Here is a 53873-nt window from a genome sequence, read left to right as displayed (position 1 = left end):
AAACTAAACGGGTTATCGACGTGAGCCGGGGCGATAAGCTCCATGCGCTCGAGCATTTTAATGCGGCTCTGTGCCTGTTTGGCTTTGGTGGCCTGCGCACGGAAGCGATCGATATAGCTTTGCAGGTGCGCCACCTTCTCCTGCTGGTGCTGATACAGCGACTGCTGCTGCGCCAGTTTGGTCGAGCGCTGACGCTCGAACGAAGAGTAGTTGCCGGTATATTCGTTGATGGTTTCTTGTTCGATGTGCAGAATTTTATCGACGATCGGATCGAGGAAGTCGCGGTCGTGGGAAATCAGCACCAGCGTGCCCGGATAGCCTTTCAGCCAGCGCTCCAGCCAAATGACCGCGTCCAGATCCAGGTGGTTGGTCGGTTCGTCGAGCAGCAGCAGATCTGAACGGCAGACCAGCGCCTGCGCCAGGTTCAAACGCATGCGCCAGCCGCCCGAGAAAGCGCGCACTGGGCTTTGCAACTGTTCGTTGGAGAAGCCAAGACCGTGCAGCAGGCTGGCGGCGCGGGAGCGGATGGTCCAGGCGTCGATGGCGTCCAGTTTGCCGTGCAGCGTGGCGATGGCGTGGCCGTCGTTTTTCTCGTTGGCCAATTCCAGTTCGGCTTCAAGCTGGCGGAATTCGCGATCGCCGTCGATAACATACTCAATGGCCGGCACGTCCAATGCCGGCGTTTCCTGGTTGACCCAGGCCAGCGCCCAGTTAGTGGGGAAGGTGTGAGTACCCCCGTCCGCGGCGATTTCGCCTTTCAGCAACGCCAGCAGCGTGGATTTGCCGCACCCGTTTTTACCCACCAGGCCGACTTTCTGACCTGGATTAACCGTCGCCGTGGCGTTGTCCAACAGGACGCGGGTACCGCGTCGGATTTGTAGCGAGGAGAATACAATCATAAAGCGCCGTATGTTCAGAGTATGTTAAATTGAGAGGATTCTAAGTTAACAGGACACAGACTGTCCTATTATTAGTCTTTGCGAAGCATGGTAACGGAAAACCGCTATCCTGACGACGCTTTGGAGGGGAATGATGTCGCAGCCGCCCAAGGTCTTGCTGCTGTATGCCCATCCGGAATCCCATGACTCGGTCGCGAATCGGGTTTTGCTTCGACCGGCGCAGCAGTTGGAACATGTCACCGTGCACGATTTATACGCGCACTATCCTGACTTTTTTATTGATATTCACCACGAACAACAACTGCTGCGTGAACATCAGGTCATTGTTTTTCAACATCCACTCTATACCTACAGTTGCCCGGCATTGCTGAAAGAATGGCTGGATCGCGTGCTGTCGCGCGGTTTTGCCAGCGGCATGGGCGGCAATGCGTTGGCAGGCAAATACTGGCGTTCGGTGATCACCACCGGAGAACCTGAAGGCGCCTACCGCACCGGCGGTTATAACCGTTATCCGATGGAAGATATCCTGCGCCCGTTCGAACTGACCGCCGCCATGTGCCATATGCACTGGCTGACGCCGATGCTGGTGTATTGGGCGCGTCGGCAGAAGCCGGAGGTGCTGGAAAGCCACGCTACGGCCTATGGCGACTGGCTGCGTAACCCGCTGCCGCAGGGAGGAAGGTGATCATGGAAGGCTCGACGTTACTGACCGCAATTTTGCTGTTCCTGTTTGCCGCCGTGGTCACGGTGCCGATCGCCCGCCGTCTGGGGATTGGTGCGGTGCTGGGCTACCTGATCGCCGGTATTGCCATCGGCCCTTGGGGATTGGGCTTTATCCGCGATGTGGATGAGATCCTGCACTTTTCCGAGCTGGGCGTGGTGTTCCTGATGTTTATCATCGGGCTGGAACTGAACCCGACCAAACTTTGGGAACTGCGGCGTTCGATATTCGGTGTGGGCGCCGGGCAGGTATTGATCACCGCCGCGGTGTTGGGGGCGCTGCTTTATCTGACCCATTTCGCCTGGCAGGCCGCCGTTATCGGCGGGATCGGGCTGGCGATGTCATCGACGGCGATGGCGTTGCAACTGATGCGCGAGAAGGGCATGAACCGCAATGAAGGCGGCCAGTTAGGGTTCTCGGTGCTGCTGTTCCAGGATATGGCGGTGATCCCGGCGCTGGCGCTGATCCCGATCCTGGCCGGCGCCGGTGGCACCAGCGACGACTGGGCGGAAATCACGATCAAGGTAGCGGCGTTCGGCGGCATGCTGATCGGCGGGCGTTTCCTGCTGCGGCCGTTGTTCCGCTATATCGCTTCTTCCGGGGTGCGCGAAATTTTCACCGCCGCCGCACTGTTGGTGGTATTGGGGGCGGCGTTGTTTATGGATACGCTCGGCCTGTCGATGGCGCTTGGCACCTTTATCGCCGGTGTGCTGTTGGCGGAGAGCGAATATCGCCATGAGCTGGAGATTGCCATCGAGCCGTTCAAAGGGCTGCTGCTGGGGCTGTTCTTTATCTCGGTGGGGATGGCGCTGAATATCGGCGTGCTCTATACCCATCTGGTCGAAGTGCTGCTGGGTGTGGTGCTGTTGGTGGCGATCAAGTCAGGGGTGCTGTACTCGCTGTCGCGCATCTTTGGCCTGCGCAGTTCGGTGCGTTTGCAGTTCGCCGGTGTGCTCAGCCAGGGCGGAGAGTTTGCCTTCGTGCTGTTTTCCGCTGCGGGGGCGCAGAAGGTGCTGCAATCTGACCAACTCGCCTTGCTGTTGGTGGTGGTGACCTTGTCGATGATGACCACACCCCTGCTGATGCAGATTATCGATCGCATCCTGGCCCGCCGTTACAACGCCCGGGATGAAGACGAAGAAACGCCGTATGTGGAGGACGACGATCCGCAGGTGATCATTGTCGGTTTCGGGCGGTTTGGCCAGGTGATCGGCCGCTTGTTGATGGCCAACAAGATGCGTATTACCGTATTGGAGCGCGATGTCAGCGCGGTCGGCGTGCTGCGTCGCTATGGCTATAAAGTGTATTACGGCGACGCCACCGAACTTGAGCTGCTGCGTGCGGCCGGCGCGGCGAAGGCCAGGTCGATTGTCATCACCTGCAATGAGCCGGAAGACACCATGGAAATCGTGCGTTTGTGCCAACAACACTTCCCTGAGTTGAGCATCCTGGCGCGCGCACGTGGCCGCGTGGAGGCGCACGAACTGCTGCAGGCCGGGGTCAAACAGTTCAGCCGCGAAACCTTCTCCAGCGCACTGGAACTGGGACGCAAGGCGCTGATGGAATTGGGTATGCATCCTCATCAGGCCTATCGCGCGCAGCAGCACTTTCGCCGGCTGGACATGCGCATGCTGCGTGAACTGATGCCGCCGCATCATGGCGATGTGGCGCAGATTTCCCGCGTGAAAGAGGCGCGGCGCGAGCTTGAAGAACTTTTCCATCGCGAAATGCAAAAAGAGAGTCGCCAGTTCGACGGCTGGGATGAATACGAATAATTTGGAGCACAGAAAGATGTCTGCAACACGTAAAAGATTTATCGCCGGGGCGGTCTGCCCGAGCTGTAAGGCTATGGATACGCTGGCAGTTTGGCGTGAAGACCAGGTCGAAGTGGTGGAGTGCGTCAAGTGCGGTCATCATCAGCGCCAGACCGAACAACAGGTGGAAAAGCACGTCCGGCCGCAGGAGCAGGTCATTGGTATTTTCCATCCGGAGTAGCGTTATCGGGCGCGTTTTTTTATGCTGGAGGGTACAGCGGGGCAGATTTCCGATACAATCTGTCCGGTAAAGGCGCGGCACCCGATGATGGGCTGCGTCCAAGTGTCCAACGGTAGGAGATATCATGAAAGTAGCAAAAGACTTGGTGGTCAGCCTGGCTTACCAAGTACGTACAGAAGACGGTGTTTTGGTTGATGAGTCTCCGGTGAGCGCGCCGCTGGACTATCTGCACGGGCATGGTTCTCTGATTGCAGGTCTGGAAAAAGCACTCGAAGGCCACGAAGCAGGCGATCGTTTTGACGTTAATGTTGGCGCCAACGATGCGTACGGCAACTACGACGAAAACCTGGTGCAGCGCGTGCCGAAAGACGTCTTTATGGGCGTTGACGAGTTGGAAGTCGGCATGCGTTTCCTGGCTGACACCGATCAGGGCCCGGTTCCGGTCGAAATCACCGAAGTGGACGGCGATCACGTAGTGGTTGACGGTAACCACATGCTGGCGGGTCAGAACCTGAACTTCAACGTGGAAGTTGTCGCGATCCGCGAAGCCACCGCTGAAGAACTGGCGCACGGTCACGTACACGGCGAGCACGATCACCACCACGAACACGGTGACGGTTGCTGCGGCGGTCATGGCCACGATCACGATCATGACCATGCGCATGACCAGGATCAGGCTAAGAAAGGCGGTTGCGGTAACGGCGGTTGCGGCTGCCACTAATCGCGGCGCAGCAATAGCGAGAGAGGGCAGCCCCAGGGCTGCCCTTTTTTATGGGTTATCAATAATGTGGCGGTGGAGTCTCTTCCGACTGCGAGGCGATCATCGACGTTTGGGTCGAGCGCAGTTTATCGGTCAACACGCGCAGGTGCTCCTGCAATTTCAGCATTTCAAGCTGGTGCTGCACCACGGTTTGGTTGAGCTCTTCAATAGTGACTTCCTGGAAGGCCTGGCGGCTTTCCAATTCCTCAAGCCGCAGTAACAGGCTTTGGGTATCGGCGTTGTGCATGATGCTACCTCTGACGCGGTTTAATCCTGAATCTGGCACTATGTTAACAGCTGTCGCCGGCTTTGCGCTGCGCTATTTCGCCCCCGCAGAGCAAGGGATAACCGCAGGCGGCTGAACACTGTGTAAAGTGCTGAAAAATAGAGCGCTTATCGCGGCTGTTTTTGTTACCGTTATCGTGTCGGGTGGAAGAATAATCTGATTTATCATGCGGGTAGCACATTAAAGGAAACTTCTCCTTAAACCTGGAGTCACACTTTGACTCGATTGGTTACCTGTGTGACTGTTTTGTTTTCTTTCAGGCAGCTATAGTAGCCCGGTTATCTTACTTAATGACTGTTTGGGGCACCGCTTCAGACACTGGAGAAATGGATGAAATCTTTGTTTAAAGTCACGCTTCTGGCAACCACCATGGCTTTTGCTCTGAATGCGACTCAGGTTATGGCTGCTGATGCGGCTAAACCGGCCGAAGCCGCTAAACCAGCGGACGCTGCAGCAGCACCAAGCACCGGCAAGTTCAAGAACGATGACGAGCAAGCGGCTTACGCACTGGGCGCATCTCTCGGCCGTTACATGGACAACTCCCTGAAAGAACAAGAAAAACTGGGTATCAAACTGGATAAAGACCAGTTGATCTCGGGCGTTCAGGACGCTTTCGCCAACAAGAGCAAGTTGAACGATGCGGACATCGAAAAAACGCTGCAGAGCTTTGAAGCGCGCGTGAAGGCTTCTGCTCAGGCGAAGATGGAACAAGACGCTAAAGACAACGAAACGAAAGGCGCCAAGTACCGTGAGACCTTCGCCAAAGAAAAAGGCGTGAAGAAAACCGAATCTGGCCTGCTGTACAAGGTAGAGAAACCGGGGGCGGGTGAAGCGCCTAAAGACAGCGACACTGTGGTAGTGAACTACAAAGGCACCCTGACCGACGGCACCGAGTTTGACAACTCCTATACCCGTGGTGAGCCGCTGTCATTCCGTCTGGACGGCGTGATCCCAGGCTGGACCGAAGGCCTGAAACACCTCAAGAAAGGCGGCAAAATCAAGCTGGTAATTCCACCGGCATTGGCCTACGGTAAAACGGGCGTTCCGGGCATTCCGGCTAACTCTACCCTGGTATTCGACGTTGAGCTGCTGGATGTGAAAGCTGCGCCGAAAGCAGACGCCAAGGCTGAAAAACCGGCTGACGCAGCGGCTGACGCCAAAGCGCAATAAGTCTGTCTGATTGCCATCACCGCCGCGAATCTTCTTCGCGGCGGTGTTCATTTCAGTGTCTCTGATTAATGCTCGATTAGGCGTAACTTTTACTCTCCCTCCCACTGATTGCTTGACGCCTGCCGGGCATCGGGCTTAACGTCAATACCACGCGCAAACGCAAGGACTTTACTCTGGTAGTTTTGCTAGACTAATAATCCGGACTTATGAGTCATGCGCCTGCCCCTTAGGGCGTGTACCTAAAACTGTTCCCGGCCGTCTTGGCCTGCGGACGCTCGTCGTGCTGTTTCATGCTGATACCAGCCTGCCTGCCCTGTGGATCCTCAAGGGTGTGCCGCCTGTGGAAGAGGGAGCCTGCACGAGCAGTTTTAGCTGCGCCCCCTGGCACAGGCGATCTTTGAGGGTGGTATTTTCGATGTCTAATTCGCTTTTATCCAGCGAAGCCAGCGAACTTGATTTGCTGAATGAACGTCCGTTTAGCCAGACGGATCATGAAATCCTGAAGTCTTATGAAGCCGTGGTCGATGGGCTCGCTATGCTGATCGGCGGTCACTGCGAGATCGTGCTGCACGCGCTGGAAGATTTGAAATGCTCGGCGGTGCGTATCGCCAACGGCGAACATACCGGGCGGCAGATCGGTTCGCCAATCACCGACCTGGCGCTGCGGATGCTGCATGATATGGCCGGCGACGACAGCAGTGTGTCTAAGGCCTATTTCACCCGCGCCAAGAGCGGTGTGCTGATGAAATCGGTCACTATCGCCATCCGTAATCGTGAGCAGCGGGTGATCGGCCTGTTGTGCATCAACATGAACCTCGATGTGCCGTTCTCCCAGGTAATGCAGACTTTCATGCCGCCGGAAACCCAGGAAGTGGCCCCCTCAGTCAACTTTGCCTCTTCCGTGGACGATCTGGTGGCGCAGACGCTGGAGTTCACCATTGAGGAGGTTAATGCCGATCGCAATGTCTCCAACAATGCCAAAAATCGTCAGGTGGTGCTGAATCTTTACGAAAAAGGCATTTTTGATATCAAAGATGCGATTAATCAGGTGGCGGATCGCCTGAATATTTCCAAACACACCGTGTATCTGTATATCCGCCAGTTCAAAAGCGGTGACCTGCTGGGAACCGAGCGCTGATGCTGGATTACTGCCTTTTGGTCACCGGCCCGGCGTATGGCACCCAGCAGGCCAGCAGCGCCTATCAATTCGCACAAGCCCTGCTGGCGAAAGGGCATCGGCTCTCCAGCGTGTTTTTCTACCGTGAAGGGGTGCTGAATGCCAACCAACTGACATCGCCTGCCAGCGATGAGTTCGACCTGGTGCGCGGCTGGGCGCAGCTGGCGCAGCAGCACGGGATTGCGCTCAACGTTTGTGTGGCCGCGGCGCTGCGGCGCGGTGTGACCAATGAGCAGGAAGCTGCGCAGCAGGGGTTGGAAACGGCTAACCTGCAACCCGGTTTTACCCTTAGCGGATTGGGCTCACTGGCAGAGGCGTCGCTAAGCTGTGATCGCCTGGTGCAGTTTTGAGATAACTTATGAAACGAGTCGCTTTTGTTTTTACCCAAGGCCCGCACGGCGGCACCGGCGGCAGGGAAGGGCTGGATGCGCTGTTGGCGACTTCGGCGCTGAGCGAAGATTTGGGCGTGTTTTTTATCGGCGATGGCGTATTGCAGCTATTGCCGGGGCAGCAGCCGGAAAAAATTCTGGCGCGCAACTATATCGCCACCTTTGGCGTGCTGCCGCTGTATGACGTCGAGCAGTGTTATCTGTGCCAGGCATCTTTGCAGGAGCGCGGTCTGAGTCAGGTGACCGACTGGGTGTTGGAGGCCGAGGTGCTGGCTCCGGATGCGCTGCGTCAACAGTTGGCCGGTTATGACGCGGTAATGACTTTTTAGGACATTCGGATGCTGTATACCCTTAGCCACTCTCCCACTCAATGCGATTTGCCGGCATTGTTGCGCTTGACCACACAAGGCGACGATCTGCTGCTGATACAGGATGGCGTACTGGCCGGGTTGGCCGGCAGCGCGCACCTTGAATTACTGCTCAATGCCCCCATATCTCTTTATGCGCTGCAGGACGACCTGGAAGCCAGAGGCTTGGCTGGTCATTTTTCACACAAAATCACTGTCATCGGCTATAATCACTTCGTTGAATTAACCGAAAAACATCGAAGCCAAATGGCTTGGTGATGAGAGTGATGTTGTATATTTCTTGACACCTCTACCGCTCAGCCATAAAATTCTGCGGCCTCGTACTTTGCCAGTAGTGCATACGAGGGGATTTATCACATGTTTACGAAGCAACAAACGAAGCAAAACCAGGAGCTTTTTTAATGGCAACAATTAATCAGCTGGTTCGCAAACCACGCTCTGTGAAGGCTGCTAAAAGCAACGTTCCAGCGCTGGAAGCTTGCCCGCAGAAACGTGGTGTATGTACCCGCGTATATACCACCACCCCGAAAAAACCAAACTCCGCGCTGCGTAAAGTATGCCGTGTGCGTTTGACTAACGGTTTCGAAGTGACTTCCTACATCGGTGGTGAAGGTCACAACCTGCAGGAACACTCCGTGATCCTGATCCGTGGCGGTCGTGTTAAAGACTTGCCAGGTGTGCGTTACCACACCGTCCGTGGTGCACTTGACTGCTCCGGTGTTAAAGACCGTAAGCAAGCTCGTTCCAAGTACGGCGTGAAGAAGCCAAAGGCTTAATGGTTCTCCGTTAAGTAAGGCCAAACATTTTCACTTTAATGTCAAAATAAACTCGTAGAGTTTTGGACAATCCTGAATTAACAACGGAGTATTTCCATGCCACGTCGTCGCGTAATAGGCCAACGTAAAATCCTGCCAGATCCTAAGTTCGGATCCGAGCTGTTGGCCAAATTTGTAAATATCCTGATGGTAGACGGTAAAAAATCTACTGCAGAAGCTATCGTGTATACCGCGCTGGAGACCCTGGCTCAGCGTTCTGGTAAAAATCACCTGGAAGCTTTCGAAGTAGCTCTCGACAACGTTCGCCCGACTGTAGAAGTTAAGTCGCGCCGCGTTGGTGGTTCTACTTATCAGGTACCAGTTGAAGTCCGCCCGGTCCGTCGTAATGCTCTGGCAATGCGTTGGATCGTTGATGCTGCTCGTAAACGCGGTGATAAATCCATGGCTCTGCGCTTGGCGAACGAACTTTCTGATGCAGTTGAGAACAAAGGTTCTGCTGTTAAGAAACGTGAAGACGTTCACCGTATGGCAGAAGCCAACAAGGCGTTCGCCCACTACCGCTGGTAATTGCCACGCAGTAGTTATGCTAACCAAGCGGGCGCTTCAAGAAGCCAACCCGCTTGGGTTAACCGAACTTGAACGCCTAAGGCAATAGAGGAATCAAATGGCTCGTAAAACACCCATTGAGCGCTATCGTAACATCGGTATCAGCGCTCACATCGACGCCGGTAAAACGACCACTACCGAACGTGTTTTGTTCTACACCGGTGTAAACCACAAAATCGGTGAAGTGCACGACGGCGCAGCTACCATGGACTGGATGGAGCAGGAGCAGGAACGTGGTATTACCATCACGTCTGCTGCGACCACCTGTTTCTGGTCTGGTATGGCTAAGCAGTTCGAACCACACCACATTAATATCATCGACACCCCAGGGCACGTTGACTTCACCATCGAAGTAGAACGTTCCATGCGTGTTCTTGATGGCGCGGTAATGGTTTACTGTGCAGTTGGTGGCGTTCAGCCACAGTCTGAAACCGTATGGCGTCAGGCTAACAAATACAAAGTTCCACGCATCGCGTTCGTTAACAAAATGGACCGTATGGGTGCTAACTTCCTGAAAGTTGTTGGTCAGATTGAACAACGTCTGGGTGCAACTCCGGTCCCTCTGCAGCTGGCTATCGGCGCGGAAGAGAAATTCACCGGTGTTGTTGACCTGGTGAAGATGAAAGCAATCAACTGGAACGAAGCCGATCAGGGCGTGACCTTCGAATACGAAGAGATCCCGGCTGATATGCAAGAACTGGCTGAAGAATGGCGTCAGAAACTGGTTGAGGCCGCTGCTGAAGGCTCTGATGAGCTGATGGAGAAATTCTTTGGTGGCGAAGAGCTGACTGAAGAAGAGATCAAAAGTTCTCTGCGTAAGCGCGTTCTGAACAATGAAGTTATCCTGGTTACCTGTGGTTCTGCGTTTAAAAACAAAGGCGTACAGGCAATGCTGGATGCTGTTGTTGAGTATCTGCCTGCACCGACTGACGTTGAAGCTATCAACGGTATTTTGGATGACGGTAAAGACACTCCAGCAGTTCGCCATTCTGACGACTCTGAGCCGTTCTCTGCTCTGGCGTTCAAAATCGCTACTGACCCATTCGTGGGTAACCTGACGTTCTTCCGTGTTTACTCCGGTCTCGTCAACTCAGGTGACACTGTATTTAACCCAGTGAAATCTCAGCGTGAACGTCTGGGCCGTATCGTTCAGATGCATGCTAACAAGCGTGAAGAGATCAAAGAAGTTCGTGCAGGCGACATCGCTGCTGCGATCGGTCTGAAAGACGTGACTACCGGTGACACTCTGTGTGATCCAAACCACGTGATCATTCTGGAGCGTATGGAGTTCCCTGAGCCGGTAATTTCCGTTGCAGTGGAACCAAAAACCAAAGCTGACCAAGAAAAAATGGGTCTGGCTCTGGGCCGTCTGGCGAAAGAAGACCCATCATTCCGCGTATGGACTGACGAAGAATCTGGTCAGACTATCATCGCAGGTATGGGTGAACTTCACCTGGACATCCTGGTTGACCGTATGCGTCGTGAATTTAACGTTGAAGCGAACGTGGGTAAACCACAGGTTGCTTACCGTGAAGCGATTCGCTCGAAAGTTACCGATATCGAAGGTAAACACGCCAAGCAGTCTGGTGGTCGTGGTCAGTATGGTCATGTTGTTATCGACATGTATCCGCTGGAGCCGGGCTCAAATCCGAAAGGCTACGAGTTCATCAATGACATTAAAGGTGGTGTGATCCCAACGGAATACATCTCTGCCATTGATAAAGGTCTCCAGGAGCAGCTTAAGTCTGGTCCGCTGGCCGGTTACCCGGTTGTTGATCTCGGTGTGCGTCTGCATTTCGGTTCTTACCACGATGTTGACTCCTCCGAATTGGCGTTTAAACTGGCCGCGTCTATCGCCTTTAAAGATGGCTTTAAGAAAGCGAAACCTGTTTTGCTTGAGCCGATTATGAAGGTTGAAGTTGAAACGCCGGAAGAGAACACTGGTGACGTCATCGGTGACCTTAGCCGTCGTCGTGGTCAACTGAAAGGTCAGGAATCCAACGCTACTGGCGTTCAGATTCACGCTGAAGTTCCGTTGTCCGAGATGTTCGGATACGCAACTCAACTGCGTTCTCTGACCAAAGGCCGTGCTTCTTACTCCATGGAGTTCTTGAAGTACGATGATGCGCCGAACAACGTCGCTCAGGCCGTTATCGAAGCCCGTGGTAAATAAGCTTTCGGGTTTAACACATTGATCAGTGCTCTCTCCATGAGGGGAGAGCATAAGAGTAAGGAATATAGCCGTGTCTAAAGAAAAATTTGAACGTTCCAAACCGCACGTTAACGTTGGTACTATCGGCCACGTTGACCACGGTAAAACTACCCTGACTGCAGCAATCACCACCGTTCTGGCTAAAACCTACGGCGGTTCTGCACGTGCTTTCGACCAGATCGATAACGCGCCAGAAGAAAAAGCTCGTGGTATCACCATCAACACTTCTCACGTTGAATATGACACCCCAAGCCGTCACTACGCGCACGTTGACTGCCCAGGGCACGCCGACTACGTTAAAAACATGATCACCGGTGCTGCTCAGATGGACGGCGCAATCCTGGTTGTTGCTGCGACTGACGGCCCAATGCCTCAGACCCGTGAGCACATCCTGCTGGGTCGTCAGGTTGGCGTTCCTTTCATCATCGTATTCATGAACAAATGCGACATGGTTGATGATGAAGAGCTGCTGGAACTGGTAGAAATGGAAGTTCGTGAACTTCTGTCTGCTTACGACTTCCCTGGTGATGACCTGCCGGTTGTTCGTGGTTCAGCGCTGAAAGCACTGGAAGGCGAACCTGAGTGGGAAGCTAAAATCATCGAGCTGGCCGGTTTCCTGGATTCTTACATCCCAGAACCAGAGCGTGCTATCGACAAGCCGTTCCTGCTGCCAATCGAAGACGTATTCTCCATCTCCGGTCGTGGTACCGTTGTTACCGGTCGTGTTGAGCGCGGTATCGTTAAAGTTGGCGAAGAAGTTGAAATCGTGGGTATCAAAGACACCGTTAAGTCTACCTGTACCGGCGTTGAAATGTTCCGCAAACTGCTGGACGAAGGCCGTGCTGGTGAGAACGTGGGTGTTCTGCTGCGTGGTATCAAGCGCGAAGATATCGAACGTGGTCAGGTCCTGGCTAAACCAGGTTCAATCAAGCCACACACCAAGTTTGACTCAGAAGTGTACATCCTGAGCAAAGAAGAAGGTGGTCGTCATACTCCATTCTTCAAAGGCTACCGTCCACAGTTCTACTTCCGTACAACTGACGTGACCGGTACCATCGAACTGCCAGAAGGCGTAGAGATGGTAATGCCAGGTGACAACGTGAACATGGTTGTTACCCTGATCCACCCAATCGCGATGGACGACGGCCTGCGTTTCGCAATCCGTGAAGGCGGCCGTACTGTTGGCGCTGGTGTTGTTGCTAAAGTTATCGCTTAATCGCGAATAATTTTTCGACACAAAATGAGGGCACTTCGGTGCCCTTTTTTTATGCAATTTTCTCAAATCTTAATTGAAATAAAAAGCATTCCTATTTAGAATTATGGAATTGGTTAAGAAGTGAGTCTCTCTATGTATGTATGCCTATGTAATGCCGTGACTGACAAAGCGATCCGTAAAGCAGTACGTCAGCACAACCCTCATACCATGAAGCAGCTGCGTGAATTGGTGCCGATTGGTACCGACTGCGGGAAATGCATTCGACAGGCAAGACAGATTATGGTGGAGGAAAGCGGAACCATTATCCCTATGCATGAAGTTGCCTAACTAAAGGTAAGGCTATTTTTTGACTCTTGGCTTACAGCTTCTACACTTTGAGAACTGGCCAGGAGGAGTTACCTATGAAAGGCGATAAAAAGATCATTGCTCATCTCAACAAACTGCTCGGCAACGAGCTGGTTGCCATCAATCAATATTTCCTGCACGCCCGAATGTTCAAGAACTGGGGCTTAATGCGCCTTAATGATAAGGAATATCACGAGTCGATCGACGAAATGAAGCATGCCGATCGCTACATCGAGCGCATTCTGTTTCTTGAAGGCCTGCCGAATCTACAAGATCTTGGCAAACTGAATATTGGCGAAGATATCGAAGAAATACTGCGTTCAGACCTGGCCCTGGAGTTGGATGGCGCCAAGAATCTGCGTGAAGCTATCGCCTATGCCGACTCGATTCATGACTATGTCAGCCGCGATTTGATGATAGAAATTCTGGCGGATGAAGAAGGGCATATCGACTGGCTGGAAACTGAGCTGGATTTGATTGCGCGTCTGGGTATCCAGAATTACGCGCAAGCCCAAATACTGGAACGCAAAGACTAGTCTCCTTATGATACCGCTCCCCGCCGGCAGCTGTTTTCCAGACAGGGTAGGGGAGTAGCGGCAACATCTTCCCTGCTATACCTAATTCCCCTCTCCGTGACCTGTTTTTTGCAGGCGACTTCGCAAATCGGTAAAAAGTGCCGATATCCTGAGCATATTTCCATCTACGGCTTGCTTCCCGTTCTGTTTTGCGTATAATGCGCGGGCTTACCTAATCTTGGTAAGCCTGATTTTAGCGAATCAGTCGATAGGCAGGACTTTCTGCTCATCGAACAATACTCCCGATATGGGGGTTATATGTTGACGATTACACTCCCCCATCAATCGAAATGGGTGTGAGGAGTAATTATTTACGTTTATAAATAATTGGAGCTCTGGTCTCATGCAGAACCAAAGAATCCGTATCCGCCTGAAAGCGTTTGATCATCGTCTTATCGATCAATCAACCGCGGAAATCGTCGAGACTGCCAAGCGCACTGGTGCGCAAGTCCGTGGTCCGATCCCGCTGCCAACTCGCAAAGAGCGCTTTACCGTTCTGATCTCTCCGCACGTTAACAAAGACGCGCGTGATCAGTACGAGATTCGCACTCACAAGCGTCTGGTTGACATCGTTGAGCCAACCGAGAAAACCGTTGATGCTCTGATGCGTCTGGATCTGGCTGCCGGTGTAGACGTGCAGATCAGCCTGGGTTAATCAGGTCATTGAGCGATTGAGAGGTTGAAACAATGATTGGTTTAGTCGGTAAAAAAGTGGGTATGACTCGTATCTTCACTGAAGATGGCGTTTCTATCCCAGTAACCGTGATTGAAATTGAAGCGAACCGCGTGACTCAGGTTAAAGACCTGGCTAACGACGGATACCGTGCCGTTCAAGTCACCACTGGTAGCAAAAAAGCTAACCGTGTGACCAAACCGGAAGCGGGTCATTTCGCTAAAGCTGGCGTTGAAGCTGGCCGTGGTCTGTGGGAATTCCGCCTTGCAGAAGGTGAAGAGTTCACTGCAGGTCAAAACATCAGCGTAGAAATCTTCGCTGACGTTAAAAAAGTCGATGTTACCGGTACTTCTAAAGGTAAAGGTTTTGCCGGCACTGTAAAGCGCTGGAACTTCCGCACCCAAGACGCTACCCACGGTAACTCCTTGTCTCACCGCGTTCCGGGTTCTATCGGTCAGAACCAGACTCCGGGCAAAGTGTTCAAAGGCAAGAAAATGGCTGGCCACCTGGGTGACGAGCGTGTAACCGTTCAAAGCCTGGACGTAGTACGTGTTGACGCTGAGCGCAACCTGCTGCTGGTTAAGGGTGCTGTACCGGGCGCAACCGGTGGCAACCTGATCGTTAAACCAGCTGTGAAGGCGTAAGGGGATAGCAATGGAATTAGTATTGAAAGACGCGCAAAGCGCGCTGACTGTTTCCGAAACTACCTTCGGTCGTGATTTCAACGAAGCGCTGGTACACCAGGTTGTTGTTGCTTATGCAGCAGGTGCCCGTCAAGGTACCCGTGCTCAGAAGACCCGTGCTGAAGTGACTGGTTCCGGTAAAAAACCGTGGCGCCAGAAAGGTACCGGCCGTGCGCGTTCAGGTTCTGTAAAGAGCCCGATCTGGCGTTCAGGCGGCGTGACCTTTGCTGCTAAACCGCAGGACCACAGTCAGAAAGTAAACAAAAAGATGTACCGCGGCGCGCTGAAAAGCATCCTGTCCGAGCTGGTACGTCAAGATCGTCTGATCGTTGTCGAGAAGTTCTCTGTAGAAGCGCCTAAAACTAAGCTGCTGGCACAGAAACTGAAAGATATGGCTCTGGAAGATGTGCTGATCGTGACCGGTGAACTGGATGAGAATCTGTTCCTGGCAGCTCGCAACCTGTACAAGGTTGACGTGCGCGATGTAGCAGGTATCGACCCGGTTAGCCTGATCGCCTTCGACAAAGTGGTTATGACTGCTGATGCTGTGAAGCAAGTTGAGGAGATGCTGGCATGATCCGTGAAGAACGTTTGCTGAAAGTGCTGCGTGCACCGCACGTATCTGAAAAAGCATCCGCTGCGATGGAAAAAAGCAACACCATCGTACTCAAAGTTGCCAAAGACGCGACCAAAGCAGAAATCAAAGCTGCAGTGCAGAAACTGTTTGAAGTCGAAGTCGAAGACGTGAACACCCTGGTAGTTAAAGGGAAAGTGAAACGTCACGGTCAGCGTGTTGGTCGTCGTAGCGACTGGAAAAAAGCTTACGTCACCCTGAAAGAAGGCCAGAACCTGGACTTCATCGGCGGCGCAGAGTAAGTCGGAGGAGTAAGAACAATGGCAATTGTTAAATGTAAACCTACATCTCCGGGTCGTCGCCACGTTGTTAAAGTGGTTAACCCTGAGCTGCACAAGGGTAAACCTTATGCCCCGCTGCTTGAGAAACTGAGCAAAAGCGGTGGTCGTAACAACAATGGCCGTATCACCACCCGTCATATCGGTGGTGGCCACAAGCAACATTATCGTCTGGTTGACTTCAAACGCAACAAAGATGGTATTCCTGCTGTGGTTGAGCGTCTGGAGTACGATCCGAACCGTTCCGCGAACATCGCGCTGGTTCTGTACAAAGACGGCGAACGCCGTTACATCCTGGCGCCGAAAGGCCTGAAAGCTGGTGACCAGATTCAATCTGGCGTTGATGCTGCAATCAAAGCGGGTAACACCCTGCCAATGCGCAACATCCCGGTTGGTTCAACGGTCCACAACGTAGAAATGAAACCAGGTAAAGGCGGCCAGCTGGCTCGTTCTGCTGGTGCCTACGTTCAAATCGTTGCTCGTGACGGTTCCTACGTAACTCTGCGTCTGCGCTCAGGCGAAATGCGTAAAGTTCCAGTTGATTGCCGCGCCACCTTGGGTGAAGTCGGTAACGCTGAACATATGCTTCGCGTTCTGGGTAAAGCAGGTGCTGCACGTTGGCGTGGTGTTCGTCCTACCGTCCGCGGTACGGCGATGAACCCGGTAGATCACCCGCACGGTGGTGGTGAGGGTAAAAACTTTGGTAAACACCCAGTAACTCCATGGGGCGTTCAGACCAAAGGTAAGAAAACCCGCAGCAACAAGCGTACTGATAAGTTCATCGTACGTCGCCGTAGCAAAAAATAATTAGAGGATAAGCCATGCCACGTTCTCTCAAGAAAGGTCCTTTTATTGACCTGCACTTGCTGAAGAAGGTAGAGAAAGCGGTGGAAAGCGGTGACAAGAAGCCTTTGCGCACTTGGTCCCGTCGTTCAACGATCTTTCCTAACATGATCGGTTTGACCATCGCTGTCCATAATGGTCGTCAGCACGTACCAGTGTTTGTTTCCGACGAAATGGTCGGTCACAAACTGGGTGAATTCGCGCCGACTCGCACTTATCGCGGCCATGCGGCTGATAAAAAAGCTAAAAAGCGCTAAGGTAGGAGGAAGAGATGGAAACTATCGCTAAACATCGCCACGCTCGTTCTTCTGCTCAGAAGGTTCGCCTTGTTGCAGACCTGATCCGCGGTAAGAAAGTGTCGCAAGCTCTGGAAACTCTGACCTACACCGACAAGAAAGCTGCCGGTCTGGTTAAGAAAGTGCTGGAGTCTGCCATTGCTAACGCAGAACACAACGATGGCGCTGACATCGATGATCTGAAAGTCACGAAAATCTTCGTAGACGAAGGCCCAAGCATGAAGCGCATTATGCCGCGTGCAAAAGGTCGTGCAGATCGCATCCTGAAGCGCACCAGCCACATTACTGTGGTTGTGTCCGATCGCTGAGACTCTGGAGACTAGCAATGGGTCAGAAAGTACATCCTAATGGTATTCGCCTGGGTATTGTCAAACCTTGGAACTCTACTTGGTATGCGAATACCAAAGAATTCGCTGACAACCTGGACAGCGACTTTAAAGTTCGTCAATTCCTGATTAAGGAACTGGCGAAAGCTTCCGTTTCTCGCATCGTTATCGAACGTCCTGCGAAGAGCATCCGTGTGACTATTCACACTGCTCGTCCAGGCATCGTTATCGGCAAGAAAGGTGAAGATGTCGAAAAACTGCGTAAGGTCGTAGCGGATATCGCTGGCGTTCCTGCACAGATTAACATCGCCGAAGTCCGTAAACCGGAACTTGACGCTAAATTGGTTGCTGACAGCATCACTTCCCAGCTGGAACGTCGCGTTATGTTCCGTCGTGCTATGAAGCGTGCTGTACAGAACGCAATGCGTCTTGGCGCTAAAGGTATCAAAGTTGAAGTAAGCGGCCGTCTTGGCGGTGCTGAAATCGCGCGTACCGAATGGTACCGTGAAGGTCGTGTTCCGTTGCACACACTGCGTGCGGATATCGATTACAACACATCTGAAGCGCACACCACTTATGGTGTAATCGGCGTTAAGGTATGGATCTTCAAAGGTGAGATCCTGGGTGGTATGGCTGCAGTTGAACAACCGGAACCGGCTGCTCAACCTAAAAAGCAGCAGCGTAAAGGCCGCAAGTAAGGAGAGTCGCTGATGTTACAACCAAAGCGTACAAAATTCCGTAAGATGCACAAAGGCCGCAACCGTGGTCTGGCGCAGGGTACGGATGTTAGCTTCGGCACTTTCGGTCTGAAAGCTGTTGGCCGTGGCCGTCTGACTGCTCGTCAAATCGAAGCAGCTCGTCGTGCAATGACTCGTGCAGTTAAGCGTCAAGGTAAAATTTGGATCCGTGTATTCCCGGACAAACCAATTACCGAGAAGCCGCTCGAAGTGCGTATGGGTAAAGGTAAGGGTAACGTGGAGTATTGGGTTGCCCTGATCCAACCTGGTAAAGTCCTGTACGAAATGGACGGTGTACCAGAAGAGGTCGCCCGTGAGGCATTCAAGCTGGCTGCAGCTAAATTGCCGATCAAAACCACCTTTGTAACTAAGACGGTGATGTAATGAAAGCACAAGAGCTGCGTGAAAAAAGCGTTGAAGAGCTGAACACTGAGCTGCTCAACCTGCTGCGTGAGCAATTTAACTTGCGCATGCAGGCGGCAAGTGGCCAGCTGCAACAAACTCACCTGTTGAAACAAGTGCGCCGTAACGTCGCACGCGTTAAGACTTTACTGACTGAAAAGGCGGGTGTGTAAATGACTGATATTAACCGTACTCTGCAGGGTCGTGTTATTAGTGACAAAATGGAGAAATCCATGGTTGTTGCTATCGAGCGCACGGTGAAGCACCCGATCTACGGGAAATTCATCAAGCGTACGACCAAGCTGCACGTACATGACGAGAACAACGAATGTGGTATTGGTGACGTGGTAGAAATCCGCGAATGCCGTCCACTGTCTAAGACTAAGTCTTGGACGTTGGTTCGCGTTGTAGAGAAAGCGATTCTGTAATAGAGTAGCAGCCTCTAACTTAATAAACGGCTCAGAAAATGAGCCGTTTATTTTTTCTACCCATACTCTGGAAGCGGTGTTATAATGCTGCGCCCTCGGTTATGGGGCTTTTCAACGATCTAGTAATAGGTCCTAAAGTTGTAGTTGACATTAGCGGAGCACTAACATGATCCAAGAACAGACTATGCTGACCGTGGCCGACAACTCCGGTGCACGTCGCGTAATGTGTATCAAGGTTCTAGGTGGCTCGCACCGTCGCTACGCAGGCATCGGCGATGTCATCAAAATTACCATCAAGGAAGCAATTCCTCGCGGTAAGGTGAAGAAAGGCGATGTGCTGAAGGCGGTAGTGGTGCGCACCAAGAAGGGTGTACGTCGCCCGGACGGTTCTGTCATTCGCTTCGATGGTAATGCATGCGTTATTTTAAACAATAACAGCGAGCAACCTATCGGTACGCGTATTTTTGGGCCGGTAACTCGTGAACTGCGTAATGAGAAGTTCATGAAAATTATCTCTCTGGCACCAGAAGTACTCTAAGGAGCGAAACATGGCAGCGAAAATCCGTCGTGATGACGAAATTATCGTGCTTACCGGGAAAGACAAAGGTAAACGCGGTAAAGTAAAAAATGTCCTGTCTGCTGGTAAGGTCATTGTTGAAGGTATCAACCTGGTCAAGAAACATCAGAAGCCAGTTCCGGCCCTGAACCAACCAGGTGGCATTGTTGAAAAAGAAGCTGCAATTCAGGTTTCTAACATTGCTCTCTTCAACGCGGCTACCGGTAAGGCTGACCGTGTAGGCTTTAGATTCGAAGACGGGAAAAAAGTCCGTTTCTTCAAGTCTAACAGCGAAACTATCAAGTAATTTGGAGTAATACGATGGCGAAACTGCATGATTACTACAAAGACGAGGTAGTCAAACAACTGATGTCTCAGTTTGATTACAACTCTGTCATGCAAGTCCCTCGGGTCGAGAAGATCACCCTGAATATGGGTGTTGGTGAAGCGATCGCTGACAAGAAACTGCTGGATAATGCAGCAGCTGATTTGGCAGCAATCTCCGGTCAAAAGCCGTTCATCACCAAAGCACGCAAATCTGTTGCAGGCTTCAAAATCCGCCAGGGCTATCCGATCGGCTGTAAAGTAACTCTGCGTGGCGAACGCATGTGGGAGTTCTTTGAGCGACTGATTTCCATTGCTGTTCCACGTATCCGTGACTTCCGTGGCTTGTCCGCTAAGTCATTCGATGGCCGTGGTAACTACAGCATGGGTGTGCGTGAGCAAATCATCTTCCCAGAAATCGACTATGACAAAGTCGACCGCGTTCGTGGTTTGGATATTACCATTACCACTACTGCGAAATCTGATGATGAAGGCCGCGCGCTGTTGGCTGCTTTTAACTTCCCGTTCCGTAAGTAAGGCAGGGTTACTGATGGCTAAGCAATCAATGAAAGCACGCGAAGTCGTTCGCGTGAAACTGGCTGACAAGTACCGCGCTAAACGCGAGGAATTGAAAGCTATCATTTCTAGTGTGAACTCTTCCGACGAAGATCGTTGGGATGCTGTTCTCAAGCTGCAAACTCTGCCGCGTGATTCCAGCCCGTCTCGTCAGCGTAAACGCTGCCGCCAAACTGGCCGTCCACATGGTTATGTGGGCAAATTCGGGTTGAGCCGTATCAAGTTACGTGAAGCCGCCATGCGCGGTGAAGTACCAGGCTTGAAAAAGGCTAGCTGGTAATTACCAATTGAATCACGGGAGTAAAGACAGATGAGCATGCAAGATCCGATCGCGGATATGCTGACCCGTATCCGTAACGGTCAAGCCGCGAACAAAGTTGCGGTCACCATGCCTTCCTCCAAGCTGAAAGTGGCAATTGCCAACCTGCTGAAGGAAGAAGGTTTTATTGAAGATTTTAAAATTGAAGGCGACACCAAGCCTGTTCTGGAACTGGTACTGAAGTACTTCCAGGGCAAGGCAGTGGTAGAAAGCATTCAACGAATCAGCCGTCCAGGTCTGCGCATCTATAAGAAAAAAGATGCACTGCCAAAAGTTATGGCTGGTTTGGGTATTGCTGTTATTTCTACCTCTAAAGGTGTTATGACCGATCGTGCAGCTCGCCAAGCTGGTCTTGGTGGCGAGATTATCTGCTACGTAGCTTAATTCGGGAGGAAAGAATGTCTCGTGTTGCAAAAGCACCCGTCGTCATTCCTGCCGGCGTAGAGGTAAAACTCAACGGTCAGGTTATTTCGATTAAGGGTAAGAACGGCGAGCTGACTCGTACTGTCCACAACGCCGTTGAAGTGAAGCAAGAAGGTGATGCACTGACTTTCGCCCCGCGCGAAGGTTTTGCTAACGCTTGGGCCCAAGCGGGTACAACGCGCGCTCTGCTGAACGCAATGGTCGTTGGTGTTACCGAAGGCTTCACCAAGAAGCTTCAACTGGTAGGTGTTGGTTATCGTGCTGCTGTTAAAGGCAACGTGGTGAATTTAGCCTTAGGCTTCTCTCACCCGGTCGATCACCAGCTGCCAGCAGGTATTACTGCTGAATGCCCAAGCCAAACTGAAATCGTGCTGAAAGGCGCTGATAAACAAGTTATTGGCCAGGTTGCTGCAGATCTGCGTGCCTACCGCCGTCCTGAGCCTTATAAAGGCAAGGGTGTCCGTTACGCCGACGAAGTCGTGCGTACCAAAGAGGCTAAGAAGAAGTAAGGTAACACTATGGATAAGAAATCTGCTCGTATCCGTCGTGCGACCCGCGCACGCCGTAAGATCAAAGAACTGGGTGCAACCCGCCTGGTGGTACATCGTACCCCGCGTCACATTTACGCACAGGTAATTGCTCCAAATGGTTCTGAAGTACTGGTAGCTGCTTCTACTTTAGAAAAAGCTATCACAGAGCAATTGAAGTATTCCGGTAACAAAGACGCAGCAGCGGCCGTAGGTAAAACTCTGGCTGAGCGCGCGTTGGAAAAAGGGATCTCTAAAGTATCCTTTGACCGTTCCGGTTTCCAATATCATGGTCGAGTCCAGGCACTGGCAGATGCTGCCCGTGAAGCTGGCCTTCAGTTCTAAGGAAGAGGTTTAAGATGGCTCACATCGAAAAACAAGCTGGCGAACTGCAGGAAAAGCTGATCGCGGTAAACCGCGTATCTAAAACCGTAAAAGGTGGCCGTATTTTCAGCTTTACCGCACTGACAGTAGTTGGTGATGGTAACGGTCGCGTTGGTTTTGGCTACGGCAAAGCACGCGAAGTTCCGGCAGCGATCCAGAAAGCGATGGAAAAAGCCCGTCGCGCTATGATTAATGTTGCTTTGAATAGCGGCACTCTGCAGCACCCTGTTAAAGGTGCTCATACGGGTTCCCGTGTATTCATGCAACCAGCTTCCGAAGGTACCGGTATTATCGCCGGTGGTGCAATGCGCGCCGTCCTGGAAGTTGCAGGGGTTCATAACGTATTGGCTAAAGCATATGGTTCTACTAACCCGATCAACGTGGTTCGTGCAACTATCGCTGCTTTGGAAGATATGAAATCCCCAGAAATGGTCGCTGCCAAGCGTGGTAAGTCCGTCGAAGAAATTCTAGGGAAATAACCATGGCACAGACTATTAAAGTAACTCAAACAAAAAGCAGCATCGGCCGTTTGCCAAAGCACAAGGCAACTCTGATCGGTTTAGGTCTGCGTCGTATTGGTCACACTGTAGAGCGCGAGGATACTCCTGCTGTACGCGGTATGATCAACTTGGTTTCCTACATGGTTAAAGTTGAGGAGTAACAGATGCGTTTAAATACTCTGTCTCCGGCTGAAGGTGCCAAGCATGCGCCGAAGCGTGTAGGTCGTGGTATTGGTTCTGGCCTGGGTAAAACCGCTGGTCGTGGTCACAAAGGTCAGAACTCTCGTTCTGGTGGTGGCGTACGTCGTGGTTTTGAAGGTGGTCAGATGCCTTTATATCGTCGTTTGCCGAAATTCGGCTTCACCTCTCGCAAAGCTATGATCACGGCAGAAGTTCGTCTGTCTGAGCTGGCTCTTGTTGAAGGCGACGTAATCGACCTGAACGCGCTGAAAGCCGCTAACGTTGTTGGTATCCAGATCGAGTTCGTGAAAGTTATGCTTTCTGGCGAAGTCGCTCGTCCGGTTACCCTGCGTGGTCTGCGTGTCACCAAAGGCGCTCGTGCTGCTATCGAAGCTGCTGGCGGTAAAATTGAGGAATAAGTAGCAGATGGCTAAGCAACCAGGATTAGATTTTCAAAGTGCTAAAGGCGGGCTCGGCGAGCTGAAGCGCAGACTTTTGTTTGTCATCGGCGCGCTGATTGTCTTCCGTATCGGCTCTTTTATTCCGATTCCTGGTATCGATGCCACTGTGCTTGCCAAATTGCTCGAGCAGCAGAGAGGCACCATCATTGAAATGTTTAACATGTTCTCTGGTGGTGCACTCAGCCGTGCTTCTATCTTTGCTCTGGGGATCATGCCGTATATTTCGGCCTCGATCATTATCCAGCTGTTAACGGTGGTTCATCCAGCGTTAGCAGAAATCAAGAAAGAAGGGGAGGCTGGCCGTCGCAAGATTAGCCAGTACACCCGCTACGGTACGCTGGTGTTGGCCATATTCCAGTCAATCGGTATTGCTACCGGTTTGCCGAATATGCCTGGTATGCAGGGTCTGGTGTTAAATCCAGGCTTTGCGTTCTACTTTACTGCAGTAGTTAGTTTGGTTACTGGGACAATGTTCCTGATGTGGCTGGGCGAACAGATTACTGAGCGCGGTATCGGTAACGGTATTTCGATCATTATCTTCGCAGGTATTGTAGCGGGACTTCCGCCGGCAGTGGCCCATACCATTGAGCAAGCTCGGCAAGGCGACCTGCACTTCCTCCTGTTGCTGTTGGTTGCAGTATTAGTGTTTGCAGTAACCTTCTTCGTTGTTTTCATCGAGCGTGGTCAACGTCGTATCGTCGTTAACTATGCGAAGCGTCAACAAGGTCGTCGTGTTTATGCAGCACAGAGCACACACTTACCGTTGAAAGTGAACATGGCAGGGGTTATCCCGGCAATCTTCGCTTCCAGCATTATTCTGTTCCCTGCCACGATTGCATCATGGTTTGGGGGCGGTACCGGTTGGAACTGGCTGACAACGATTTCGCTGTATTTGCAGCCAGGGCAACCGCTTTATGTGTTACTCTATGCATCTGCAATCATCTTCTTCTGTTTCTTTTACACGGCGTTGGTTTTCAACCCGCGTGAAACAGCAGATAACCTGAAGAAGTCCGGTGCCTTCGTACCAGGAATTCGTCCGGGAGAGCAAACGGCGAAGTACATCGATAAAGTAATGACGCGTTTAACCCTGGTGGGCGCGATGTACATTACTTTCATCTGCCTGATCCCGGAGTTCATGCGTGATGCAATGAAAGTACCATTCTACTTTGGTGGTACCTCGCTACTGATCGTGGTTGTCGTCATCATGGACTTTATGGCTCAAGTGCAAACTCTGATGATGTCAAGTCAGTACGAGTCTGCATTGAAGAAAGCAAACCTGAAAGGCTATAACCGCTAATCAGGCGCGTTTGAGAAGTTACGGAGAGTAAAAATGAAAGTTCGTGCTTCCGTCAAGAAATTATGTCGTAACTGCAAAATCGTTAAGCGTAACGGTGTCGTTCGTGTGATTTGCAGCGCCGAGCCGAAGCATAAACAGCGTCAAGGCTGATTATCTCGCATATTTTTCTTGCAAAGTTGGGTTGAGCTGGCTAGATTAGCCAGCCAATCTTTTGTATGTAGCTGCAACATTATTTGAGTATCCTGAAAACGGGCTTTTCAGAATGGTGTTGCCGTATAAAATAGTAGGAGTGCATAGTGGCCCGTATAGCAGGCATTAACATTCCTGATCATAAACATACCGTAATCGCCTTAACGTCGATCTTCGGAATCGGTAAAACCCGCTCACAGTCTATCTGTGCGTCTACGGGTATTGCTGAAAATGTTAAGATCAGTGAGCTGTCTGAAGAGCAAATTGAACAGCTGCGTGAAGCAGTCGCCAAATTCACTGTAGAAGGTGATTTGCGTCGTGAAGTTACCCTGAGCATCAAGCGTCTGATGGATCTTGGTACTTACCGTGGTTTGCGTCATCGTCGTGGTCTGCCAGTTCGCGGTCAGCGTACGAAGACCAACGCACGTACCCGTAAGGGTCCGCGTAAACCGATCAAGAAATAATCAGGGTGATTGAATAATGGCAAAGGCACCTGTTCGTACACGTAAGCGTGTAAGAAAACAAGTCTCTGACGGCGTGGCTCATGTCCATGCTTCTTTCAACAACACCATTGTAACTATTACCGATCGTCAGGGTAATGCATTGGGTTGGGCAACTGCCGGTGGTTCTGGTTTCCGTGGTTCTCGTAAGTCAACTCCGTTTGCAGCTCAGGTTGCAGCAGAACGTTGTGCTGACGCAGTAAAAGAATACGGTATCAAGAACCTGGAAGTTATGGTTAAGGGACCGGGTCCGGGTCGCGAATCAACTATTCGTGCTCTGAACGCCGCTGGTTTCCGCATCACTAATATTACTGATGTGACTCCTATCCCTCACAACGGTTGTCGTCCGCCGAAAAAGCGCCGCGTATAACGCTGCTTTTAGGTTAGTTGGAGAAAGAAAATGGCAAGATATTTGGGTCCTAAGCTCAAGCTTAGCCGCCGTGAGGGCACAGACCTGTTCCTGAAGTCTGGCGTTCGCGCGATCGATACCAAGTGTAAAATTGAGCAACCGCCTGGTCAACACGGTGCGCGTAAACCGCGTCTGTCTGACTACGGTGTACAGTTACGTGAAAAGCAAAAAGTTCGCCGTATGTACGGTGTTCTGGAGCGTCAATTCCGTAACTATTATAAAGAAGCAGCACGCCTGAAGGGCAACACCGGTGCAAACCTGTTGCAACTGCTGGAAGGTCGTTTGGACAACGTTGTTTACCGTATGGGCTTCGGCGCTACTCGTGCAGAGTCACGTCAGTTGGTTAGCCACAAAGCAGTTATGGTAAACGGTCGCGTTGTTAACATCGCTTCTTATCAGGTATCTCCGAATGACGTAGTCAGCATCCGCGAGAAGGCTAAAAAGCAATCTCGTGTTAAAGCTTCTCTGGAGCTGGCTGAGCAGCGTGAAAAGCCGACTTGGCTGGAAGTTGATGCTGCTAAGATGGAAGGCGTGTTCAAGCGTATGCCTGAACGTACCGATCTGTCTGCGGACATTAACGAACACCTGATCGTCGAGCTTTACTCCAAGTAAAGCTTAGTACCAAAGAGAGGACACAATGCAGGGTTCTGTGACAGAGTTTCTAAAACCGCGCCTGGTAGATATCGAGCAAGTCAGTTCGACGCACGCCAAGGTGACCCTTGAGCCTTTAGAGCGTGGCTTTGGCCATACTCTTGGCAACGCACTGCGCCGTATTCTGCTTTCATCTATGCCGGGTTGCGCGGTGACCGAGGTTGAGATTGATGGTGTACTGCATGAGTACAGCACCAAAGAAGGCGTACAGGAAGATATCCTGGAGATCCTGCTCAACCTGAAAGGGCTGGCGGTGAGAGTTCAAGGCAAAGACGAAGTTATTCTTACCCTGAATAAATCTGGCATTGGCCCTGTGACCGCTGCCGACATTACCCATGATGGTGATGTCGAAATCGTCAAGCCTCAGCATGTGATCTGCCACCTGACCGATGAGAACGCTGCTATCAGCATGCGTATCAAAGTTCAGCGCGGTCGTGGTTACGTGCCGGCTTCTGCCCGAATTCATTCGGAAGAAGATGAGCGCCCGATCGGTCGTCTGTTGGTTGACGCCTGCTATAGCCCTGTAGAGCGTATTGCCTACAATGTTGAAGCAGCGCGTGTAGAACAGCGTACTGACCTGGACAAGCTGGTTATCGAAATGGAAACCAATGGCACGATCGATCCTGAAGAGGCGATCCGCCGTGCGGCAACCATCCTGGCTGAACAACTTGAAGCTTTTGTTGACTTACGTGATGTTCGTCAACCAGAAGTTAAAGAAGAGAAACCAGAATTCGATCCGATCCTGCTGCGCCCTGTTGACGATCTGGAATTGACTGTCCGCTCTGCTAACTGCCTTAAGGCAGAAGCTATCCACTACATCGGTGATCTGGTACAGCGTACCGAGGTTGAGTTGCTGAAAACGCCGAACCTGGGTAAAAAATCTCTTACTGAGATTAAAGACGTGCTGGCCTCACGTGGTCTGTCTCTGGGCATGCGCCTGGAAAACTGGCCACCGGCAAGCATTGCTGACGAGTAACCGGATCACAGGTTAAGGTTTTACTGAGAAGGATAAGGTCATGCGCCATCGTAAGAGTGGTCGTCAACTGAACCGTAACAGCAGCCACCGCCAGGCTATGTTCCGTAACATGGCCGGCTCTTTGGTTCGTCATGAGATCATCAAGACGACCTTGCCAAAAGCGAAAGAGCTGCGTCGCGTTGTTGAGCCGCTGATTACTCTTGCCAAGACCGACAGCGTAGCTAATCGTCGTCTGGCATTCGCCCGTACTCGTGATAACGAGATCGTGGCAAAACTGTTTAACGAGCTGGGCCCGCGTTTCGCGAGCCGTGCCGGTGGTTACACTCGCATTCTGAAGTGTGGCTTCCGCGCAGGCGACAACGCGCCGATGGCATACATCGAGCTGGTTGATCGTGCTGAGTCTCAAGCAGAAGTGGCAACTGCAGAGTAATCTGTAGACGCGTAAAGAAACCGGGCTTGCCCGGTTTTTTTACGTCCAGAGCTAGCCGAATGTGCTCTCTTCCCCCGTAAGACTTAAGATCCCCGCCTCTATCCGCTATGCTAACGCTATTAGTCAGACCAACTGAGAGATCATGTTATGTGGTTACTCGATGAATGGGCGGAGCGTCATGTTCGTGAGGCGCAAGCTAAAGGTGAACTGGACAATTTGCCGGGCCGAGGACAGCCGCTTAAGTTGGATGATGACAGCGCGGTGCCTGCTGAACTGCGTTCAGGGTTTCGCTTACTTAAAAACGCCGGCTATTTGCCTGCGGAACTTGAAGATCGTAAAGAGGCACTCACTGTAGCTCGTTTACTGCAGGATATTAACAGCGAGCATCCAGACTATGTCAGCCTCAGCAGACGTATGGCCTTACTGGAATGTCGCTTGCGGCAGGCAGGAATGAGCACTGATTTTTTACACGGTGAATATGAGCGGACATTGAACGAGAAATTCGCACTGGAGCAGAGTGATGTTTAAGATCGGTCAACTGGCAAAGCTTGCTGACGTAACGCCCGATACTGTGCGCTATTACGAAAAGCAGGGAATGATGGACCATAACGTTCGTACCGAGGGCGGTTATCGGCTGTACAGCGATCAGGATCTGCAGCGGTTACGATTTATCCGTTATGCCAAGCAGCTCGGCTTTACATTGGAAACCATCGCCGAACTGCTGTCGATCCGTGTCGATCCTGAGCACCATACCTGTCAGGAGTCTAAATCGATCGTTGACGCGAGGCTCAGCGAAGTAGAGAACAAGCTTACTGAGTTGATGCGGATGCGTGCATCGTTAAAGCGGCTGAGCGATGCTTGCTGTGGTAGCGCTCATACCAGCAGCTATTGTTCAATTTTGGAAGCGCTGGAGCAGGGAGCCAGTGATGAAAAGGTAAAAAAAGGCACATAAAAGAACTCATAGGCCTTTAGTTTTTATGTGCGCGGCAGTAATATCGGTACGTTTTATAACCATACGCAAACAAGGCGAATTCCCATGACTCAATATCGACATACCAAAGGCCGGATACAGGACAATGCCATTGAGGCACTGTTGCACGATCCATTATTCCGTCAAAGGATAGAAAAAAATACCAAAGGAAAGGGCAGCTATCGGCGTAAAGATAAGCACGCAAAAGGCGGTAACTGGGAGGCCAGTGGCAAGCTATTAAACGATAATTTGCCACTGGCCTTCTGGTTTTAAGACATTAAAAAAGCCATCTGAATAGGATGGCTTTTTATTGGCACTGGAAAGCGTAATTACAGTTTTGGCTGCTGTTGTTGGCTCAGCAAATCACGGATTTCAGTCAGCAGTTTTTCTTCCGCAGTCGGTGCCGGAGCTGCTGCCGGCTCTTCTGCCTGCTTGCGACGCATTTTGTTCATTAATTTAATGGCCAGGAAAATAGCGAAGGCAACGATAACGAAGTCAAAAACGGACTGGATAAATGAACCATAGTTCATTACCACAGCGGGCACTGCACCTTGGGCTTCACGTAATACCAGGTGGAATTGTTTGAAATCGACGCCGCCGATCAGCAAACCCAGCGGAGGCATGATGATATCTGCAACGAAGGACGATACGATTTTACCGAAAGCAGCACCGATAATCACACCCACTGCCAGATCAACCACGTTGCCACGCATGGCGAATTCGCGGAATTCTTTTAACATACTCATAGCACACCCCTCAAAGAAATTAATAACACAAGTTTAACAAAGCAATTTCCCTTTGCCACAATAAGGAGAGAAAAGTGTTTTATCTCTTCCCACCGCAGCGAATATCAACCTGATTATAGACTATCGGTTAATAAATTTGTTCTAAAGGAAGAATGGGCTTGGCTGGAACAAACGTTCAACGTCGGGAACGAACTTTTTGTCGGTAATAAACATAATGACATGGTCCCCCTGTTCAATCTTGCTGCGACCATTGGCAATAATAACGTCGTCACCCCGCACAATGGCACCAATGGTGGTACCTGGCGGCAATTTAATATCTTCAACGATACGGCCAACCACTTTTGACGTGCTTTCGTCACCGTGCGCAATGGCTTCGATAGCTTCTGCGACGCCGCGACGCAGCGATGAAACGCTTACGATATCCGCTTTACGTACGTGGCCTAACAATGCAGAAATCGTCGCTTGCTGTGGAGATATAGCAATATCGATTACGCTGCCTTGCACCAAATCGACGTAAGCGCGACGCTGAATCAGCACCATTACTTTTTTGGCGCCCATACGTTTGGCTAGCATAGCGGACATAATGTTGGCTTCGTCATCATTGGTAATGGCAATAAAGACATCTACCTGATCAACGTGCTCTTCAGCTAACAGTTCCTGATCCGAGGCATCGCCATAAAACACGATGGTGTCATGCAACTGCTCGGCCAGCTCTGTGGCACGTTGCTGATTACGTTCAATCAGTTTCACGTTATAAGATTTTTCTAACCGTTGTGCCAGGCCTGCACCTACATTGCCGCCACCGACGATCATGATACGTTTATAAGGTTTCTCGAGTCGTTGCAATTCACTCATCACCGCACGGATGTGCTGTGATGCGGCAACGAAAAACACTTCGTCCCCTGCTTCGATAATGGTGGACCCCTGAGGACGAATCGGCCGGTCCTGGCGGAAGATCGCGGCGACTCGGGTATCAATGTGCGGCATATGCTCGCGCATTGCGGACAACGCGTTACCTACCAGCGGACCGCCGTAGTAGGCTTTTACCGCAGCAATGCTGACCTTCCCTTCGGCAAAATTGACAACCTGCAGTGCGCCTGGGTACTCAATCAATTTATAGATGTAATCGATAACCAGTTGTTCCGGCGAAATCAGGTGATCAATCGGAACGGCTTCCGGCTGAAAAAGTTTCTCCGATTCACGGATATATTCCGGTGCGCGGATACGTGCGATACGGTTAGGCGTATTAAACAGCGAGTAGGCAATCTGACAGGCAATCATGTTGGTCTCGTCAGAATTGGTAACGGCGACCAGCATGTCGGCGTCTTCCGCACCGGCTTCACGTAACACTCGCGGATGGGAGCCGTATCCCTGAACGACCCGCAGGTCAAATTTATCCTGTAACTGACGCAGGCGACCGGAATCGGTATCCACGACGGTGATATCGTTATTTTCACCCACCAGGTTTTCTGCCAGTGTTCCGCCAACCTGACCTGCACCAAGAATAATTATTTTCATTTGGTTCTCTGCTTCACACTGAAACCGCTGAATATTTTCTGATAGGGCACAACAGGCGTACCCTAAGCACTGAACAGCTACATTTTAATCAGCTTAGCGTAAAAGAAGCCATCCCCATCCTCTGGATGCGGAAGATTCTGTCTACCCGGCTGCTGTTCGTTACCGGTTTCAACCAATCGGGCATCGGGATGACGCTGGAGAAAGGCGGTAACCTGCTCAGCATTCTCCGTTGGCAGGATAGAACAGGTGGCATACACCATCACACCACCGCTTTTGAGATGTGGCCAAATGGCATCAATGATCTCTGCCTGGAGCTTTGCCAGCTCAGCAATGTCACTGTCGCGGCGCAGCCATTTGATATCTGGATGGCGGCGGATCACGCCGGTGGCAGAGCAGGGGGCATCCAGCAAAATGCGATCGAATTGCTTGTCGCCGCACCATTGTTGCGGAGTGCGGCCATCACCCAGTTTCACTTCGGCATGTAAACGCAGGCGCTGCAGATTTTCTTTGACCCGGCCCAGGCGTTGCTCATCGATATCGACCGCCATCACATGGGCTTTGGGGGCAGCCTCCAGAATGTGAGTGGTTTTGCCACCCGGAGCTGCGCACAGATCGAGGATCTGTTCCCCGTCCTGTGGATCCAGCAGATCAACACAGCCCTGCGCGGAGGCGTCTTGCACCGTGACCCAGCCATCGGCAAAACCAGGCAGGTCGGTAACGGCGCAGGGTACCAGCAGACGCAGCGCATCACGGTACTCTGCATGCGGTTCGGCGGCAATACCGGCCTGTTCCATCAACCGCAAGTAGTCTTCGCGGGTGTGATGCAGGCGGTTGACGCGCAGCCACATCGGCGGCTTCTGGTTATTGGCATCAATAATCTGTTCCCACTGAGCGGGATAAGCTTGCTGAATGCGTTTTAAAAGCCAACTTGGGTGCAGGTAGCGGCTGTCGTTATTGGCGGCGCGTTGCAGTAATTCCTCCTGCTGGCGTTGGAATTGGCGCAATACGCCATTGATCAGCCCTTTAAGCTGTGGTCGTTTCAACGCCACCGCGCCTTCCACGGTTTCTGCCAGTACCGCGTGAGCAGGGATACGGGTATACAGCAGCTGGTACAGCCCGACCATCAGCAAATAGTGCAGCGTGCGCTGCTTGCCGGTCATCGGCTTTGCCATTAATTGCTGAATGCACCATTCAAGCTGTGGCAGTACACGCAGAGTGCCGAAGCACAGCTCCTGCAAGAGTGCGCGGTCCTTGTCAGAAATGGTTTTTTGCAGTGCCGGCAGGACAGTGCTGAGTGACTGACCTTGATCCAGTACCTGACCGATGGCTTTGGCTGCGTGGCTTCGGAGATTGTAATTGTTTTTCATAGGCTAAAGCTGATAACGATCGGCGTTAAGAAAGAAACAGCCCGGCTATTATCTGCCGGGCAGTGGGGGCGGTTTATAACCGGTTACCCGGCATAAACCATTCGCGGCGTGAATTCAGCAGATCCTGCGCCGACATCGGTTTTTTGCCCGCCGGTTGCAGTTGCGTCAGGTTAAGAATACCGTCCGCGGTAGCTATCTGAATACCGTGCTTGTCGGCATGGATGATGGTGCCAGGTTCTGCGCCAGGCGTTTCTGCCAGCACCGTTGCCTGCCACACTTTCACCGGTTGATCGTCAATGGTGAAATAGCTGACCGGCCATGGGTTAAAGGCGCGGATGCAACGCTCAAGCTGAACGGCGGACAGGTTCCAATCCAGGCGTGCTTCTTCTTTGCTCAGCTTCTCGGCGTAGGTCACCAGCGCTTCGTCTTGCACTTCACGTTGTGCCGTACCTTCGGCCATTTGCAGCAGCGTGGTCAGCATGCCTTGCGGGCCGAGTTTTGCCAGCTTGTCGTACAGGGTGGCGCTGGTGTCATCGGATTCGATCGGGCATGCGATCTTGTGCATCATATCACCGGTGTCCAGGCCCACATCCATCTGCATGATGGTGACGCCGGTTTCGTTGTCGCCAGCCCAGAGTGAACGTTGAATGGGTGCTGCGCCACGCCAACGCGGCAACAGCGAACCGTGCACGTTGATGCAACCGAGGCGCGGCATTTCCAGCACCGCTTTAGGCAAGATCAGGCCATACGCCACTACCACCATTACATCGGCGTTGAGATCGGCAACCAGATGCTGGTTCTCTTCCGGGCGCAATGATTTGGGTTGAAACACCGGCAGTTGGTGCTGTTCTGCCAGTACCTTAACCGGGCTGGGCGTCAGTTTGTTACCACGGCCTGCGGGACGATCAGGTTGGGTAAATACCCCGACAATCTGGTGCCCAGATGACAACAGCGCGTCAAGGTGACGCGCTGCGAAGTCTGGAGTACCGGCAAAAATAATCCGTAAAGTGTCAGACACGTTGATTTCCTGATCGGTTAGGCGCGTGCGTTCAGCTTGGCCATTTTTTCCAGTTTCTGACGGATACGCTGGCGCTTCAGCGGCGACAAATAATCGACGAACAGCTTGCCCATCAGGTGATCCATTTCGTGCTGAATACAGATGGCCAACAGGTCATCGGCTTCGAGCTCAAAAGGGTTACCGTCACGGTCCAGCGCTCTGATTTTCACGTTGGCGGCACGCGGAACTAATGCACGTTGCTCAGGAATGGAAAGGCAGCCTTCCTCGATCCCGGTTTCACCGCTTTTTTCCAGCAGTTCCGGGTTGATCAGCACGAGGCGCTCATCGCGGTTCTCAGAAACGTCAATGACGATAATCCGCTGATGGATATCCACCTGTGTCGCAGCCAGGCCAATGCCTTCCTCTGCGTACATGGTTTCAAACATATCATCCACGATGCGCTGGATAGTTGCATTGACTTCTTTTACCGGGGCCGCAACTTTGCGTAGCCGCTCGTCTGGGTAATGTAATACCTGCAATACTGACATATATCTTGAGATCTGTTTCCGAGTGATAAACGAGGTTTAGCTTCTATTCTAGACATTTCCCGGCCTGATTGACAGCATTGCGCACCAATTGCTCGAATTGGTAATACCACCGTTTTCTGCGAGGGAACAGGCGATGCAGGCAGAGGAAATTGGCTTACGGATGCGTGGGGTTACAGGGGTGGGGGCCACACAGGCTAGCCAGATGATAAAACAAATGGTCGCGGCCGGGGGCGATCCTTATCGTTTGTTACGGTCATTGGGGCTGAATGATCGGCAGCAGGCGCAGTTTCGCCAGGTGGACTCACGTTATCTGGCCGCCACGCTCACCTGGCTCGAGCAGCCCGATAGCGTGCTGTTGACCTATGGTGAGGCCGGTTACCCCGAACAATTGCTTCCTGTCGATGATGCCCCGTTGATACTGCTGGTGAAGGGTAACCCTGAGGCCTTGCTGCAACCGCAAATCGCCATGGTCGGCAGCCGTCAGTTCAGCCATTACGGTGAGCACTGGGGCAGTTATTTTGCCACCGGACTGGTGAACTGCGGTTTTACCATCACCAGCGGGTTGGCCATTGGCATTGATGGCATCTGTCACCGCGCGGCGCTGGCAGTTGAAGGAAAGACGGTAGCCGTGCTGGGCAGCGGTCTGGCTAATATCTATCCGCGCCGGCATCGCCGTTTGGCCGAACAAATTGTCGAGCACGGCGGGGCGATAATCTCTGAATATCTGGTTACCGACCTGCCAATGGCCGATCACTTTCCGCGTCGTAACCGCATTATCAGCGGTCTAAGTTTGGGTGTAGTGGTGATTGAAGCCTCTCTACGTAGCGGAACGTTGATAACGGCCCGTTATGCGCTGGAACAAGGGCGTGAAGTTTTCGCGTTGCCTGGCGCTCTGGGTAATCCGATGAGCGAAGGAACGCATTGGTTGATCCAACAGGGAGCCTATCTGGTCACGGGGCCGAAAGAAATAGCTGAACAACTGGGAAGCGGCCTGCATTGGCTATCGTTGAACGAAAATACAACTATTTGTGCGTCTGAAGCCGAAGTTGAATTGCCATTTGCTGATGTGTTGGCTAACGTAGGAGATGAGGTGACACCTGTTGACGTCGTCGCTGAACGTGCCGGCCAACCTGTGCCAGAGGTGGTAATCAAGTTACTCGATCTGGAGTTAGCAGGGTGGATCGCAGCTGTACCCGGCGGCTATGTCCGAATAAGGAGGGCAGGCCATGTTCGACGTACTCATGTACTTGTTTGAAACTTATATCCACAATGAACCAGAGATGCGCGTCGATCAGGATCAACTGACCGATGATCTCGCTCAGGCGGGGTTTCATCGGGATGATATCTACAACGCGTTGAATTGGCTTGAAAAACTCGCTGACCTGCAAGAAGGTGAAAATGCGCCCTATTTTATGGATGCCGATCCGCTGGCAATGCGGATCTACACCGAAGAAGAAGGCGTGCGTTTGGATGCCAGTTGCCGTGGTTTCCTCCTGTTCCTTGAACAGATTCAAGTATTGAACCTCGAAACCCGTGAAATGGTTATCGATCGTGTTATGGCTTTAGATAACACGGAATTCGATCTCGAAGATCTGAAATGGGTGGTGCTGATGGTGTTGTTTAACATCCCAGGATATGAAAGCGCCTATCAGCAAATGGAAGAACTGTTGTTTGAAGTAAACGAAGGTTATCTGCACTGAGCCGGTAACACGCATAGAAGATGTTATGACAAAAACAGCGATTTTTGCCGCCAGGCAAAATGAACCCTGTCCGGAATGTGGGGCCGAGTTGGTGATCCGCAGTGGTCGCCACGGCCCCTTTCTCGGCTGTTCCCGTTATCCAGAATGCCAACATATCCGGCCGCTTAAAGCGCAGACCGATGGCCATATTGTCAAGGTATTGGAAGGGCAGGAGTGCCCGAAATGTCAGGCAACGCTGGTATTACGCCAGGGGCGTTATGGCATGTTTGTCGGCTGCAGCAACTACCCAGAGTGCGATCACACTGAAGTGATCGATAAGCCGGATGAAACCAGCATCAGCTGTCCGCAGTGCGAGCAGGGGAAACTGCTGCAGCGCAAATCACGCTACGGCAAGGTATTCCATTCCTGCGATCGCTACCCTGAATGCCAGTTTGTCCTCAATTTTAAACCTGTCGCCGGTGAGTGCGAATATTGCCACTATCCGCTGCTGATGGAAAAACGCACGGCAAAAGGGCCCACCCTTTGCTGCGCCAGTAAACTTTGCGGAAAACCCGTAGTCACCACAGAATAATGACATCATGAGCTCTGAATTCACTTCTATCTTAACGCCAATGATTGACGCGCTGTATAACCAGCAGGTCATTGCTTACCCGACCGAGGCGGTATTTGGCCTGGGGTGCGATCCTGACAGTGAGCTGGCGGTCAACGCCTTATTGGCTCTGAAACAGCGTCCCTGGGAAAAAGGGCTGATCCTGATTGCGGCTGATTATGCGCAGCTAACACCCTATATTGATGATGACGCTCTGAGCGAACAGCAGCGCGCTGCAATGTTTGCCAGTTGGCCAGGTCCGGTGACCTGGGTTATTCCCGCCCGGCCTGAAACGCCTCGGCTGCTGACCGGCCGTTTCAATTCATTGGCGGTGCGCGTCAGCGATCATCCATTGGTGCAACAACTGTGCCGGCAGTTTGGCAAACCCTTGGTGTCGACCAGTGCTAACCTCAGCGGACAGGAGCCTTGCCGCAGCGCCGATGAGGTTTTGCAACAATTTGGCGCGGCGTTTCCGGTGTTAGCCGGCAGCGTTGGTGGCCGTCTTAATCCTTCCGAAATCAGAGATGTCCTGACCGGTGAGTTGATCCGTCAGGGCTAGAGGTTATATGCATGGAGAAGTTTGCGGTATTCGGCAACCCTATCGGCCACAGTAAATCGCCGCGTATTCATGCGTTATTTGCCGCCCAGACCGGGCTAGAACATCCTTACGGCAGGGTGTTGGCTCCGCTTGACGGTTTTGAAACCACTCTGCAGGCCTTTATCCAGGCGGGCGGCCAAGGAGCTAACGTTACGGTCCCCTTTAAAGAGCAGGCCTATAAGGTTGCTACGGAGCTGAGCGAGCGTGCTTCGCTGGCAGGTGCGGTAAATACGCTGAAGGTACTGCCGGAAGGCCGCCTGTTGGGTGATAACACCGACGGGATCGGCTTACTGACCGATCTTGAACGCCAGAAGTTGATCCAGCCTAAGGATCGCATCTTGCTGGTGGGCGCTGGTGGTGCGGCGCGCGGGGTGATCCTGCCGCTATTATCCTTGGGCTGCGAGGTGGTGATCGTCAACCGTACTTTTAGCCGGGCGCAGTTGCTGGCGCAGGTATTCCAGCATCTGGGCGAAATATCCGCATTGCCAATGGATAAACTCGCTGAGCGGCAGTTTGATTTAGTGATTAACGCCACGGCATCTGGCATCAGCGGAGAGATCCCGGCATTGCCGGCCGGGACGGTTAACGAGCGTACCCGCTGTTATGACATGTTTTATCAGCAGGGATTAACACCGTTTTTGGCTTGGGCACTACAACAGGGCGCGAAAGAGTATGCCGATGGTTTAGGGATGCTGGTGGGGCAGGCCGCCCATTCGTTTCTGTTATGGCATGGCGTTATGCCGGACATAGAACCGGTGCTGCGCCAACTGCGCAGCGAATTGGCGGCATAGCCTGCTTCCCGTTCCCTATATAAGGGAACGGGACTTTCAGATGTCTTCCGACAAATATTCGTCTTTCCAGCGCACGTAGTTATTTGAAGAGTAAAGCAGCCCTTCTAATTCAGCGGTGTTCAGCGGACGAATTTGGCGCGCTGGGCTACCCATATAAAGGTAACCGCTTGCCAGACGTTTGCCCGGAGCTACCAGGCTTCCGGCACCAATCATCACATCATCTTCTATTACTGCTCCATCCAGCAGGATCGATCCCATCCCTACCAGTACTCGATTGCCGATCGCGCAGCCGTGCAGCATCGCTTTATGGCCGACGGTTACGTCTTCACCAATCAACAATGGGTAGCCTTCGGGATTATGATCGGACTTATGGGTAACATGCAGCACGCTGCCATCTTGAACATTACTGCGCGCACCGATCTTTACCGCGTTTACATCACCGCGGATGGCAACCAACGGCCAGATACTGACGTCATCGGCCAGTTCAACATTACCGATCACCACGCTGGAAGGGTCGATCATCACGCGCTGACCCAGTTGAGGAGAGTAATGAAGATAAGAACGCACTGCATCAGACATGAGAATAGCCTCGGATCGGGATCATATTTACCGGCAATACTAGACGTTGGCGGTGGAATTACAACCAATGGAAGTGACGGATCCTGCGGAAAATGGCCCCGATCGCGCAAGATCCACCCGAAAGGGCTGAAAAGTGTGCAAACGGTAAGGAAAGATCAAAGAAGGGGTTGTGCAAAAAACTTGGATCCCTATAATGCGCCTCCATCGACACGGAACATGTGAACAACTTCACAGAGTCTCCGGGGTTCGAAGAGAAAAAATCCTGAAAATTAGGGTTGACTCTGAAAGAGGAAAGCGTAATATACGCCACCTCGAGATAGCAAGCTACGGCGGCTAACTCACTGCTCTTTAACAATTTATCAGACAATCTGTGTGGGCACTCCACAAGACGATATCCAGTACCTTCGGGTACGAAAAAATATCAAGTCTTGAAGAGTGACTACTGAAGTAAAATTCATTTAGTAACCTTTGAGCATCGCTTCACGAGTTGAAGCAAATCGAACTTTTAAATTGAAGAGTTTGATCATGGCTCAGATTGAACGCTGGCGGCAGGCCTAACACATGCAAGTCGAGCGGTAGCACAGGAGAGCTTGCTCTCCGGGTGACGAGCGGCGGACGGGTGAGTAATGTCTGGGAAACTGCCTGATGGAGGGGGATAACTACTGGAAACGGTAGCTAATACCGCATAACGTCTACGGACCAAAGTGGGGGACCTTCGGGCCTCACGCCATCAGATGTGCCCAGATGGGATTAGCTAGTAGGTGGGGTAATGGCTCACCTAGGCGACGATCCCTAGCTGGTCTGAGAGGATGACCAGCCACACTGGAACTGAGACACGGTCCAGACTCCTACGGGAGGCAGCAGTGGGGAATATTGCACAATGGGCGCAAGCCTGATGCAGCCATGCCGCGTGTGTGAAGAAGGCCTTAGGGTTGTAAAGCACTTTCAGCGAGGAGGAAGGGTTCAGTGTTAATAGCACTGTACATTGACGTTACTCGCAGAAGAAGCACCGGCTAACTCCGTGCCAGCAGCCGCGGTAATACGGAGGGTGCAAGCGTTAATCGGAATTACTGGGCGTAAAGCGCACGCAGGCGGTTTGTTAAGTCAGATGTGAAATCCCCGCGCTTAACGTGGGAACTGCATTTGAAACTGGCAAGCTAGAGTCTTGTAGAGGGGGGTAGAATTCCAGGTGTAGCGGTGAAATGCGTAGAGATCTGGAGGAATACCGGTGGCGAAGGCGGCCCCCTGGACAAAGACTGACGCTCAGGTGCGAAAGCGTGGGGAGCAAACAGGATTAGATACCCTGGTAGTCCACGCTGTAAACGATGTCGATTTGGAGGTTGTGCCCTTGAGGCGTGGCTTCCGGAGCTAACGCGTTAAATCGACCGCCTGGGGAGTACGGCCGCAAGGTTAAAACTCAAATGAATTGACGGGGGCCCGCACAAGCGGTGGAGCATGTGGTTTAATTCGATGCAACGCGAAGAACCTTACCTACTCTTGACATCCAGAGAATTCGCTAGAGATAGCTTAGTGCCTTCGGGAACTCTGAGACAGGTGCTGCATGGCTGTCGTCAGCTCGTGTTGTGAAATGTTGGGTTAAGTCCCGCAACGAGCGCAACCCTTATCCTTTGTTGCCAGCGATTCGGTCGGGAACTCAAAGGAGACTGCCGGTGATAAACCGGAGGAAGGTGGGGATGACGTCAAGTCATCATGGCCCTTACGAGTAGGGCTACACACGTGCTACAATGGCGTATACAAAGAGAAGCGAACTCGCGAGAGCAAGCGGACCTCATAAAGTACGTCGTAGTCCGGATTGGAGTCTGCAACTCGACTCCATGAAGTCGGAATCGCTAGTAATCGTAGATCAGAATGCTACGGTGAATACGTTCCCGGGCCTTGTACACACCGCCCGTCACACCATGGGAGTGGGTTGCAAAAGAAGTAGGTAGCTTAACCTTCGGGAGGGCGCTTACCACTTTGTGATTCATGACTGGGGTGAAGTCGTAACAAGGTAACCGTAGGGGAACCTGCGGTTGGATCACCTCCTTACCTAATGATATTGATTCGAGTGGCGTGCTCACACAGATTGTCTGATGAAAAAGTAATGAGCAAAAGCGCTACCTGTTGATGTAATGAGTCTCTGACTCATGCTGATACGAACCGATTAAGACGTTCAGTTTAATCGGATTTTCGTGTCCCCATCGTCTAGAGGCCTAGGACACTGCCCTTTCACGGCTGTAACAGGGGTTCGAATCCCCTTGGGGACGCCAATCCGATAATGAGTGAAAGACATTATCACCGGTTAGTCATAACCGAAAAAATCTTAAAGATGACTCTTGCGAGTCGTGTTTAAGATATTGCTCTTTAACAATCTGGAACAAGCTGAAAATTGAAACATGACAGCTGAAACTTATCCCTCCGTAGATGTATTGGGGTAAGGATTAACCTGTCATAGAGTCTCTCAAATAAACAGCACGACAGTGTTTTCTGTTTACAGAAACATCTTCGGGTTGTGAGGTTAAGTGACTAAGCGTACACGGTGGATGCCTAGGCAGTCAGAGGCGATGAAGGGCGTGCTAATCTGCGAAAAGTGTCGGTAAGGTGATATGAACCGTTATAACCGGCAATACCCGAATGGGGAAACCCAGTGCAATTCGTTGCACTATCATACGATGAATACATAGTCGTATGAGGCGAACCGGGGGAACTGAAACATCTAAGTACCCCGAGGAAAAGAAATCAACCGAGATTCCCCCAGTAGCGGCGAGCGAACGGGGAACAGCCCAGAACCTGAATCAGTTTGTGTGTTAGTGGAAGCGTCTGGAAAGTCGCACAGTAAAGGGTGATAGTCCCGTACACTAAAATGCACATTCTGTGAGTTCGATGAGTAGGGCGGGACACGTGACATCCTGTCTGAATATGGGGGGACCATCCTCCAAGGCTAAATACTCCTGACTGACCGATAGTGAACCAGTACCGTGAGGGAAAGGCGAAAAGAACCCCGGCGAGGGGAGTGAAATAGAACCTGAAACCGTGTACGTACAAGCAGTGGGAGCCTACTTTGTTGGGTGACTGCGTACCTTTTGTATAATGGGTCAGCGACTTATATTTTGTAGCAAGGTTAACCGTATAGGGGAGCCGTAGGGAAACCGAGTCTTAACTGGGCGAATAGTTGCAAGGTATAGACCCGAAACCCGGTGATCTAGCCATGGGCAGGTTGAAGGTTGGGTAACACTAACTGGAGGACCGAACCGACTAATGTTGAAAAATTAGCGGATGACTTGTGGCTGGGGGTGAAAGGCCAATCAAACCGGGAGATAGCTGGTTCTCCCCGAAAGCTATTTAGGTAGCGCCTCGTGAACTCATCTTCGGGGGTAGAGCACTGTTTCGGCTAGGGGGCCATCCCGGCTTACCAAACCGATGCAAACTCCGAATACCGAAGAATGTTATCACGGGAGACACACGGCGGGTGCTAACGTCCGTCGTGAAGAGGGAAACAACCCAGACCGCCAGCTAAGGTCCCAAAGTCATGGTTAAGTGGGAAACGATGTGGGAAGGCATAGACAGCCAGGATGTTGGCTTAGAAGCAGCCATCATTTAAAGAAAGCGTAATAGCTCACTGGTCGAGTCGGCCTGCGCGGAAGATGTAACGGGGCTAAACCATGCACCGAAGCTGCGGCAGCGACGCTTAGGCGTTGTTGGGTAGGGGAGCGTTCTGTAAGCCGTTGAAGGTGGCCTGTGAGGGTTGCTGGAGGTATCAGAAGTGCGAATGCTGACATAAGTAACGATAAAGCGGGTGAAAAACCCGCTCGCCGGAAGACCAAGGGTTCCTGTCCAACGTTAATCGGGGCAGGGTGAGTCGACCCCTAAGGCGAGGCCGAAAGGCGTAGTCGATGGGAAACAGGTTAATATTCCTGTACTCGGTGTTACTGCGAAGGGGGGACGGAGAAGGCTAGGCTAGCCGGGCGACGGTTGTCCCGGTTTAAGCGTGTAGGGGGAGAGAATTGGTAAATCCGTTCTCTTATTCAACCCTGAGGCGTGATGACGATGCACTACGGTGCAGAAGTAGTTGATGCCAAGCTTCCAGGAAAAGCCTCTAAGCATCAGGTAACACAGAATCGTACCCCAAACCGACACAGGTGGTCAGGTAGAGAATACCAAGGCGCTTGAGAGAACTCGGGTGAAGGAACTAGGCAAAATGGTGCCGTAACTTCGGGAGAAGGCACGCTGGCGCGTAGGTGAAGAGACTTGCTCTCGGAGCCGAAGCCAGTCGCAGATACCAGCTGGCTGCAACTGTTTAATAAAAACACAGCACTGTGCAAACACGAAAGTGGACGTATACGGTGTGACGCCTGCCCGGTGCTGGAAGGTTAATTGATGGGGTCAGCCGCAAGGCGAAGCTCTTGATCGAAGCCCCAGTAAACGGCGGCCGTAACTATAACGGTCCTAAGGTAGCGAAATTCCTTGTCGGGTAAGTTCCGACCTGCACGAATGGCGTAATGATGGCCAGGCTGTCTCCACCCGAGACTCAGTGAAATTGAACTCGCTGTGAAGATGCAGTGTACCCGCGGCAAGACGGAAAGACCCCGTGAACCTTTACTATAGCTTGACACTGAACATTGAGCCTTGATGTGTAGGATAGGTGGGAGGCTTTGAAGCGTGGACGCCAGTCTGCGTGGAGCCAACCTTGAAATACCACCCTTTAATGTTTGATGTTCTAACTCGGCCCCGTAATCCGGGGTGAGGACAGTGTCTGGTGGGTAGTTTGACTGGGGCGGTCTCCTCCCAAAGAGTAACGGAGGAGCACGAAGGTTAGCTAATCACGGTCGGACATCGTGAGGTTAGTGCAAAGGCATAAGCTAGCTTGACTGCGAGAGTGACGGCTCGAGCAGGTACGAAAGTAGGTCTTAGTGATCCGGTGGTTCTGAATGGAAGGGCCATCGCTCAACGGATAAAAGGTACTCCGGGGATAACAGGCTGATACCGCCCAAGAGTTCATATCGACGGCGGTGTTTGGCACCTCGATGTCGGCTCATCACATCCTGGGGCTGAAGTAGGTCCCAAGGGTATGGCTGTTCGCCATTTAAAGTGGTACGCGAGCTGGGTTTAGAACGTCGTGAGACAGTTCGGTCCCTATCTGCCGTGGGCGTTGGAAGATTGAGAGGGGTTGCTCCTAGTACGAGAGGACCGGAGTGAACGCACCACTGGTGTTCGGGTTGTCATGCCAATGGCATTGCCCGGTAGCTAAGTGCGGAAAAGATAAGCGCTGAAAGCATCTAAGCGCGAAACTTGCCTCGAGATGAGTCTTCCCTGGGCCTTTAAGGTCCCTGAAGGAACGTTTAAGACTAAGACGTTGATAGGCTGGGTGTGTAAGTGCAGCGATGCATTGAGCTAACCAGTACTAATGATCCGTGAGGCTTAACCTTACAACACCGAAGGTGTTTTAGAGAGATTGGTGTAGATTTTCAGCGAAGTTCCGAGATTGGTTTCAATGGCGACACGAGAGTGAAGCGGTTGGAATGAAACAGAATTTGCCTGGCGGCAATAGCGCGGTGGTCCCACCTGACCCCATGCCGAACTCAGAAGTGAAACGCCGTAGCGCCGATGGTAGTGTGGGGTCTCCCCATGCGAGAGTAGGACACTGCCAGGCATCAAATTAGTGTGCTGATATGGCTCAGTTGGTAGAGCGCACCCTTGGTAAGGGTGAGGTCCCCAGTTCGACTCTGGGTATCAGCACCACTTTATTTAAAGTGGGTTTAGAAGTTCGGCAAAAAGAATTAAAAGAATTTGCTTGGCGGCAATAGCGCGGTGGTCCCACCTGACCCCATGCCGAACTCAGAAGTGAAACGCCGTAGCGCCGATGGTAGTGTGGGGTCTCCCCATGCGAGAGTAGGACACTGCCAAGCATCAATTAAAGCAACAAGCCCTACGTGAAAGCGTAGGGCTTTTTGTTTTATCTATTTTTCGGCGTTCTACTCGAGCATGGGCATGCGAAAAGCCCGTCTGGAACGGGCTTCAACGCCGTTTACGGCGGCCCCCGAAGGGGGGAGTCTCAGGATGAGACGAGTATTGTAGGACACTGTCAAGCATCACTTAAGCCAAGAGGCCATCCGAAAGGATGGCCTCTTGGCTTTTCAGCATTGCACGATAACGGTCTCTCATCTCCCCCTGGCTCTCTGCAATGAAACATTTTCACCTTACCGTTGAACACTCGACATTGTGCTAAAAAAACGCTATCTTCGGGCATCTAGAAGTCTAAACGTATAAACGGATGTATGAGGATTAAGCAATGCCGATTCGTGTTCCTGATGAGTTACCTGCAGTCAGTTTCTTGCGCAATGAGAATGTCTTTGTGATGACATCCTCTCGGGCAAAAACACAGGAAATCAGGCCGTTGAAAGTACTGATCCTTAACCTGATGCCAAAGAAGATCGAGACGGAAAACCAGTTTTTGCGTCTGCTTTCCAACTCTTCGCTGCAAATTGACATCCAGCTGCTGCGTATCGACAGCCGTGAGTCGAAGAATACGCCGGCGGAGCATCTGAACAATTTTTACTGTGATTTTGAAGACATTCAGGATCAGAACTTCGATGGCCTGATCGTAACCGGCGCCCCGTTGGGGTTGGTTGATTTCTGTGATGTTGCCTACTGGCCGCAGATAGAACGCGTTATCGACTGGGCGAAGAACCACGTCACCTCTACGCTGTTCGTGTGCTGGGCGGTACAGGCCGCGCTGAATATCCTCTACGGCATCCCGAAGATGACGCGTGAGGAGAAGCTCTCGGGCGTTTATCAGCATCAGACATTGCAGCAGCATGCACTGCTGACTCGTGGTTTTGATGAGACCTTCCTGGCACCGCATTCACGCTATGCGGACTTCCCTACAGAGATTATTCGTCAATACACGGATCTGGATATTCTGGCCGAGTCGGAGCAAACCGGGGCTTATTTATTCGCCAGCAAGGACAAGCGGCTGGCATTTGTGACTGGTCACCCGGAGTATGATGCGTTGACGTTAGCGGGTGAGTATTGTCGCGATAACGAGGCCGGCCTTAACCCTGTTGTTCCGCTAAACTACTTCCCCGATGATAACCCCGAACTCACCCCAAAAGCGTCCTGGCGCAGCCATGGCCATCTACTGTTCGCCAACTGGCTGAACTACTATGTTTACCAGATCACGCCGTACGATCTGCGCCATATGAACCCCACTCTCGAGTAACGTTTTTTACCTTAACCGGCGGCTGAATCGAGGCCGCCGATGTCTTTCCCTTCTAGCCAGAACCCATTTTCCCCTTCGTATTTTCAATAAAATCCATTTGTTAACAAATACTTGTTTCATCTTTTTATATTTAATGGAACCGGTTTCCTTGTCTGTTAAGTTTTTTCGTTAATTTAACGTATTGATAATAAAAGATTAATTAAATATTTAATATTAAAATGGAAATCGTTTTTGATTTTTATTTTTAGTTGAGTATTCTTAGATCCAATGGGGTTGAGATCTGACCAGTCGGGATCGTTTTGTCTGCCCTGATCCGCACTGATTTCTGATGAAGAGGCGCTGCTCTCCTGGCAACGGTGGGTGCGCAACAATGGGAAGGAGTAAGACAATGACGCAACAGATAGTAGGCACGGAGTTAACGTTTACGCAGGGTTTTACCGCTGCTGAGCGACAGGTGTTAACGGATGACGCGGTCGAATTCCTGGCGGAACTGGTGGGTAAATTTACTCCACAGCGCAACAAGCTATTGGCTGCGCGCGCCTGCTGGCAGCAGAAGATCGATCAAGGCGATCTTCCAGGGTTTATTTCGGAAACAACTTCCATTCGTGAAGGTGAGTGGAAGATCCTGGGTATTCCCGATGATCTGCGCGACCGCAGGGTAGAAATCACCGGGCCGGTTGAACGCAAGATGGTAATCAATGCCTTGAACGCCAATGTGAAGGTGTTTATGGCTGATTTCGAAGACTCGCTTGCACCTAGCTGGGACAAAGTGATCGAGGGGCAAATCAACCTGCATGATGCGGTGAACGGCACCATCTCCTATACCAACGAAGCCGGAAAGATTTATCAGTTGAAGCCGAACCCGGCAGTATTGATCGCCCGTGTGCGTGGTCTGCATCTGCCGGAGAAACACGTGCAGTGGCAGGGGGAAGCGATCCCCGGCGGCCTGTTTGATTTCGCACTGTATTTCTTTCACAACTACCGCCAACTGCTGGAAAAAGGCAGCGGCCCTTACTTCTATCTGCCGAAAACCCAGTCCTGGCAGGAAGCGGCCTGGTGGAGCGAGGTATTCAGCTTTACCGAGGATCGTTTTGATTTGCCGCGCGGCACCATCAAAGCCACGGTACTGATCGAAACCTTGCCGGCGGTCTTCCAGATGGATGAGATCCTGTATCACCTGCGCGATCATATCGTCGGGTTGAACTGCGGTCGTTGGGATTACATCTTCAGCTACATCAAAACGCTGAAAAACCATGCTGACCGGGTGTTGCCGGATCGTCAGTCGGTCACGATGGACAAATCGTTCCTCAGCGCCTATTCCCGCTTGCTGATCAAAACCTGCCATAAACGTGGCGCCTTCGCGATGGGCGGCATGGCGGCGTTTATTCCGAGCAAAGATGCCGAGAAAAACGCCTGGGTGCTGAACAAGGTGCGGGCGGATAAAGAGCTGGAGGCCAATAACGGCCACGACGGCACCTGGGTGGCGCACCCAGGGCTGGCGGACACCGTGATGGAGGTGTTCAGCCGGGTACTCGGCGAGCGCCGCAATCAGCTGGAAGTGCTGCGTGAAAACGATGCGCCGATCAGTGCCGCGCAACTCCTGGAGCCTTGCGACGGCGAGCGGACCGAAGCCGGTATGCGTGCCAACATTCGCGTGGCGGTGCAATACATCGAGGCCTGGATCTCCGGCAACGGCTGCGTACCGATTTACGGGCTGATGGAGGATGCGGCGACGGCAGAAATTTCCCGTACCTCGATCTGGCAGTGGATCCACCATGAAAAATCCCTCAGCGACGGCCAATTGGTCACCAAAGCGCTGTTCCGTCAGATGCTTGCCGAAGAAGTTCTCGTTATTCAAGAAGAACTCGGCGAGCAACGTTTCAGCCACGGGCGTTTTACCGAGGCCGCGCGTCTGATGGAGAAAATCACCGTTTCAGATGAGCTGATCGATTTCCTGACATTGCCCGGCTACGAATTACTGGCCTGAAAACATTCCTGAACATTAACCCTACATTATTGAAAAGGATAAAAATTATGTCTACCTCACGTACTCAACAGATTCAACAGCTGGAACAGGAATGGAAATCGGCCCGTTGGGAAGGCATCACTCGCCCATACAGCGCCGAAGACGTGATCAACCTGCGTGGCTCAGTCAACCCGGTTTGCACTCTGGCGCAGAACGGCGCTGCCAAACTTTGGGATCTGCTGAATGGTAAATCACGCAAAGGCTACGTTAACTGCCTGGGTGCGCTGACTGGCGGCCAGGCGTTGCAGCAGGCCAAAGCGGGTGTCGAGGCGATTTACCTGTCTGGCTGGCAGGTGGCGGCGGATGCCAACACCGCGACCGCGATGTACCCGGACCAGTCGCTGTACCCGGTGGACTCGGTACCGACGGTGGTTGAGCGTATCAACAACACTTTCCGCCGCGCCGATCAGATCCAGTGGTCCAACAAGATTGAACCGGGCAGCAAAGATTACACCGATTTCTTCCTGCCGATCGTCGCCGATGCGGAAGCCGGCTTTGGCGGCGTATTGAACGCCTACGAACTGATGAAAGCGATGATTGAAGCCGGTGCCGCCGGGGTGCATTTCGAAGACCAACTGGCGGCGGTAAAAAAATGCGGCCATATGGGCGGCAAAGTGCTGGTGCCAACCCAGGAAGCGATTCAGAAGCTGGTTGCCGCGCGTCTGGCGGCCGACGTACTCGGCGTGCCGACGCTGGTGATTGCGCGTACGGATGCCGATGCGGCTGATTTGCTGACGTCCGATTGCGATCCTTACGATAGCGAATTCGTTTCCGGTGAACGCACCGCCGAGGGCTTTTTCCGCACCCATGCCGGCATCGAACAGGCGATCAGCCGCGGACTGGCCTACTCCCCTTATGCGGACATGGTGTGGTGTGAAACTTCAACCCCGGATCTGCAAGCGGCCAAGCGTTTCGCCGATGCGATCCATGCCAAATTCCCGGGCAAGCTGCTGGCATACAACTGCTCGCCGTCGTTCAACTGGAAAAAGAACCTGGACGATCAGACTATCGCTCGCTTCCAGGAAGAGCTGTCCGCGATGGGCTACAAATACCAGTTCATTACCCTGGCCGGCATCCACAGCATGTGGTTCAACATGTTCGATCTGGCGCACGCCTACGCGCAGGGTGAAGGCATGAAACACTACGTCGAGAAGGTGCAAGAGCCGGAATTCGCCGCCGTTGCACGTGGCTACACCTTTGCCTCACACCAGCAGGAAGTAGGCACCGGCTACTTCGATAAAGTCACCACCATCATTCAGGGGGGCGCATCTTCAGTGACCGCGCTGACCGGTTCGACGGAAGAGCAACAGTTCTGATGGAACTGCGCTGATAACGGGTATTCCAGAGCCTGCTTATGCAGGCTCTGTTTTCTGGCGGGAGGTAAGGATGGCGGCAAAACTGGAGTTGTTGATCGCACAGACGATCCTGCAGGGCTTTGATGCGCAATACGGCCGTTTCCTCGAGGTGACCGCCGGCGCTCAGCAGCGCTTTGAGCGGGCGGATTGGCCTGCCGTACAGCAGGCGATGAAAAAGCGTATCCATCTGTATGATCATCATGTCGGTCTGGTGGTGGAGCAACTCAAGTGCATCACCGGGCAAAAATATTTTGATGCGGATTTCCCTTGCCGGGTGAAGGCGGTCTATACCGATTTGTTGCCGGAGTACCCGCGTTTCGAGATTGCCGAGAGCTTCTTTAATTCGGTCTACTGCCGCCTGTTCCGGCACCGCGATCTGACGCCGGAAAAGCTGTTTGTTTTCAGTTCACAGCCGGAAGGGCGTTTTCGCGACATCCCGCGCCCGCTGTCGCGCAATTTTACCGCCGGCGGCGACGTCCCGGCGATGCTGCACACCCTGCTGACCGATTTACCCCTGCGGCTGCCGTGGGAAAACTTACCGCGCGATATTCATTACATCACCCTGGCATTGCAGCAAAACTTTAGCGCACAGCAACTGGCGGGGGCGACGTTCCAGATCGCCAATGAGCTGTTTTATCGCAACAAGGCCGCCTGGCTGGTTGGCAAACTGCGATTGGCGGAGGGGGTTTATCCTTTCCTGCTGCCTATTCATCACAGCGATTCCGGCGCGCTGTTTATCGATACCTGCCTGACCAGCAAGGCCGAGGCGAGCATCGTGTTCGGCTTCGCCCGCTCGTACTTCATGGTTTATGCACCGTTGCCGGCGGCTATGGTCGAGTGGCTGCGCGAGATCCTGCCGGGTAAAACCACCGCCGAGTTGTATATGGCGATTGGCTGCCAGAAGCACGGTAAAACAGAATGTTACCGCGAATACCTTAGGTTCATGGCCCGCTCGCAGGAGCAGTTCATCATCGCACCAGGGGTCAAGGGTATGGTGATGCTGGTGTTTACTCTGCCGTCGTTCGATCGGGTGTTCAAAGTGATCAAAGATCAGTTCGCACCGCAAAAAGAAGTGACGCAGGCACAGGTGATGGCCTGTTACCAACTGGTGAAAGAACACGATCGCGTCGGGCGTATGGCGGATACCCAGGAATACGAGAATTTTGTCGTCGACAAAGCGCGTCTCAGCCCGGAACTGTTGGCGGAGTTGCAGCGCGAAGTGCCGGACAAGCTGGAGGATCTGGGCGATCGCATCGTGATCAAGCATCTGTATATGGAAAGGCGCATGACGCCGCTGAACCTGTATCTGGAGCATGCCAGTGAGCAGCAGATACGCGATGCGATTGAGGAGTACGGCAACGCCATCAAGCAACTGGCGGCGGCCAATATTTTCCCCGGCGATATGTTGTTCAAGAACTTCGGCGTGACCCGTCACGGGCGGGTGGTGTTCTACGATTACGATGAAATTTGCTACATGACCGAGGTGAATTTCCGCGATATTCCGCCGCCGCGCTATCCGGAGGACGAACTGGCCAGCGAGCCGTGGTACAGCGTGTCGCCGAACGACGTGTTTCCGGAGGAGTTCAGGCATTTCCTGTGCGGCGATCGACGCATCCGCCAGGTGTTTGAAGAGATGCACAGTGACCTGTTCGAGGCCGACTACTGGCGCGGGTTGCAACAGCGTATCCGCGATGGGCATGTGGAAGATGTGTTCGCTTACCGCAAGAAACGGCGTTTCAGCCAGCGCAGCGGCATGGCGCTGCCCGCAACATCAGCCACCGCGTAGAGGCGCGGCATGCCGCGCCCGATATGATTAAGCCACGGCACCCGCAACGGCTGCGCGCGCCAATTCGGTGATGCGCGCGTAGTCGCCGTTTTCCAGCGCATCCGCCGGCACCAGCCAGGAGCCGCCGATGCACAGCACGCTTTTCAGCGCCAAATAGTCGCGGTAGTTACCCGGTGAAATGCCGCCGGTGGGGCAGAAGCGCACCTGCGGGAACGGGCCGCCGATCGCCTGCAGCGCTTTCACGCCGCCGTTGGCTTCCGCTGGGAAGAACTTGAACTCGCGCAGGCCATAATCCATACCCAGCATCAGTTCAGACACGGTGCTGATACCGGGAATTAACGGGATCGAACCGGCGGTGGCCGCTTTCAGCAACTCGTCGGTCAGGCCCGGGCTGATGGCGAACTGTGCGCCGGCGTCGGTCACCTGCTGCAACTGCTGCGGGTTAATCACGGTGCCTGCACCGATAATCGCGTCCGGCACTTCCTGGGCAATGGCGCGGATCGCATCCATCGCGCAGGCGGTGCGCAGCGTCACTTCCAGTACCCGCACGCCGCCGGCGACCAGGGCTTTTGCCAGCGGAACCGCATGTTCGAGCTTGTTGATGACGATCACCGGTACGACCGGCCCTGCCAGCAGGATTTGCTCTGCGCTTGTCTTCCAATTGTTCATTAACGATGTTCTCCAGTTATGGCCGCCGTGGCCATGCTAACGATTAAAATTTAATGCAGCAGGCACCTTGTTCAGCGCCGGAAAGCTGGCTGCGTAAGGCGCCGAACAGTTCGCGGCCGCAACCGACGTGTTCCGCGCTCAGGTCCGGCTGAGAGGGCGCGCGCTGCGCCAGCACATCGGCGTCGACCAACAACTCCAGTTCGCCGGTGCGGCCGTTAACGCGGATCGGGTCGCCGTTTTGCACCTTAGCCAGCATGCCGCCGGTGTAGGCCTCGGGGGTAACGTGAATCGCGGAGGGCACTTTGCCGGAAGCGCCGGACAAGCGGCCGTCTGTCACCAGCGCCACCTTGAAACCACGATCCATCAACACGCCCAGCGGCGGCATCAGCTTGTGCAGCTCTGGCATGCCGTTGGCCTGTGGCCCCTGGAAACGCACCACCACCACGCAGTCGCGATCCAGTTTGCCGGCTTCGAACGCCGGTACGATGTCGTGCTGGCTTTCGAAGACTATCGCCGGCGCTTCGATAATCTGATTGTCGCTCGGCACCGCCGAGGTTTTCATCACCGCCCGGCCGAGGTTGCCGGAAAGCACCTTGGTGCCACCGTGATGTTCGAACGGTTGGGCAAGGCTGGCGATCACCTTGGCGTCTAGCGAACTTTCCACCCCTTCACGCCAGGCCAGTTGGCCGTTATCCAGCCACGGCTCCTGGGTGTAACGCGCCAGGCCAAAGCCGGCCACGGTGTGCACGTCCTCGTGCAGCAGGCCATGCTTCAAAAGCTCGCGTACCACCAAGGCTACGCCGCCTGCAGCCTGGAACTGATTGATGTCCGCCGGGCCGTTTGGGTAGATGCGGCACAGCAGCGGCACTGCATCTGACAGTTCTGAGAAATCGTCCCAGTTGATGATGATGCCGGCAGCGCGCGCCATCGCTACCATGTGCATGGTCAGGTTGGTGGAGCCGCCGGTGGCCAGCAGTGAAACAATGCCGTTCACCACCACTTTCTCATCCACCAGTTGGCCGACAGGCAGATAATTGCCGGCGGTTTCGGTCAGGCGGGTGACCTGGCGTGCGGCGGCGTCGGTCAGGGCGTCGCGCAGCGGCGTGGCGGGGTGAACAAAGGACGCGCCCGGCAGGTGCAGGCCCATCACTTCCATCACCATCTGGTTGGTGTTGGCGGTGCCGTAGAAGGTGCAGGTGCCGATGCCGTGATAAGAGGCGGCCTCCGCTTCCAGCAGCGCCAGGCGGTCAGCCTTGCCTTCGGCGTACAGCTGGCGCACGCGCACTTTCTCTTTGTTCGGCAAGCCGCTGCTCATCGGGCCGGCGGGCACAAACAGCGCCGGCAAGTGGCCGAAGGACAGGGCGGACATCACCAGACCCGGTACGATTTTGTCGCAGATGCCGAGGAACAGCGCGCCGTCGAACATGTTGTGCGACAGGCCGATGGCTGAAGACATAGCGATTACGTCTCGGCTCATCAGCGACAGCTCCATGCCGTCCTGCCCTTGGGTCACGCCGTCGCACATCGCCGGTACGCCGCCGGCCACCTGGCCGACTGCGCCCACCGCGTGCAGCGCCTGTTTCAGGCGTTGCGGGTAGTTCTCATACGGCTGGTGGGCGGAAAGCATGTCGTTATAGGCGGTGATGATGGCGATATCACTGCGCACCATATTTTTCAGCGCGGTTTTGTCATCCGGTTGGCAGGCGGCAAAACCGTGCGCCAGGTTGCCGCAGGCCAGTTGCGCGCGGTGCACGGTTTGGGAGCGAGCGGCCTCGATGCGCGCCAGATAGGTGGTTCGACTCTCTTTGGAACGTTCGATGATGCGCTGTGTGACACGAGATAGGGTTGGATTAAGCATACCTTCCTCACATTGCTGTTGTTATTGACGTCGCCAGTGGCGCTGCCCCCGGTGGTTGATTGCAGCCCTGATGTGCAATGACCGGGGGCGGGTTATGTCGTTATATTTTTTTAAAACAGGGTGAAGGCGGCCATGCCGATGATCCCACCCACGCTACCCAGAATGGTTTCCATCACCGTCCAGGTTTTCAGCGTTTGAAGTTCGTTGGCGCCGGTAAATTTACCGAACAGCCAAAAACCGGCGTCGTTCACGTGGCTGAGTACAATCGAGCCGCCGGCGATGCAGATAGCCAGCGCGGCCAGTTGCCCGCCGCCCAGCCCCAGTAGGCTGGTGACCGGCAGCACCAGGCCGACGGTCGTCAGGCAGGCGACCGTCGCAGAACCCTGAATCACCCGCACTACGGCGGACAGCGCGAAACAGGCTACGGCGATCGGCAGGCCGGCGCCGATCATGGCGTCACCCAGCGCCGGGCCAACGCCGGAATCCACCAGGATCTGTTTGAATACGCCGCCCGCGCCGGTCATCAGCAGGATAATCCCGGCGGGTTGCACTGCCGCAGAGCAGATGGCCAGCGTTTGTTCATTGGTCATGCCGCGGGGTTTCGCCAGGCCGTAAATCACGATCAGACAGGCGATCAAAATGGCGGTGAACGGGTGGCCGATAAACTCCAGCCACTGCTGCAATGGTGAGCCGGGCGTGACCAGCCGTGCGCCGATGGTTTTCATGCCGACCAGCACCAGCGGGCAGAGTACCAGCGCCAGGCTAAAGCCAAATGACGGCAGATTGCCCTTATTGAGCGTAGGTTCGTTTTCCTCCGCCGGCATTGGCCAGTTAACGAAGCGGCTGATAAAGCTGCCGTACAACGGGCCTGCAATCAGCATGCCGAGAATGGCGGCGACCAGCCCGATGGCGATCATCCAGCCGAAATCGGCCTTCATCTGCGAAGCCAGCAGCATCGGCACCGGTCCCGGCAGCAGGAACGAAGCGGCTGCCGCGACGCCGGCAAACAGCGGAATAGCCAGCTTGACGATGTTGCCGTCGGTGCGGCGCGCCACGGCAA

General features: G+C 53.0%; 66 protein-coding genes, 2 tRNA genes and 4 rRNA genes (2 of these 72 running past the window's edge). 61 read left to right on the top strand and 11 right to left on the bottom strand.

The annotated features are described in order from the left end of the window. Positions 1–899, bottom strand: partial view of an ABC transporter ATP-binding protein gene (locus tag SERAS12_RS23300; protein WP_013814802.1) — the 5' end (the start) only. 1015 nt of this gene lie to the left of the window's left edge; the window shows 899 of its 1914 coding nt (coding positions 1–899); its start codon is at positions 897–899; its stop codon lies beyond the left edge, outside the window. Between the two features lie 133 nt (positions 900–1032). Between SERAS12_RS23300 and kefG the strand changes: the two genes are divergently transcribed. The 4 genes from kefG to slyD all read left to right on the top strand — a co-directional run bounded on the left by kefG (position 1033) and on the right by slyD (position 4336). Further along, positions 1033–1584: a glutathione-regulated potassium-efflux system ancillary protein KefG gene (kefG, locus tag SERAS12_RS23295; RefSeq protein ID WP_006328470.1), complete on the top strand. Its 552-nt coding sequence runs from the start codon at positions 1033–1035 to the stop codon at positions 1582–1584. A 2-nt stretch (positions 1585–1586) separates the two neighbouring features. After that, positions 1587–3395, top strand: a complete 1809-nt coding sequence (gene kefB / locus SERAS12_RS23290; RefSeq protein WP_013814801.1) for a glutathione-regulated potassium-efflux system protein KefB — start codon at positions 1587–1589, stop codon at positions 3393–3395. 16 nt (positions 3396–3411) lie between these two features. Then, complete coding sequence (locus SERAS12_RS23285) at positions 3412–3615, top strand: YheV family putative zinc ribbon protein (RefSeq protein ID WP_004951224.1); 204 nt, start codon at positions 3412–3414, stop codon at positions 3613–3615. Between the two features lie 124 nt (positions 3616–3739). Continuing rightward, on the top strand, positions 3740–4336 hold the full coding sequence (slyD, locus tag SERAS12_RS23280) for a peptidylprolyl isomerase (RefSeq protein WP_006318995.1): 597 nt from the start codon (positions 3740–3742) through the stop codon (positions 4334–4336). Between the two features lie 58 nt (positions 4337–4394). Here the strand turns inward: slyD and SERAS12_RS23275 are convergent, their stop codons facing one another. Next, on the bottom strand, positions 4395–4622 hold the full coding sequence (locus SERAS12_RS23275; protein ID WP_004951219.1) for a SlyX family protein: 228 nt from the start codon (positions 4620–4622) through the stop codon (positions 4395–4397). Positions 4623–4991: 369 nt separating this feature from the next. Between SERAS12_RS23275 and fkpA the strand changes: the two genes are divergently transcribed. From fkpA to SERAS12_RS23070, 42 genes are all read left to right on the top strand, one after another. Then, positions 4992–5831 carry an FKBP-type peptidyl-prolyl cis-trans isomerase gene (gene fkpA / locus SERAS12_RS23270; RefSeq protein ID WP_004951215.1) on the top strand — a complete coding sequence of 280 codons (840 nt, stop codon included), beginning with the start codon at positions 4992–4994 and terminating at the stop codon, positions 5829–5831. A 415-nt stretch (positions 5832–6246) separates the two neighbouring features. Continuing rightward, a complete protein-coding gene (locus SERAS12_RS23265; RefSeq protein ID WP_013814799.1) occupies positions 6247–6969 on the top strand; it encodes a transcriptional regulator in 723 nt (240 codons plus the stop codon). After that, the gene (gene tusD / locus SERAS12_RS23260; protein ID WP_013814798.1) at positions 6969–7358 is read left to right on the top strand and encodes a sulfurtransferase complex subunit TusD; all 390 of its coding nucleotides are present in this window, start codon (positions 6969–6971) and stop codon (positions 7356–7358) included. The genes SERAS12_RS23265 and tusD overlap by 1 nt, the downstream gene beginning before the upstream one ends. Before the next feature lie 8 nt (positions 7359–7366). Next, a complete protein-coding gene (tusC, locus tag SERAS12_RS23255; RefSeq protein WP_006328468.1) occupies positions 7367–7726 on the top strand; it encodes a sulfurtransferase complex subunit TusC in 360 nt (119 codons plus the stop codon). A gap of 9 nt (positions 7727–7735) precedes the next feature. Next, positions 7736–8023 carry a sulfurtransferase complex subunit TusB gene (tusB, locus tag SERAS12_RS23250; RefSeq protein ID WP_013814797.1) on the top strand — a complete coding sequence of 96 codons (288 nt, stop codon included), beginning with the start codon at positions 7736–7738 and terminating at the stop codon, positions 8021–8023. A 143-nt stretch (positions 8024–8166) separates the two neighbouring features. After that, positions 8167–8541 carry a 30S ribosomal protein S12 gene (gene rpsL / locus SERAS12_RS23245; RefSeq protein ID WP_004930426.1) on the top strand — a complete coding sequence of 125 codons (375 nt, stop codon included), beginning with the start codon at positions 8167–8169 and terminating at the stop codon, positions 8539–8541. A 96-nt stretch (positions 8542–8637) separates the two neighbouring features. Next, positions 8638–9108: a 30S ribosomal protein S7 gene (gene rpsG / locus SERAS12_RS23240; protein ID WP_004951199.1), complete on the top strand. Its 471-nt coding sequence runs from the start codon at positions 8638–8640 to the stop codon at positions 9106–9108. Positions 9109–9205: 97 nt separating this feature from the next. Beyond that, positions 9206–11320 (top strand): elongation factor G, encoded by a 2115-nt coding sequence (gene fusA / locus SERAS12_RS23235; protein ID WP_013814796.1) that lies wholly within the window; start codon positions 9206–9208, stop codon positions 11318–11320. 70 nt (positions 11321–11390) lie between these two features. Further along, positions 11391–12575: an elongation factor Tu gene (gene tuf, locus SERAS12_RS23230; RefSeq protein WP_013811124.1), complete on the top strand. Its 1185-nt coding sequence runs from the start codon at positions 11391–11393 to the stop codon at positions 12573–12575. 132 nt (positions 12576–12707) lie between these two features. After that, a complete protein-coding gene (gene bfd, locus SERAS12_RS23225) occupies positions 12708–12902 on the top strand; it encodes a bacterioferritin-associated ferredoxin (protein WP_013814795.1) in 195 nt (64 codons plus the stop codon). Between the two features lie 74 nt (positions 12903–12976). Next, a complete protein-coding gene (gene bfr / locus SERAS12_RS23220) occupies positions 12977–13456 on the top strand; it encodes a bacterioferritin (RefSeq protein ID WP_013814794.1) in 480 nt (159 codons plus the stop codon). A gap of 382 nt (positions 13457–13838) precedes the next feature. Further along, positions 13839–14150, top strand: coding sequence for a 30S ribosomal protein S10 (gene rpsJ / locus SERAS12_RS23215; RefSeq protein WP_001181005.1), 312 nt, complete (start codon positions 13839–13841; stop codon positions 14148–14150). Positions 14151–14182: 32 nt separating this feature from the next. Next, the gene (gene rplC, locus SERAS12_RS23210; RefSeq protein WP_004951181.1) at positions 14183–14812 is read left to right on the top strand and encodes a 50S ribosomal protein L3; all 630 of its coding nucleotides are present in this window, start codon (positions 14183–14185) and stop codon (positions 14810–14812) included. A 10-nt stretch (positions 14813–14822) separates the two neighbouring features. Next, entirely contained in the window at positions 14823–15428 is a 606-nt protein-coding gene (gene rplD / locus SERAS12_RS23205; RefSeq protein WP_004929779.1) for a 50S ribosomal protein L4, read from the top strand. Continuing rightward, positions 15425–15727 (top strand): 50S ribosomal protein L23, encoded by a 303-nt coding sequence (gene rplW, locus SERAS12_RS23200; RefSeq protein ID WP_004951179.1) that lies wholly within the window; start codon positions 15425–15427, stop codon positions 15725–15727. The genes rplD and rplW overlap by 4 nt, the downstream gene beginning before the upstream one ends. 18 nt (positions 15728–15745) lie before the next feature. Continuing rightward, entirely contained in the window at positions 15746–16570 is an 825-nt protein-coding gene (gene rplB, locus SERAS12_RS23195) for a 50S ribosomal protein L2 (protein WP_004951177.1), read from the top strand. Between the two features lie 14 nt (positions 16571–16584). After that, a complete protein-coding gene (rpsS, locus tag SERAS12_RS23190; protein WP_004929772.1) occupies positions 16585–16863 on the top strand; it encodes a 30S ribosomal protein S19 in 279 nt (92 codons plus the stop codon). 14 nt (positions 16864–16877) lie between these two features. Then, positions 16878–17210 (top strand): 50S ribosomal protein L22, encoded by a 333-nt coding sequence (gene rplV, locus SERAS12_RS23185; RefSeq protein WP_004951174.1) that lies wholly within the window; start codon positions 16878–16880, stop codon positions 17208–17210. 17 nt (positions 17211–17227) lie between these two features. Next, positions 17228–17926 carry a 30S ribosomal protein S3 gene (gene rpsC, locus SERAS12_RS26100; protein ID WP_004951172.1) on the top strand — a complete coding sequence of 233 codons (699 nt, stop codon included), beginning with the start codon at positions 17228–17230 and terminating at the stop codon, positions 17924–17926. A gap of 12 nt (positions 17927–17938) precedes the next feature. After that, complete coding sequence (gene rplP, locus SERAS12_RS26095; RefSeq protein WP_004951171.1) at positions 17939–18349, top strand: 50S ribosomal protein L16; 411 nt, start codon at positions 17939–17941, stop codon at positions 18347–18349. After that, positions 18349–18540 (top strand): 50S ribosomal protein L29, encoded by a 192-nt coding sequence (gene rpmC, locus SERAS12_RS26090; protein ID WP_004951169.1) that lies wholly within the window; start codon positions 18349–18351, stop codon positions 18538–18540. Before rplP ends, rpmC begins: the two co-directional genes overlap by 1 nt. Further along, positions 18541–18795 (top strand): 30S ribosomal protein S17, encoded by a 255-nt coding sequence (rpsQ, locus tag SERAS12_RS26085; RefSeq protein ID WP_012147219.1) that lies wholly within the window; start codon positions 18541–18543, stop codon positions 18793–18795. A 166-nt stretch (positions 18796–18961) separates the two neighbouring features. Then, on the top strand, positions 18962–19333 hold the full coding sequence (gene rplN / locus SERAS12_RS23160; RefSeq protein ID WP_004951161.1) for a 50S ribosomal protein L14: 372 nt from the start codon (positions 18962–18964) through the stop codon (positions 19331–19333). 10 nt (positions 19334–19343) lie between these two features. Further along, entirely contained in the window at positions 19344–19658 is a 315-nt protein-coding gene (gene rplX / locus SERAS12_RS23155; RefSeq protein ID WP_004951158.1) for a 50S ribosomal protein L24, read from the top strand. A gap of 14 nt (positions 19659–19672) precedes the next feature. Beyond that, positions 19673–20212, top strand: a complete 540-nt coding sequence (gene rplE / locus SERAS12_RS23150) for a 50S ribosomal protein L5 (protein WP_004951155.1) — start codon at positions 19673–19675, stop codon at positions 20210–20212. 13 nt (positions 20213–20225) lie between these two features. Next, positions 20226–20531, top strand: coding sequence for a 30S ribosomal protein S14 (rpsN, locus tag SERAS12_RS23145; RefSeq protein WP_004951154.1), 306 nt, complete (start codon positions 20226–20228; stop codon positions 20529–20531). Between the two features lie 30 nt (positions 20532–20561). Then, positions 20562–20954, top strand: a complete 393-nt coding sequence (rpsH, locus tag SERAS12_RS23140) for a 30S ribosomal protein S8 (RefSeq protein WP_004951149.1) — start codon at positions 20562–20564, stop codon at positions 20952–20954. A gap of 14 nt (positions 20955–20968) precedes the next feature. Further along, positions 20969–21502, top strand: a complete 534-nt coding sequence (gene rplF / locus SERAS12_RS26080) for a 50S ribosomal protein L6 (protein WP_004951145.1) — start codon at positions 20969–20971, stop codon at positions 21500–21502. 9 nt (positions 21503–21511) lie between these two features. Further along, positions 21512–21865: a 50S ribosomal protein L18 gene (gene rplR, locus SERAS12_RS26075; protein WP_004951143.1), complete on the top strand. Its 354-nt coding sequence runs from the start codon at positions 21512–21514 to the stop codon at positions 21863–21865. Positions 21866–21879: 14 nt separating this feature from the next. Further along, positions 21880–22383 carry a 30S ribosomal protein S5 gene (gene rpsE, locus SERAS12_RS23125; protein ID WP_004951140.1) on the top strand — a complete coding sequence of 168 codons (504 nt, stop codon included), beginning with the start codon at positions 21880–21882 and terminating at the stop codon, positions 22381–22383. A gap of 2 nt (positions 22384–22385) precedes the next feature. Continuing rightward, positions 22386–22565: a 50S ribosomal protein L30 gene (gene rpmD / locus SERAS12_RS23120; RefSeq protein ID WP_013814793.1), complete on the top strand. Its 180-nt coding sequence runs from the start codon at positions 22386–22388 to the stop codon at positions 22563–22565. A gap of 3 nt (positions 22566–22568) precedes the next feature. After that, on the top strand, positions 22569–23003 hold the full coding sequence (gene rplO / locus SERAS12_RS23115) for a 50S ribosomal protein L15 (RefSeq protein WP_004951135.1): 435 nt from the start codon (positions 22569–22571) through the stop codon (positions 23001–23003). A 7-nt stretch (positions 23004–23010) separates the two neighbouring features. Next, positions 23011–24342: a preprotein translocase subunit SecY gene (gene secY, locus SERAS12_RS23110; RefSeq protein WP_004929740.1), complete on the top strand. Its 1332-nt coding sequence runs from the start codon at positions 23011–23013 to the stop codon at positions 24340–24342. A 33-nt stretch (positions 24343–24375) separates the two neighbouring features. Beyond that, positions 24376–24492, top strand: a complete 117-nt coding sequence (gene rpmJ, locus SERAS12_RS25940) for a 50S ribosomal protein L36 (protein WP_002227352.1) — start codon at positions 24376–24378, stop codon at positions 24490–24492. A gap of 146 nt (positions 24493–24638) precedes the next feature. Further along, entirely contained in the window at positions 24639–24995 is a 357-nt protein-coding gene (gene rpsM / locus SERAS12_RS23105) for a 30S ribosomal protein S13 (protein WP_004951130.1), read from the top strand. A gap of 16 nt (positions 24996–25011) precedes the next feature. Beyond that, positions 25012–25401, top strand: a complete 390-nt coding sequence (gene rpsK / locus SERAS12_RS23100; protein ID WP_004951128.1) for a 30S ribosomal protein S11 — start codon at positions 25012–25014, stop codon at positions 25399–25401. Between the two features lie 30 nt (positions 25402–25431). Continuing rightward, entirely contained in the window at positions 25432–26052 is a 621-nt protein-coding gene (gene rpsD, locus SERAS12_RS23095) for a 30S ribosomal protein S4 (RefSeq protein WP_013814792.1), read from the top strand. 25 nt (positions 26053–26077) lie between these two features. Continuing rightward, positions 26078–27067, top strand: coding sequence for a DNA-directed RNA polymerase subunit alpha (gene rpoA / locus SERAS12_RS23090; protein ID WP_002919219.1), 990 nt, complete (start codon positions 26078–26080; stop codon positions 27065–27067). A gap of 40 nt (positions 27068–27107) precedes the next feature. After that, positions 27108–27497, top strand: a complete 390-nt coding sequence (gene rplQ, locus SERAS12_RS23085; RefSeq protein ID WP_004929726.1) for a 50S ribosomal protein L17 — start codon at positions 27108–27110, stop codon at positions 27495–27497. Between the two features lie 147 nt (positions 27498–27644). Then, positions 27645–28025, top strand: a complete 381-nt coding sequence (locus tag SERAS12_RS23080) for a DUF1992 domain-containing protein (protein WP_013814791.1) — start codon at positions 27645–27647, stop codon at positions 28023–28025. Beyond that, complete coding sequence (zntR, locus tag SERAS12_RS23075) at positions 28018–28449, top strand: Zn(2+)-responsive transcriptional regulator (protein ID WP_013814790.1); 432 nt, start codon at positions 28018–28020, stop codon at positions 28447–28449. The genes SERAS12_RS23080 and zntR overlap by 8 nt, the downstream gene beginning before the upstream one ends. A gap of 84 nt (positions 28450–28533) precedes the next feature. Beyond that, positions 28534–28740: an alternative ribosome-rescue factor A gene (locus tag SERAS12_RS23070; protein ID WP_013814789.1), complete on the top strand. Its 207-nt coding sequence runs from the start codon at positions 28534–28536 to the stop codon at positions 28738–28740. Between the two features lie 56 nt (positions 28741–28796). Here SERAS12_RS23070 and mscL read toward each other — a convergent pair whose 3' ends face one another. The 5 genes from mscL to def all read right to left on the bottom strand — a co-directional run bounded on the left by mscL (position 28797) and on the right by def (position 33643). Continuing rightward, positions 28797–29213 (bottom strand): large-conductance mechanosensitive channel protein MscL, encoded by a 417-nt coding sequence (gene mscL, locus SERAS12_RS23065; RefSeq protein ID WP_013814788.1) that lies wholly within the window; start codon positions 29211–29213, stop codon positions 28797–28799. A gap of 141 nt (positions 29214–29354) precedes the next feature. Continuing rightward, a complete protein-coding gene (gene trkA, locus SERAS12_RS23060) occupies positions 29355–30731 on the bottom strand; it encodes a Trk system potassium transporter TrkA (protein ID WP_004951116.1) in 1377 nt (458 codons plus the stop codon). 77 nt (positions 30732–30808) lie between these two features. After that, positions 30809–32098 carry a 16S rRNA (cytosine(967)-C(5))-methyltransferase RsmB gene (rsmB, locus tag SERAS12_RS23055; protein WP_013814787.1) on the bottom strand — a complete coding sequence of 430 codons (1290 nt, stop codon included), beginning with the start codon at positions 32096–32098 and terminating at the stop codon, positions 30809–30811. Positions 32099–32171: 73 nt separating this feature from the next. Then, the gene (gene fmt / locus SERAS12_RS23050) at positions 32172–33116 is read right to left on the bottom strand and encodes a methionyl-tRNA formyltransferase (protein WP_013814786.1); all 945 of its coding nucleotides are present in this window, start codon (positions 33114–33116) and stop codon (positions 32172–32174) included. Positions 33117–33133: 17 nt separating this feature from the next. After that, positions 33134–33643 (bottom strand): peptide deformylase, encoded by a 510-nt coding sequence (gene def, locus SERAS12_RS23045; protein WP_013814785.1) that lies wholly within the window; start codon positions 33641–33643, stop codon positions 33134–33136. Positions 33644–33776: 133 nt separating this feature from the next. Here def and dprA point away from each other — a divergent pair, with 133 nt between their 5' ends. Genes dprA through aroE form a run of 5 tightly spaced genes read left to right on the top strand, consistent with a single transcriptional unit; the run spans position 33777 to position 37321 of the window. After that, positions 33777–34898 carry a DNA-protecting protein DprA gene (dprA, locus tag SERAS12_RS23040; protein ID WP_013814784.1) on the top strand — a complete coding sequence of 374 codons (1122 nt, stop codon included), beginning with the start codon at positions 33777–33779 and terminating at the stop codon, positions 34896–34898. After that, entirely contained in the window at positions 34870–35343 is a 474-nt protein-coding gene (gene smg, locus SERAS12_RS23035; protein WP_012147203.1) for a DUF494 family protein Smg, read from the top strand. Before dprA ends, smg begins: the two co-directional genes overlap by 29 nt. Before the next feature lie 25 nt (positions 35344–35368). After that, positions 35369–35914: a type I DNA topoisomerase gene (locus SERAS12_RS23030; protein WP_013814783.1), complete on the top strand. Its 546-nt coding sequence runs from the start codon at positions 35369–35371 to the stop codon at positions 35912–35914. A gap of 7 nt (positions 35915–35921) precedes the next feature. Further along, entirely contained in the window at positions 35922–36491 is a 570-nt protein-coding gene (gene tsaC / locus SERAS12_RS23025; protein WP_013814782.1) for an L-threonylcarbamoyladenylate synthase type 1 TsaC, read from the top strand. Positions 36492–36502: 11 nt separating this feature from the next. Further along, a complete protein-coding gene (gene aroE / locus SERAS12_RS23020) occupies positions 36503–37321 on the top strand; it encodes a shikimate dehydrogenase (RefSeq protein ID WP_013814781.1) in 819 nt (272 codons plus the stop codon). A gap of 36 nt (positions 37322–37357) precedes the next feature. Here the strand turns inward: aroE and SERAS12_RS23015 are convergent, their stop codons facing one another. Continuing rightward, positions 37358–37900 (bottom strand): gamma carbonic anhydrase family protein, encoded by a 543-nt coding sequence (locus SERAS12_RS23015; protein ID WP_013814780.1) that lies wholly within the window; start codon positions 37898–37900, stop codon positions 37358–37360. Between the two features lie 507 nt (positions 37901–38407). On the opposite strand from SERAS12_RS23015, the gene SERAS12_RS23010 reads away from it, so the two are divergent. The 10 genes from SERAS12_RS23010 to aceK all read left to right on the top strand — a co-directional run bounded on the left by SERAS12_RS23010 (position 38408) and on the right by aceK (position 50286). Further along, positions 38408–39949, top strand: a 16S ribosomal RNA gene (locus SERAS12_RS23010). 145 nt (positions 39950–40094) lie between these two features. Continuing rightward, a tRNA-Glu gene (locus SERAS12_RS23005) sits at positions 40095–40170 on the top strand. Between the two features lie 246 nt (positions 40171–40416). Beyond that, a 23S ribosomal RNA gene (locus SERAS12_RS23000) occupies positions 40417–43326 on the top strand. A 108-nt stretch (positions 43327–43434) separates the two neighbouring features. Further along, positions 43435–43550, top strand: a 5S ribosomal RNA gene (gene rrf / locus SERAS12_RS22995). Between the two features lie 13 nt (positions 43551–43563). Next, positions 43564–43639, top strand: a tRNA-Thr gene (locus SERAS12_RS22990). Positions 43640–43690: 51 nt separating this feature from the next. After that, positions 43691–43806, top strand: a 5S ribosomal RNA gene (rrf, locus tag SERAS12_RS22985). Together the 16S, 23S and 5S rRNA genes with 2 tRNA genes alongside form the textbook arrangement of a ribosomal RNA operon. A 383-nt stretch (positions 43807–44189) precedes the next feature. Then, positions 44190–45119 carry a homoserine O-succinyltransferase gene (gene metA / locus SERAS12_RS22980; RefSeq protein ID WP_004948912.1) on the top strand — a complete coding sequence of 310 codons (930 nt, stop codon included), beginning with the start codon at positions 44190–44192 and terminating at the stop codon, positions 45117–45119. 388 nt (positions 45120–45507) lie between these two features. After that, entirely contained in the window at positions 45508–47106 is a 1599-nt protein-coding gene (aceB, locus tag SERAS12_RS22975; protein ID WP_013814779.1) for a malate synthase A, read from the top strand. 47 nt (positions 47107–47153) lie between these two features. Beyond that, on the top strand, positions 47154–48461 hold the full coding sequence (gene aceA, locus SERAS12_RS22970; RefSeq protein WP_013814778.1) for an isocitrate lyase: 1308 nt from the start codon (positions 47154–47156) through the stop codon (positions 48459–48461). Between the two features lie 70 nt (positions 48462–48531). Continuing rightward, entirely contained in the window at positions 48532–50286 is a 1755-nt protein-coding gene (gene aceK / locus SERAS12_RS22965; protein WP_013814777.1) for a bifunctional isocitrate dehydrogenase kinase/phosphatase, read from the top strand. Positions 50287–50313: 27 nt separating this feature from the next. Here the strand turns inward: aceK and SERAS12_RS22960 are convergent, their stop codons facing one another. The 3 genes from SERAS12_RS22960 to gntU all read right to left on the bottom strand — a co-directional run. Beyond that, the gene (locus SERAS12_RS22960; RefSeq protein WP_013814776.1) at positions 50314–50955 is read right to left on the bottom strand and encodes a bifunctional 4-hydroxy-2-oxoglutarate aldolase/2-dehydro-3-deoxy-phosphogluconate aldolase; all 642 of its coding nucleotides are present in this window, start codon (positions 50953–50955) and stop codon (positions 50314–50316) included. Between the two features lie 43 nt (positions 50956–50998). Further along, a complete protein-coding gene (gene edd / locus SERAS12_RS22955) occupies positions 50999–52813 on the bottom strand; it encodes a phosphogluconate dehydratase (protein ID WP_013814775.1) in 1815 nt (604 codons plus the stop codon). A 110-nt stretch (positions 52814–52923) separates the two neighbouring features. Beyond that, on the bottom strand, positions 52924–53873 hold the 3' portion of the coding sequence (gntU, locus tag SERAS12_RS22950; RefSeq protein WP_013814774.1) for a gluconate transporter. It continues 388 nt past the right edge of the window; only the last 950 of its 1338 coding nucleotides appear in the window; its start codon lies off the right edge, out of view; it ends in the stop codon at positions 52924–52926.

Source organism: Serratia sp. AS12 (genome assembly GCF_000214195.1).
Classification (GTDB): Bacteria; Pseudomonadota; Gammaproteobacteria; order Enterobacterales; family Enterobacteriaceae; genus Serratia; species Serratia plymuthica.
This window is presented reverse-complemented; position numbering and strand designations above follow the sequence as displayed.

What these genes read in the sequence shown, in the direction of transcription:
- rpsH (WP_004951149.1), top strand. Translation starts at nt 20,562, where the DNA reads ATGAGCATGCAAGATCCGATCGCGGATATGCTGACCCGTATCCGTAAC.
- rplD (WP_004929779.1), top strand. Translation starts at nt 14,823, where the DNA reads ATGGAATTAGTATTGAAAGACGCGCAAAGCGCGCTGACTGTTTCCGAA.
- rplW (WP_004951179.1), top strand. Translation starts at nt 15,425, where the DNA reads ATGATCCGTGAAGAACGTTTGCTGAAAGTGCTGCGTGCACCGCACGTA.
- SERAS12_RS23070 (WP_013814789.1), top strand. Translation starts at nt 28,534, where the DNA reads ATGACTCAATATCGACATACCAAAGGCCGGATACAGGACAATGCCATT.
- SERAS12_RS23015 (WP_013814780.1), bottom strand. Translation starts at nt 37,900, where the DNA reads ATGTCTGATGCAGTGCGTTCTTATCTTCATTACTCTCCTCAACTGGGT.
- tsaC (WP_013814782.1), top strand. Translation starts at nt 35,922, where the DNA reads ATGAGCTCTGAATTCACTTCTATCTTAACGCCAATGATTGACGCGCTG.
- rpsG (WP_004951199.1), top strand. Translation starts at nt 8,638, where the DNA reads ATGCCACGTCGTCGCGTAATAGGCCAACGTAAAATCCTGCCAGATCCT.
- rpsL (WP_004930426.1), top strand. Translation starts at nt 8,167, where the DNA reads ATGGCAACAATTAATCAGCTGGTTCGCAAACCACGCTCTGTGAAGGCT.
- aceK (WP_013814777.1), top strand. Translation starts at nt 48,532, where the DNA reads ATGGCGGCAAAACTGGAGTTGTTGATCGCACAGACGATCCTGCAGGGC.
- SERAS12_RS23265 (WP_013814799.1), top strand. Translation starts at nt 6,247, where the DNA reads ATGTCTAATTCGCTTTTATCCAGCGAAGCCAGCGAACTTGATTTGCTG.
- bfr (WP_013814794.1), top strand. Translation starts at nt 12,977, where the DNA reads ATGAAAGGCGATAAAAAGATCATTGCTCATCTCAACAAACTGCTCGGC.
- rpsS (WP_004929772.1), top strand. Translation starts at nt 16,585, where the DNA reads ATGCCACGTTCTCTCAAGAAAGGTCCTTTTATTGACCTGCACTTGCTG.
- slyD (WP_006318995.1), top strand. Translation starts at nt 3,740, where the DNA reads ATGAAAGTAGCAAAAGACTTGGTGGTCAGCCTGGCTTACCAAGTACGT.
- rsmB (WP_013814787.1), bottom strand. Translation starts at nt 32,098, where the DNA reads ATGAAAAACAATTACAATCTCCGAAGCCACGCAGCCAAAGCCATCGGT.
- rpsE (WP_004951140.1), top strand. Translation starts at nt 21,880, where the DNA reads ATGGCTCACATCGAAAAACAAGCTGGCGAACTGCAGGAAAAGCTGATC.
- tusD (WP_013814798.1), top strand. Translation starts at nt 6,969, where the DNA reads ATGCTGGATTACTGCCTTTTGGTCACCGGCCCGGCGTATGGCACCCAG.
- rpsJ (WP_001181005.1), top strand. Translation starts at nt 13,839, where the DNA reads ATGCAGAACCAAAGAATCCGTATCCGCCTGAAAGCGTTTGATCATCGT.
- rpoA (WP_002919219.1), top strand. Translation starts at nt 26,078, where the DNA reads ATGCAGGGTTCTGTGACAGAGTTTCTAAAACCGCGCCTGGTAGATATC.
- zntR (WP_013814790.1), top strand. Translation starts at nt 28,018, where the DNA reads ATGTTTAAGATCGGTCAACTGGCAAAGCTTGCTGACGTAACGCCCGAT.
- bfd (WP_013814795.1), top strand. Translation starts at nt 12,708, where the DNA reads ATGTATGTATGCCTATGTAATGCCGTGACTGACAAAGCGATCCGTAAA.
- rplC (WP_004951181.1), top strand. Translation starts at nt 14,183, where the DNA reads ATGATTGGTTTAGTCGGTAAAAAAGTGGGTATGACTCGTATCTTCACT.
- tusC (WP_006328468.1), top strand. Translation starts at nt 7,367, where the DNA reads ATGAAACGAGTCGCTTTTGTTTTTACCCAAGGCCCGCACGGCGGCACC.
- rplN (WP_004951161.1), top strand. Translation starts at nt 18,962, where the DNA reads ATGATCCAAGAACAGACTATGCTGACCGTGGCCGACAACTCCGGTGCA.
- SERAS12_RS23030 (WP_013814783.1), top strand. Translation starts at nt 35,369, where the DNA reads ATGACAAAAACAGCGATTTTTGCCGCCAGGCAAAATGAACCCTGTCCG.
- edd (WP_013814775.1), bottom strand. Translation starts at nt 52,813, where the DNA reads ATGCTTAATCCAACCCTATCTCGTGTCACACAGCGCATCATCGAACGT.
- fkpA (WP_004951215.1), top strand. Translation starts at nt 4,992, where the DNA reads ATGAAATCTTTGTTTAAAGTCACGCTTCTGGCAACCACCATGGCTTTT.
- rpmC (WP_004951169.1), top strand. Translation starts at nt 18,349, where the DNA reads ATGAAAGCACAAGAGCTGCGTGAAAAAAGCGTTGAAGAGCTGAACACT.
- SERAS12_RS22960 (WP_013814776.1), bottom strand. Translation starts at nt 50,955, where the DNA reads ATGAACAATTGGAAGACAAGCGCAGAGCAAATCCTGCTGGCAGGGCCG.
- mscL (WP_013814788.1), bottom strand. Translation starts at nt 29,213, where the DNA reads ATGAGTATGTTAAAAGAATTCCGCGAATTCGCCATGCGTGGCAACGTG.
- rplO (WP_004951135.1), top strand. Translation starts at nt 22,569, where the DNA reads ATGCGTTTAAATACTCTGTCTCCGGCTGAAGGTGCCAAGCATGCGCCG.
- SERAS12_RS23080 (WP_013814791.1), top strand. Translation starts at nt 27,645, where the DNA reads ATGTGGTTACTCGATGAATGGGCGGAGCGTCATGTTCGTGAGGCGCAA.
- rplP (WP_004951171.1), top strand. Translation starts at nt 17,939, where the DNA reads ATGTTACAACCAAAGCGTACAAAATTCCGTAAGATGCACAAAGGCCGC.
- def (WP_013814785.1), bottom strand. Translation starts at nt 33,643, where the DNA reads ATGTCAGTATTGCAGGTATTACATTACCCAGACGAGCGGCTACGCAAA.
- rplX (WP_004951158.1), top strand. Translation starts at nt 19,344, where the DNA reads ATGGCAGCGAAAATCCGTCGTGATGACGAAATTATCGTGCTTACCGGG.
- rpmD (WP_013814793.1), top strand. Translation starts at nt 22,386, where the DNA reads ATGGCACAGACTATTAAAGTAACTCAAACAAAAAGCAGCATCGGCCGT.
- rplE (WP_004951155.1), top strand. Translation starts at nt 19,673, where the DNA reads ATGGCGAAACTGCATGATTACTACAAAGACGAGGTAGTCAAACAACTG.
- kefB (WP_013814801.1), top strand. Translation starts at nt 1,587, where the DNA reads ATGGAAGGCTCGACGTTACTGACCGCAATTTTGCTGTTCCTGTTTGCC.
- aceB (WP_013814779.1), top strand. Translation starts at nt 45,508, where the DNA reads ATGACGCAACAGATAGTAGGCACGGAGTTAACGTTTACGCAGGGTTTT.
- tusB (WP_013814797.1), top strand. Translation starts at nt 7,736, where the DNA reads ATGCTGTATACCCTTAGCCACTCTCCCACTCAATGCGATTTGCCGGCA.
- fusA (WP_013814796.1), top strand. Translation starts at nt 9,206, where the DNA reads ATGGCTCGTAAAACACCCATTGAGCGCTATCGTAACATCGGTATCAGC.
- trkA (WP_004951116.1), bottom strand. Translation starts at nt 30,731, where the DNA reads ATGAAAATAATTATTCTTGGTGCAGGTCAGGTTGGCGGAACACTGGCA.
- dprA (WP_013814784.1), top strand. Translation starts at nt 33,777, where the DNA reads ATGCAGGCAGAGGAAATTGGCTTACGGATGCGTGGGGTTACAGGGGTG.
- SERAS12_RS23275 (WP_004951219.1), bottom strand. Translation starts at nt 4,622, where the DNA reads ATGCACAACGCCGATACCCAAAGCCTGTTACTGCGGCTTGAGGAATTG.
- rpsN (WP_004951154.1), top strand. Translation starts at nt 20,226, where the DNA reads ATGGCTAAGCAATCAATGAAAGCACGCGAAGTCGTTCGCGTGAAACTG.
- rplV (WP_004951174.1), top strand. Translation starts at nt 16,878, where the DNA reads ATGGAAACTATCGCTAAACATCGCCACGCTCGTTCTTCTGCTCAGAAG.
- rplF (WP_004951145.1), top strand. Translation starts at nt 20,969, where the DNA reads ATGTCTCGTGTTGCAAAAGCACCCGTCGTCATTCCTGCCGGCGTAGAG.
- rpmJ (WP_002227352.1), top strand. Translation starts at nt 24,376, where the DNA reads ATGAAAGTTCGTGCTTCCGTCAAGAAATTATGTCGTAACTGCAAAATC.
- rpsK (WP_004951128.1), top strand. Translation starts at nt 25,012, where the DNA reads ATGGCAAAGGCACCTGTTCGTACACGTAAGCGTGTAAGAAAACAAGTC.
- metA (WP_004948912.1), top strand. Translation starts at nt 44,190, where the DNA reads ATGCCGATTCGTGTTCCTGATGAGTTACCTGCAGTCAGTTTCTTGCGC.
- aroE (WP_013814781.1), top strand. Translation starts at nt 36,503, where the DNA reads ATGGAGAAGTTTGCGGTATTCGGCAACCCTATCGGCCACAGTAAATCG.
- aceA (WP_013814778.1), top strand. Translation starts at nt 47,154, where the DNA reads ATGTCTACCTCACGTACTCAACAGATTCAACAGCTGGAACAGGAATGG.
- rplQ (WP_004929726.1), top strand. Translation starts at nt 27,108, where the DNA reads ATGCGCCATCGTAAGAGTGGTCGTCAACTGAACCGTAACAGCAGCCAC.
- rplR (WP_004951143.1), top strand. Translation starts at nt 21,512, where the DNA reads ATGGATAAGAAATCTGCTCGTATCCGTCGTGCGACCCGCGCACGCCGT.
- rpsD (WP_013814792.1), top strand. Translation starts at nt 25,432, where the DNA reads ATGGCAAGATATTTGGGTCCTAAGCTCAAGCTTAGCCGCCGTGAGGGC.
- secY (WP_004929740.1), top strand. Translation starts at nt 23,011, where the DNA reads ATGGCTAAGCAACCAGGATTAGATTTTCAAAGTGCTAAAGGCGGGCTC.
- rpsQ (WP_012147219.1), top strand. Translation starts at nt 18,541, where the DNA reads ATGACTGATATTAACCGTACTCTGCAGGGTCGTGTTATTAGTGACAAA.
- rplB (WP_004951177.1), top strand. Translation starts at nt 15,746, where the DNA reads ATGGCAATTGTTAAATGTAAACCTACATCTCCGGGTCGTCGCCACGTT.
- smg (WP_012147203.1), top strand. Translation starts at nt 34,870, where the DNA reads ATGTTCGACGTACTCATGTACTTGTTTGAAACTTATATCCACAATGAA.
- kefG (WP_006328470.1), top strand. Translation starts at nt 1,033, where the DNA reads ATGTCGCAGCCGCCCAAGGTCTTGCTGCTGTATGCCCATCCGGAATCC.
- SERAS12_RS23285 (WP_004951224.1), top strand. Translation starts at nt 3,412, where the DNA reads ATGTCTGCAACACGTAAAAGATTTATCGCCGGGGCGGTCTGCCCGAGC.
- rpsC (WP_004951172.1), top strand. Translation starts at nt 17,228, where the DNA reads ATGGGTCAGAAAGTACATCCTAATGGTATTCGCCTGGGTATTGTCAAA.